The sequence below is a fragment of the Mesorhizobium sp. B3-1-6 genome, assembly GCF_006439555.1.
GTDB lineage: Bacteria > Pseudomonadota > Alphaproteobacteria > Rhizobiales > Rhizobiaceae > Mesorhizobium.
Genome location: NZ_VFTM01000006.1, coordinates 115,343 through 173,013, shown reverse-complemented (window position 1 = coordinate 173,013; position 57,671 = coordinate 115,343). Strand labels below are relative to the sequence as shown.

Here is a 57,671-nt window from a genome sequence, read left to right as displayed (position 1 = left end):
GCTCGGCGTCCGAACCCATGGCGGTGATGTGCTGGCCGGCGGAGACGAAGCCGGCCTTGATCAGCGGTTCGGTCGAGGGTGTAGTGGTGACGATGATGTCGGCTTCGGCTGCCGCGCTCGCCGCATCCGGCTCGGCCCGCACGGCAATGCCCAGTTTCTTGCGCAAGCGCGCGGCGGTCGCCTCCGCCTTGGCGGCGTCGCGCGCCCAGATGCGCGCTTCCTCGATCGGCCGCACGAGCCGCAGCGCTTCCAATTGCAGGCCGGCTTGCAAACCGGCGCCAAAGATCGCCGCGACCTTGGAGTCTTCGCGCGACAGATGCTTGGCCGCGACCGCACCAGCGGCGGCGGTGCGGATATCGGTCAGATAGCCATTGTCGAGCAGCAGCGCCTCGACCACACCGGTCTTTGCCGAAAGCAGCACCATCATGCCGCCGCCGCTCGGCAGGCCCAGCGTCGGATTGTCGAAGAAGCCGGAGCTTATCTTGACGGCGAAACCGTCTATGCCGGGCACATAGGCGGACTTCACGTCGACCTCGCCGCGATGCTCATGAATGTCGAGCCGCAGAATCGGCGGCATCGCCACCGGCAGCGTAGCCAGGGCGCGAAAGGCGTTCTCGATACAGGCGACCGCTTCGAGATCGAGTGTCACGATCTTGCGCAATTCCGCCTCGGTGAGGATGGTCATGCGGCTCATGCAACGCGCTCCATCAGTGCAGGGTCGCCGCAGACAATGCGTCGATGCAGGCCCATATCGATATTGCGACCGGAGAGGATCAGAACAGTTGGGCCGCTCACTTTGGCCTTGCCGGCAAGCAGCGCGCCCATGCCGACGGCGCCCGCGCCCTCGACGATCTCGCGCTCCTGCTCATAGGCATGGCGGATGCCAGCGGCGATCTCGTCCTCGGCAAGCAGGACGACGTCGTCGAGCAGGTCCCGGCACATGGCGAAGGTCAGCCGATTGTCGAGGCCGATGCCGCCACCGAGCGAATCCGCCAATGTCGGCAGTTCCTCGACCTGCACCGGGCGGCCGGCATCGAGGCTGGCTTTCATCGCGGCACCCAGCGCCATCGAGATGCCGATGACTTTGGTGCCTGGGCTCACCCCCTTGACCGCCGCCGCGACGCCGGACGCCAGCCCGCCGCCGGAGAGCGGCACCAGCACCGCCGCGGTATCTGGAACCTGCTCCATGATCTCCAGGCCAAGCGTGCCTTGGCCGGCTATGATGCCGGGATGGTCGAAGGGCGGCAGCATGACCAGCCCTTCCTCGGCCACCAAGCGGTCGACCTCCTGCTGGGCATCGTCCTGGCTGTTGCCAACGATGCGGACATCCGCGCCGAGGCGGCGGATGGCGTCGAGCTTGTTTTGCGGCACCAGCTTCGACATGCAGATCACCGCGCGGATGCCTTCAAGCTTCGCCGCATGCGCCAGCGCGCGGCCGTGATTGCCGGTCGAGGCGGCGACGACGCCGCGCGATCTTTCTTTTGCGCTCAACGCGGCGATGGCGTTGGAGGCGCCGCGCAGCTTGAACGCGCCGGTGGTCTGGTGGTGTTCCAGCTTGAGATGAACCGGGCTGCCGGTGCGCTCCGACAGGCTTTGCGACAGCACGCAGGGTGTCCGCTCGACCTTGCCGGCAATGCGTTCGCGCGCTGCGCGAATATGCTGAAGCGTAACTGGCATTTCGATCACTGCGCCAGAGGCTTGGTCCACAGCCGGCCGAACTCCGGTCGCGGCTTGTCGTCGCCGCACAGCCGCAGGCAGTTCCAGGCGCTGGCCTGGTTGCTGGTGACGACCGGACGCCCGATCGCCTCTTCCATGCCGGGAACGGCGAGCGCGGCGCGCAGCGCGGTGCAGGAGACGAACAGCGCATCGGCCTGGGGGTGCATGATTTTGCGCGCCATCTCGACGAGGGACACCGGCGTGATCCGCGCCATCTCGCGGTCGTCCTCGAAGCCGAGGCAAGAGAAGCTCTGGATGTCGAAGCCGTGTGACGCGAAATAGGCTGCCATCGGCCGGCTGGTCTCGACGGTGTAGGGCGTGAGGATGCTGATGCGCTTCACGCCGAAGGCGTTCAGGCCGCGTATGCCGGCCATCGGCGGGGTGACGACGGGAACGCCTGGCTTGGCCGCCTGGATGGCAGCTTCGATCTCGGCATCGCCGATCACCACGGAGGCGGAGGTGCAGGAGTAGCAGATCGCATCGAGCGGCTCGTCCGGCAGGATGAGTGCCGCGCCCGCCGAAAGCGACGGCTGCATCTTGCGCAGATTTTCCGGCGTGGTCGGGTTGGCATAGGGGATGCGCGCGACATAGACGCCGACGCGCTCGCTCGCCACCATGCGGCGGAAATCCACCTCGCTGGTGTGATCGGTGGCCAGGGCGATCAGCCCGACGCGCTTTTGCAGCGGACGCGCGTCCAGCGCGGGGTGCGCCGTTTCGAGGCGGATGTCGGGCAATGCGTTCATGACTTTCATCTTTCGATCCTGCCGTAGCGATGCTCCAGCCAGCGCAAGAGCACGACGGAGCAGAGGCTGATGACGAGGAAGAAGGCGCCGACCAGCGTCATCGGTTCGATGTAGCGGTAATAGGTGTTGGCGACGCTCTTGGCCTGGTTCATCAGCTCCAGCACCGTGATCGCCGAAAGCAGCGGCGTCTCCTTGAACATGGCGATAAAATAGTTGGCCAAGGCGGGGATCATCGGCGGGATCGCCTGCGGCAGAATGATATGCGTCCAGGTGTGGCGGCCATTGAGATTGCAGGCCTTGGCCGCTTCCCACTGGCCGCGCGGCACATTGTCGATGCCGGCGCGATAGACCTCGGCCGTGTAGGTGCCGTAATGCAGGCCAAGCCCGATGACGCCCGCCACCAGCGGTGGCAACAGGATGCCGATGTCGGGCAGCACGTAGAAGATGAAATAGAGCTGCACCAGGAGCGGCGTGCCGCGGATGAACTCGGCGAACCAGCCGACCCCGCGTGCGACCATCCGGTTCTCCGAGCGCCGCGCCAACGCGATCCCAAGCCCCACGATTGCGGCCAGGATCGAGCCGAGCACCGTCGCCAGGATGGTGATCTTCACCCCCTGGATCAGGGTAGGCATGATCTCCCAGACGAAGTTCCAATCCCAGTCCATCTCAGACACGCACCCCATCAAGGCCGCGCGCCATGCGGCGTTCCAGCGTGCGAACGCCCCAGGAGACGATCAGCGCGAGGGCGAAATAGATGACCAGCACGGAGACGAAGGGCATCAGCGTGCTGCCGGTCTGCGAGCGCACCACCTGCGCCTGGAAGGTCAGGTCGGCGAGCGAGATCAGCGAGACGACCGACGTCGCCTTGAGCAGCTCGATCGCGTTGTTGCCGAAGGTCGGCAGCATGACCAGCAGCGCCTGCGGTAGGATTACGTGGCGCATGCCTTGCCAGCGGCCGAGATTGAGCGCCGTGCAGGCCTCATATTGCTCGCGGCCGACCGACAGAATGGCGCCGCGCACCACTTCCGCCGCGTAGGCGCCGACATTCAAGCCCAGCGCCAGCACGCCCGCCTGCAGCGGCGTCAGCGACAGGCCGGCGAAAGGCAGCACGAAATAGGCCCAGAACAACTGCACGAAGATCGAGGTGCCGCGGAAGAATTCGATGTAGACGGTGGCGATCGAGCGCACGATGAAGAAGCGCGACACGCGCCCCATGCCGGCAAGGAAGGCCATGATCAGCGCAAGCACCGACCCCATCAGCGTCAGCTCGATGGTGACAAGCGCTCCTTGCAATATCAGGCCGAGATAGCCGGACCACTGGGTCATGGGGTTCCAACGTTTGCGGTTAGCTTCCTTCTCCCCGTTAACGGGGAGAAGATGCCGGTTTACCCTCCGTAGCTTCAGCGCAGCTGCTGCGTAGGACGGGTAGGCAGATGAGGGGCAGCGCGAACCTTGAAATGCTGCGCCGCCCCTCATCCGGCTCTTCGAGCCACCTTCTCCCGTAGGCGGGGAGAAGGCAAAAGAGCGTTTACTTCGCCGAGCAGAGCTTCTCGCGCGTCGTCGACATCGCGGCCGCGGCCGAGAAGCCGTAGGGCTCGATGATCTTGGCGAACTCGCCGGACTTCTTCATCTTGGCGAGCTCGACGTCATAGGCATCGCGCAGCGCCTCGTCGCCCTTCTTGAAGGCGGCGCCGTCGCAATAGACCGGCGCGCCGACCACCGGGGCGATGACGTCGAGGTTCGGGTCGTTGGCCTTCTTGACCAGGTCGTTGATCGAGAGCACCGGCAGCGAATAGGCGTCGATGCGGCCGTCCTGCACCATCTTCAGACCGCTCTGGCCGTCCGGCACGACGATGACGCGGTCGCGCGGCACGCCGGCGTTCAGCGCCAGCTTCTCCTCGGTGCCGCCGCCAGGCGCGCCGACGGTCGCCGACGTATCCTTGGCGATGTCCTCATAGCTCTTGAAGCCCTTCGGATTGCCCTTCTTCACCAGGAGCGCCTCGGCATCGCAAAGCACCGGCTCGGAATAGGCGACCGCCGCGCAGCGCTCCGGCTTCATGAACAGGCCCGCGGTGACGACGTCGAAGCGGCCCGCCTGCAGGCCGGGGATCATGGCGCCATATTCGGAGATGGAGGCCACGACATCCGCGACGCCAAGCCGCTTGAAGATCTCGCGCGCAACATCCGGAGCCGCGCCCGAAACCTTGCCATCGGCGGCCACCGCCGTATAGGGCGGCTCGTTGGCGATGGCGAGGCGGGCGAAGCCCTGCGCCTTCAACTGCTCGAGCTTGCTGTCGTCGGCCGAACCCGCGCTGGTGGCGGCGAGCATGGAGGTCAGCGCGAGGCCGGCGACGCCAGCCAGAATGCCAAGTTTCTTCATTGTTCCCAACTCCTTGTTTGTCTTCTTGGTTTGCCTGGTTCGGGACGGCCGTTGGCCGCCCGTGGACGGCTTACGCCGCCCGTTTGCATTGCGGTCAGACGCGATGTCCGGCCGCGATGATCTTCTTCAGGAAGCTTTGCGTTCTTTCCTGTTTGGGATGGCGGAAAATCTCATCGGGCTTGCCTTCCTCGACGATCCTGCCGCGGTCGAAGAACAGCACGCGGTCGGCGAAGTCGTGGGCGAAGCCCATCTCATGGGTGACGAGCAGCATCGTCATGTCGGTCTCGGCGGCGAGCTTGCGCATGACGTTGAGCACTTCCTCGACGAGCTCCGGGTCGAGCGCCGAGGTGATCTCGTCGAACAGCATGATCTTGGGCGACAGCGCCAGCGCCCTTGCGATCGCCACGCGCTGCTTCTGGCCGCCGGAGAGTTGCGCCGGCATCGCCTTCGCCTTGTCGGCGAGTCCGACCATGTCGAGCAGTTCCATCGCCCGCTTCTCGGCGGCGGCGCGCGCGACGCGCTTGGTCAGCATCGGCGCCAGGGTCACATTGTCCATGACGCATTTGTGCGGAAACAGATTGAAGAGCTGGAAGACCATGCCGATCTTCTGACGCATCCTGGCCAGATGCCGCTCGTCGGCCGGCAGCAGCTGGCCGTTGCGCTCCATGTGGTAGAGCTGCTCGCCATCGACCTGGATATGGCCGCCGTCGATCTTCTCCAGCGTCATCAGGATGCGCAGGATCGTCGTCTTGCCTGAGCCGGACGGACCGATCAGCGCCAGCTTCTCGCCCGGCATGACCTGCATCGACAGGCGGTCCAGCACCTTGAAGGCGCCGAAGCTCTTGGAAATCGCATCGACCTTGATGATGGGCGCGGGCAATCCATGTCCTCGTCTGGAGAAGCCTATGCCCTTAACGATGCGAAACGTGCTAAATCATGTCAATTGGGAAAATAATATCATGACAATATTTCCAGCGCGGCACAATTTCAGGGCAATCTGAGCTCCATTTGTGCATCAGATGGCGAGCAGGAGATGCTCCGGATCGCCGAGCAACAGCTTCGCGACAACGCTCAGGCCGGCCCGCAGTTCCCCCTCCGTGGTCGATCCGAGCGAGATACGCACGGCCGGATGCCAGGGCGTGTCGGCGATGCGGAACGAGGTGCCCGGCGCGATCGCCACCCCGCGCAGGCGTGCCTGCGAAACAAAGCTCTCCTCGGCGCGGTCGCCCGGCAGTTCGAGCCACAGATGCAGCCCGTCGCGGTGGACGCGATAGTCGACGCCTGCCAGCATTTCGGCGGCAATCTCCTGGCGCCGCTTCAACGCCTGGCGCTGCCAGTTGACCAGTTCCATCGCGGTGCCGTCGCTCACCCAACGCGTCGCGATCTCGGCCACCATCGGCGTCGCCATCCAGTTCGAGACGAGGTGGCGGTTGGCGACGGCGGCGGCATAGCGGTCCGGCACCGCGAGGTAGCCAATGCGCAGGCCGGGCACGACGATCTTGGTGAAGGAGGTGACGTAGAGCGTCCGCTCCGGCGCAAAGGCGGCAACCGCCGGCGGCCGGCCTTCGACCAGCGGGCCGAGCACGTCGTTCTCGATGATGGCGATGTCGTGCTTGCGGGCAACCGCCGCAATCTGCTCGCGGCGGGTGGCGTCCATCAAGGTCGCCGTCGGGTTGATCACCGATGGCTGGACGAAGACTGCGCGAATGTCTGACAGGCGGCAGGCCTCGTCGAGCGCTTCGGGAATCAGCCCGTTGCCGTCGATGGGCAGGCCTTCGAGGTTGAAGCCGAGATAGCGGGCGAGCGGGATCAGCGTGTGGTGACCGATCGCCTCCGTCGCGACGGTCGAGCCGGGCGGCGCCACGCTCATCAGCGCCACGGTCATGCCGGCGGTGGCGCCATTGGTGAGGCTGACATTCTGTGGCGATGCCTCCAGCCCGCAGAGCCTCAGCCATTCGACCGCAACGGCACGGTGGCGCGGAAACACCATGTTCGGCCGGAAAGACAGCGCCGAGCTCGAAGGCAGGTTCTCGGCCAGCCACCCCAGCGCCTGCTTCAATTTCTCCAAATGCATCGGTTCGCAGACCGGCTTCAAGATCGAGAGGTCGATGACTTCGCCCAGCCGTTCCGGAATATAGGGCGGCTCCGGTTCCCGGCGCTGCGTCTGCACGAAGCTGCCGCGACCGACCTCGCCGGAAATAAGACCGCGCCGGATCAGTTCCTCATAGGCGCGGCTGACGGTCTGCACCGAAAGTTTCAGATCGTCCGCGAGGCGGCGGTGCGTCGGCAGCCGCGTCCCGTTGGCGAGCCGCCCGTCATGGATGGCGCGCGCGAACTGGTCGGCCAGCGAGAGATAGGCCGGGCGGCGGATGAGAGCAGGATCTGGCTGCCACAATGTCATGACTTATTAGAGAGCCAAATCAGTGCAATTGACAATCGAAATAATGCATCGTCATGGTGTCCGCGACGAAAGGCGAATCCCGCATGGCGGCAACGAAACTCGACCCGATCGACCTCAGGATTCTCGACGCGATCCAGCGCGACGGGCGCATCACCAAGCTGGCGTTGGCCGAGAAGGTCGGCCTGTCGCCGACGCCGTGCTGGATGCGGCTGCGCAAGCTGGAGAAAGCCGGCATCGTGTCCGGCTACCACGCCGCGATCGCCATGCGCGCTATCGCGCCGGTGGCGACGGTGCTGATGGAGGTGACCCTGGCCAACCACCGCCAGGCGGACTTCGATCGGTTCGAGCGGGTCGTGCGCGATGTTCCGGAGATCGTCGCCTGCTGGTCGGTGGGCGGCGGCGTCGACTATGTCCTGAAGGTGATGGCGCGCGACATCGATGCCTACCAGCGGCTGGTCGACAGCCTGCTCGAACGTGAGATCGGCATCGACCGCTACTTCACCTACATCGTCACCAAAACGGTCAAGGACGAGACCGTGCTGCCTGTGGCCGACCTGCTGCCCGATCAATGAAAGCGCCATCGTCATCCACGGGCGGAGCGACGCGAAGCGGAGCGCAGACCCGAGGATCCATTCCGTGACTTTCACGTAGGGTGCTGCGGAGCAGAATTCTGTATCGTCGCAACGCCTCAACGTCACGGAATGGATCCTTGGGTCTACGCCGCGTCGTTTCGCTCCTTGCTTCGCCCGTGGATGACGACTTTGAGGAGGCTCGGCCAATTTTCACGGTTCGGCGCCGCCTGCTGGCCGGCCAGCCAGAGAGTTCGTCTGCTTCCGCGCGCCAATAGAGACAATCTCTCTACCAACAGCCGCTGAAACAGTCCCATTCTTTGCCCGACACGGCCGATGCTTCAGCATCGAATGGAGACGCCGATGTCCGCGCATTTTGCCCGCACCAACCACCATGAAGCGCTGGACCGGCTCGCCGATCGCCGGCTGCTGCGTGCGCTGGCCTATGTCGACGGCCACTGGACGGCAAGCGATGCGGCGGCAAGTTTTGAGGTTACCGATCCGGCGACCGGCGCTACCGTCGCCTTCGTGGCCGCGCTCGATGCCGCCCAGACGACAAAGGCAATCAATGCCGCGTCACGCTCATTTCCCGCCTGGCGCTCGGCACTGCCGCAGGAGCGCTCGAAGATCTTGCGGAAATGGTTCGATCTGATCATCGCCGCCAAGGACGACCTCGCGCTGCTGATGACGCTCGAACAGGGCAAGCCGCTGAAGGAATCGCTCGGCGAGATCGACTACGCCGCCTCCTTCGTCGAATGGTATGCCGAGGAAGCGAAGCGCCTCAACGCCGAAAGTGTAACCAGCCATCTGCCGAATGCCGAGATGTCGGTGCGCCGCGAGCCGCTCGGTGTGGTCGGCGTCGTGACGCCGTGGAATTTTCCATCGGCCATGCTCACCCGTAAGGCCGCCGCAGCGCTTGCCGCCGGCTGCACCATCGTGGCGCATCCGTCCTCGGAAACGCCGCTGTCGGCTTTGGCGCTGGCCGAGCTCGGTGAACGCGCCGGGCTGCCGGCAGGCGTCTTCAACGTCGTCACCGGCGATGCGCGCACGATCGTCGCGGCGATGTGCGCCGACGCCCGCGTTCGCGCCATGAGCTTCACCGGATCGACCGAGGTCGGCCGGCTGATCGCCGCGCAAAGTGCCGCGACCATGAAACGGCTGGTGATGGAGCTCGGCGGCCATGCGCCGCTGATCGTGTTCGACGACGCCGATATCGACAAGGCCGTCACGATTGCGCTGGATGCCAAATTTGCAACGTCCGGCCAGGATTGCCTTGCCGCCAACCGCATCTATGTCCAGCGGCCGATCTATGATCGCTTCTGCGCCGCTTTTGCCCGCCGCGTCGAGCAACTCCATGTAGGTAACGGTCTATCCGCGGATGCCGATGTCGGGCCTCTGATGCACGAACGTGCCGTCAAGAAAGTGGAGGAGCAAGTCGCCGATGCGCTCACCCACGGCGCGCGCTGCCTGACCGGCGGCAAGCGCCACGCTGCCGGGCCGCTGTTCTACCAGCCGACGCTGCTCGCCGATGTGCCGGACGCGGCTTTGATCATGCGCGAAGAAACCTTCGGCCCTGTCGCGGCTGTGACGCCGTTCGACGGCGAGGCGGAAGTCGTCGCCCGCGCCAATGCCACGGAATATGGCCTGGTCGCCTATGTCGTCACCGAAAACGGTGGTCGCCAGGCGCGCATGGGCCGCGCCCTGGAGTACGGCATGGTCGCGATCAACCGGGTCAAGATCACCGGCGCGCCGATCCCCTTCGGCGGTGTCAAGCAGTCCGGCATCGGCCGCGAGGGCTCGCGCCACGGGCTCGAAGCCTTCACCGATCTGAAATACCTTTGCCTGGACGTTGCCTGAGCGCGCCGACAGGATCCGAACAAGGAGTCAAAAAATGCTCGAACAATCCAACGAACTCTCCGCCTGGGACCGCGACCACTTCTTCCATCCCTCGACGCATATGGGCACGCATGCGCGCGGTGAATCGCCGGCCCGCATCATGGCCGGCGGCGAAGGCGTCACCGTCTGGGACAACACCGGCAAGAAGAGCATCGATGCCTTCGCCGGCCTCTATTGCGTCAATGTCGGCTATGGCCGCCAGAAGATCGCCGATGCTATCGCCGAGCAGGCCAGGAACCTCGCCTACTATCACGCCTATGTCGGGCACGGCACCGAAGCCTCGATCACGTTGGCCAAGATGATCATCGACCGCGCGCCGAAGGGCATGAACCGAGTCTATTTCGGCCTCTCAGGCTCAGATGCCAATGAAACCAACATCAAGCTGATCTGGTACTACAACAATGTGCTGGGCCGGCCCGAGAAGAAGAAGATCATCTCGCGCTGGCGCGGCTATCACGGCTCGGGCGTCATGACTGGGTCGCTGACCGGGCTCGAGCTGTTCCACAACGCCTTCGACCTGCCGCGCGCGCCGATCCTGCACACCGAAGCGCCCTATTATTTCCGCCGCGCCGACCGTTCGATGAGCGAGGAGCAGTTCTCGCAACATTGCGCCGACAAACTGGAGGAGATGATCCTCGCCGAAGGCCCGGACACGGTCGCGGCCTTCATCGGCGAGCCGATCCTCGGCACCGGCGGCATCGTGCCGCCGCCGGCCGGTTATTGGGAGAAGATCCAGGCCGTGCTGAACAAATACGACGTGCTGCTCGTCGCCGACGAGGTGGTGACCGGCTTCGGTCGCCTTGGCACCATGTTCGGCTCCGACCATTACGGCATCAAGCCGGACCTGATCACCATCGCCAAGGGCCTGACCTCGGCCTATGCGCCGCTGTCGGGCGTCATCGTCGCCGACAAGATGTGGCAGGTGCTGGTGCAAGGCTCCGACAAGCTCGGTTCGCTCGGCCATGGCTGGACCTATTCGGCGCATCCGATCTGCGTTGCCGCCGGTGTCGCCAATCTCGAACTTATCGACGAGATGGACCTGGTGCGGAACGCCGGCGAGACCGGCGCTTACTTCCGCGCCGAGCTTGCCAAGGCCGTTGGCAGCCATAAGCACGTCGGCGAGGTGCGCGGCGACGGCATGCTGGCCGCGATCGAGTTCGTGAAGGACCGCGACGACCGTGTCTTCTTCGATCCGGCGCTGAAGGTCGGACCGCAGATCGCCACGGCGCTCGCGGCAAGCGGCGTCATCGGCCGCGCCATGCCGCAGGGCGACATCCTCGGCTTCGCCCCGCCGCTCTGCCTGACGCGCGAGGAGGCCGACATCATCGTCGCAAAGACCGCCGACGCGGTGAATAGCGTGTTTGCCAGTATCTGAGAAGCGACATCTGAGAAGTGACATGAATGCCATGACCAGAACCGTTCCCGCCACGATGGCCGCCGTGCAGCTTACGGCCCATGGCGGCCTGGAGAAACTCGTCTACCGCACCGATGTGAAGGTGCCGGCACCCGCCGCCGGCGAGGTCCTGGTCAAGGTCAGCGCCTGCGGCATGAACAACACCGATGTCTGGGTGCGCCAGGGCGCCTATGGCACGGAGGAGGATGCGGCTGCCGTGTCGACCTGGCGCCGGCAGGGCAACACGCTCACCTTCCCGCGCATCCAGGGCACCGACACGGTTGGCACCATCATCGCTGTCGGTGACGGCGTGCCTGCCGACCGCATCGGCGAGCGCATCATGGTCGACTTCTCGATCTACAACCGCGACGACGATTCGCTGGCCGACATCGACTATATGGGTCACGGCCGCGATGGCGGTTATGCCGAATACCAGGCGCTGCCGGCCGAGAACGCGCATGTCGTCGACACTGATCTGAGCGATGTCGAGCTTGCCACCTTCTGCTGCGCCTATCTCACTGGCGAGCAGATGCTGGAACGCGCCGCGCTGAAAGCCGGCGAGCGTGTGCTGGTCACCGGTGCCTCCGGCGGTGTCGGTTCCGGCATCGTGCAACTGGCTCGGGCACGCGGCGCCATCCCCTACGCGGTGGCCGGCAAGGGCAAGGAGCAGGCCGTGCTCGACATCGGCGCCGAGAAGGTGATCACGCGCGGCGTGGCCGATCTGCCGGCCGCCGTCAACGAAGCGACTGGCGGCCAGCCGATCGACGTGGTCGCCGACCTGGTCGGCGGCGCCATCTTCAACGACCTGCTGCGCATCCTGCGGCCCGAGGGTCGCTACACCACGGCGGGCGCCATTGCCGGACCGGTGGTGCAGCTCGATCTGCGCACCATGTATCTGAAGCAGCTGCAACTCCACGGTTCGAGCCAGGGCACGCGGGCGGATTTCCGCCGCATCGTGCGCTACATCGAGGAAAAGAAGATCAAGCCGCTGGTCGGCGGCGTTTATAAGCTGTCGGATTTCCACCGGGCCCAGGCGGATTTCATCGCCAAGGATTTCGTCGGCAAGCTGGTGGTGGTGCCGGATGCGATGTGGAGCGGCGCCTGACCCAGGAAGGAGGCCGGCGCGGTCGCCCCGCCGCCGGCGTCAGGCGCCGTTGTGACCAGGCACAGCAGTGGTAGGCATCCAGGATTTCAGGCGTTCAACCATAGGCTCCGTCAGCGGGGTGGATTTCCGCTCCGCAAGGTTGAAGAAGACCGTCTTGGCGGCCAGCTTCGCCGCGAGCTCGCCGCCATGCAGCCTGCGCATCTCGTAGTCCGTCTGGATGGACGTGCGGCCGATAGTGCGGATCGTGCCGAAGATTTCCACGATGACCCCGGACGCCACCTCGCCGACGAAGTCGATCTCGTGCCGGACGTCCGCCCATCCCCTGTCGGCCCATTCGGGCGTCGTCGGCGCCCATCCGGTCGCCTGGCCGAGCAGGATGTTGATGGCGTCATCGAAAAAGGCGACGTAGAACCGCGTCGTCATGTGGCCCATCATGTCGCAATTCCAGGGCTGAACCACAGCTCTCGTCAGTAAGATCATTTTTGCTCCCGATAACTCGTCCGATGCGACCGCTATCTAGCGGGGATTGGTTGCCTCTGTGGAGAGCCAATCGATGGTTGGAGCATTGCTCGCCCCATTTTGACGGGGGCAAGTCGATTACAGCGACGGCAGGACACCCCGGATGTGACTGGCAAACGCCTCGACGGCCGGCGATCTCGCGGTCTCGGCGAAGGCGATCAGAACGCCGAGCCGGGACAATCTCGGAAGCGGCGCGTTGAGGATGAAGAGATCCGACGGGACGGCCCTCTGCGTCATCACGCTTATCGCAAGGCCGGAGCGCGCCACCGCTATCAGGCCGGTGAGGCTGTTGCTGGCGTAGGATATCTTGTAGCGCAGTCCGGCGCGGGACATGGCATCGCAGGCAGCCTTGTGGTCCATCGCGTTCGATGCCGGCAGCGCCAGCGGCACGGTCTCGCCGAACTCGTGCAGCTCCAATGTCGGCTTGCTGCCGACCCAGACCATCGCTTCCGTGCGCACGACTTCCCTGGAGGCGCTCGCGTCCGGAATGGAGACGAGCGCCAGATCGACCTGGCGCGCATGCAGCAGATTGTGCAGTTCGACGGTCGGCGCCGACACGACCTTGATCTCGATGTCCGGATAAAGGCTCCCGAAGCTTCTCAAGAGCGTGGGAAAGAAGGCGCTCAAATAGTCTTCCGGGCTGCCGAAAATGATCGATCCCTGCAGGCCCTTGCCGGAGAAAGCCGAAACCGCCTCATCGTGGATTTTGAGGATGCGCTCGGCATAGGCAAGGAAGCGCTCGCCGCTGCCGGTGAGGCGGACGCCGCTGCCGCTTCGATGGAAGAGATTCTGGCCGCCGAGCGCGTCTTCGAGCCGCTGTATCTGCATCGTCACCGCCGATTGCGTGCGCCCGACCTGCACGGCGGTGGCGCTGAGCGTTCCCGAATGCGCCGCGCGGACGAAGGTCGACAGCAATCTGAGATCGAGGGGCGCGGGCATATCAATTCCATTGATATCGGAGTCCGATATCTATCAATTTTACTGCTGTAGCGCCAGACGCTAATCTTCGGGCCTGCGTTTTGGCGAGGCTGCGAGATGTCAAGAAATCTGGATAATGCCTTCTGGTCGGCGGCGCGAAAGCACCTCATCCGATATGGCGGCGCCTTCGAGCCCGCCATCATCGAGCGGGCCGAAGGCTCGTTCGTCTACGACGCCGATGCCCGGCCCATACTCGACTTCACCTCCGGCCAGATGAGCGCGCTGCTCGGGCATGCGCATCCGAGGATCGTCGCGACGGTGCGCCGCCAGGTCGAAACGGTCGCGCATCTCTTCAGCGGCATGCTGTCCCGCCCGGTTGTCGAGCTTGCCGAGCGCCTCGCCGCGCTGGCGCCCGGCCTCGACAGGGCGCTCCTGCTTTCGACGGGCGCGGAGTCGAACGAGGCGGCCATCCGCATGGCGAAGCTGGTGACCGGCAAGCACGAGATCGTCGCGTTCTCCAAAAGCTGGCACGGCATGACCGGCGTTGCGGCTTCCGCCACCTATAGCGCCGGGCGCAAGGGCTACGGTCCCGCGGCGGTCGGCTCGATCGCGATTCCCCCGCCGAACAGCTTTCGCCCACGCTTCAAGAAAGCCGACGGCTCGCTCGACTGGGCAACCGAGCTCGACGATGCCTTCGCCCTTGTCGACAGCCAGTCGACCGGCAACCTCGCGGCCTTCATCGCCGAGCCGATCCTGTCGAGCGGCGGCATGCTGGAGCTGCCGCAGGGCTATCTCGCGGCGCTGAAGCAGAAATGCCGCGAACGCGGCATGCTGCTCATCCTCGACGAAGCGCAGACCGGCGTCGGCCGCACCGGCGACATGTTCGCCTTCCAGCGCGACGGCGTCACGCCGGACATCCTCACTCTGTCGAAGACCATCGGCGCCGGCCTACCGCTGGCGGCGGTCATGACGACGGCCGAGATCGAGGAAGCGGCGCATGAGCGGGGCTTCCTGTTCTACACCACCCATGTATCCGATCCGCTGCCGGCCGCCGTTGGCGTGACCGTGCTCGATGTCGTGGAAGAGGAGCGCCTTGTCGAGCGCGCGCGCCATCTCGGAAGAAGGCTTTTCGACGGCCTGTCCGACCTGAAGCAGCGCTTCGAGTGCGTCGGCGACGTGCGCGGCCGCGGCCTGATGCTGGGGGTCGAGATCGTCAAGAACGGAGAGAGCCGCGAGCCCGATCACGAGCTCGGCGCGAAAATTGCCGCGGAAGCATTCAAGCGCGGACTGAGCATGAACATCGTCAAGCTCCCCGGCATGGGCGGCGTGTTCCGCATTGCCCCGCCGCTGACGATTTCGGAAGAAGAGCTCGACCTCGGATTGCGCACGATCCGCGACGCCATCGAAGCGGTGCTGTCCGCGAGCGGCGGCCGCATGGCTGCAGAGTGACGGGCAGCGACCGATGAACGAAGCGAACATGACCGAACAGGCGCTGGGCGATGCGCCGGACCGGGACGCGATGACCGGCACCATCCGCGTGCTTGTCGCCAAGCTCGGGTTGGACGGGCACGACCGGGGCGCCAAGGTGGTCGCGCGGATCCTGCGCGATGCCGGCATGGAGGTCGTCTACACCGGCCTCTACAAGTCTCCGGACGAGGTCGTGGGGGCGGCGGTCCAGGAGGACGTGGACGTCATCGGCGTCAGCCTCCTTTCCGGTTCCCACGTTCCGCTCTTTCGTGAATTGGGGCGCTGCCTGCGCGAGCAGAAGGCCGATCACATCTTCGTCGTCGCCGGCGGGGTCATCCCCGAGCAGGACTATGCCGCTTTGTGGGACAGCGGCGTCGACGCGATCGTGCCGCAGGAGGCGCGCGCCGAGCTGATCGTGACGACGATCAGGAACCTGATCGCCGCTCGTGGCCGGGTATGACCGTCTTCACGCCATCGAGACCGATGAGGCGCGCGGCATACAGGCCCTCGATCGAGCTCGTGCCCGAAATCCTCGCGGGCAACGTCGCGGCCATCGCCCGCATGATCACGCGCGCCGAGGCCGGCTATCCGGAAGCAGCGCCCGCGCTGGCGGAGATCTACAGACATACCGGCAAGGCGCATGTCGTCGGCATCACCGGCGTTCCGGGAGCCGGCAAGTCCACGCTTGTGTCTTCTCTCATTCGGGCATTCGCGTCGGAGGGGCACAAGGTCGGCGTCGTCGCCGTCGATCCGAGCAGCCCGTTCTCCGGCGGCGCGATCCTCGGTGACAGGGTGCGCATGAGCGAGGCGGCCTCGTCCTCGCAGGCTTTCGTCCGCAGCATGGCGACGCGCGGCCATCTGGGCGGCCTTGCCCGATCGACGCTGCAGGCGGTCGATGTTCTCGATGCCGCCGGCTACTCGCCCATCATCATCGAGACCGTCGGCGTCGGCCAGGACGAGGTGGAAGTCGTGACGGCGGCGCACAGCATCGTCGTTCTTTCGGCGCCTGGCCTTGGCGACGACATACAGGCGATCAAGGCCGGCATTCTCGAAATCGCGGATATCCATGTCGTCAGCAAGGCCGACAAGCCGGAGGCGGCGGCGACCGTTTCGGCCCTGCGCGGCATGATGACCCTTGGTTCGGAAAGGGCGGGATCGAAATGGACGCCGCCCGTGCTTCCGGTCAGCGCGGACTCGGGCGAGCGGATCGGCGAGCTGAAGGACGCTATTTCCAGGCACGGGTCGCATCTGCGCGAAAGCGGCGAACTGGCCGAGCGGCAGCGGGGCATTTGCCGGACGCGGATCCTCGGCGCGGCCAAACATCTTTTCCAGCGCAAGTTCGATGAGCGGGCCGGCGAGGTCGGAGAGCACATCCAGGCCGTCGTGAACAGGGACATGGACCCCGGCGGCGCGGCCCGCCTTCTGCTCGGCTGGACGAACGAGGCGCAAGCGACATGAACCTGTTCTCGCAAACCGCGATCGAGGACATCCGCGAAAAGCAGGCCGCGTGGGAGGAAAAGGAACTCGCCGCCGCGCTCGGCAGCAGGCCCGAGGAAAAGCCGGCCTACGAGACCGAATGCGGCATTCCGCTGAAGCGCGTCTACACAGCCGCCGACATCGCCGACATTCCCGCCGACGAGTTGGGTTTTCCCGGCGCCTATCCCTTCACCCGCGGAGCCTATCCGACAATGTATCGCGGCCGGCCTTGGACCATCCGGCAGGTCGCCGGCTTCGGCAATCCCGAGGCCACCAACCAGCGCTACAAATACATGATCCAGACCGGTCAGACCGGGCTCTCCACCGATTTCGACCTGCCGACGCTGCTCGGCCTGGACTCGGACGATCCGAGGGCCTTCGGCGAAGTCGGGCGCGTCGGCGTCGCCATCGACACCGTCGATGATGTCGACCGGCTGTTCGACGGAATAGACCTCGAAAAGATCTCGGTCTCGCTCACCATCAATCCGTCGGCCTGGGTGGTCTACGCCATGTATGTCGCCGTCGCTGAACGGCGCGGCTATGACCTCCACAAGCTGGCGGGCACGCTGCAGGCGGACCCGCTGAAGGAGTATGTGGCGCAGAAGGAGTGGATCTATCCGGTGCGTCCCGCGGTGAGGCTGCTGCGCGACTTGATCATGTACAGCGCCAGGGCGACGCCGAAGATCAATCCGATCAGCCTCAGCGGCTATCACCTCTCGGATGTCGGCGGCAACGCGCTGCAGGAGATCGCCTTCATCATGGCCTTCACCATCGCCTATTGCGAGGAGGTCACCGGCGCCGGCATGGACATCGACGACTTCGCGCCCCGGTTGTCCTTCTTCTTCATCAGCCACCAGGACTTCTTCGAGCAGATCTGCAAGTTCAGGGCGGCAAGGCGGGTCTACGCCAAGATCATGGCGCAACGCTTCAAGGCCAGGAAGCCGGAGTCCATGCGGCTGCGGGTGCATGTGCAGACCGCGGCGATGAGCCTGACCAAGGTCGAGCACCATAACAATCTCATGCGCACGGCCATCCAGGCGCTCGGCGCCGTGCTGGGCGGCTGCCAGAGCATGCACACCAACGGCCTCGACGAGGCCTTCGCCATCCCGACCGAAGAGGCCATGAAGCTGGCCATCCGCACCCAGCAGATCATCCGCGACGAGATCAACGTGACCTCCGTGATCGATCCTCTCGGCGGCTCCTATTTCATCGAGCGCCTCACCCGCGACATGGAGACGGAAATCTGGAAGCTGCTGGACGAAGTCGACGAGCGCGGCGGCGCCGTGAAACTGGTCGAGGAAGGCTGGTTCCAGCAGAAGCTCGCGGACTCGGCTTACGCCACGTTCCAGAAGATCGATGCCGGCGAAAAGATCTCGGTCGGCGTCAACCGGTACGTCGACGAGACCAGCCGATCGGCCGAAGTGCACATCCATCCTTATGACGAAGAGTGCACGCAGCTGCAGATCGACCGCCTCCACGCGGTGCGGGCGGACCGTGACAACGCCCGTGTCCAGCAACTGCTGAAGGAACTCGCCGAGCAGGCGAGATCCGACGACGTCAATCTTCTGCCGAAGACCATCGAGGCCGTGAAGGCGAAGGCGACGCTTGGCGAGATCTGCGCCGCGCTGCGCGAGGTCTGGGGCGCTTACGCCGAACCGATGATCGTTTGAGGAGGACGCCAAGATGGGCGATGCCAAGATGGGCGCAGTCATTTCCAGGCACGACGGCGCAATCGCCTGGGTCAAGCTCAACCGTCCCGAGCGGCTCAACGCCATGAACAGGCAGCTCGTCGACGACCTGTCCGAGGCGCTGGCGCGCGCCGATGCGGACCCGTCGATCCGTGCCGTCATTGTGCACGGCGAAGGGCGCGCCTTCTGCTCCGGCGACGACCTCAAGGATCTCGACTCCCAGACCACCTCCGAGGCGACGACACAGGCCTGGGTGGACGCCATCCAGAACATCACCCTGCAGATCATGCAGTCGCGCAAGATCGTCATTGCCGCGGTGCATGGCTGGTGCGTCGGCGGTGCGCTCGAATGGGCGGTGAATTGCGACTTCACGCTGTTCGCCGACAATGCGCGCTGGTTCTTTCCCGAAGTCAGCTACGGGCTGTTCGTCACCGGTGGCGTCACCGCCCTGTTGACCAAGCAGACCGGGCCGCAGGTCGCCAAGGAACTGATGATCCTGGGCGAGAAGCACGATGCCAGGAAAGCGCTCGAGGTAGGCATCGCCTGGAAACTCTTTCCCGAGGCGCAATTGCTGGACGAGGCGAGAAAACTCGCTTTGGCGATAGCGGAGCGTCCGGAAAGCGCGGTGGCGGACATCAAGCATGCCATCAACAACGGCTTCCACTCTTCCCTTGCCGATGCGATGGCGCTCGAGACCAGGGCCACCGTGAGCGGTTTCCTCTCCCCGGATGCGCAGGCGCGGGCAAAGAATTTTTGATCCATGACCATGCTTGAACGCGCCCCTTCTTTCTACATCCCCGGCCAGCATGACGACGATCTGGAGAACCGGGTGCTGCCGAAAATCCTGCGCATGCAGGCCGAGCGCCTGGGCGACAGCCCGTTCATCGACATTTGCGGACGCTCCGCCGGCTTCGAGGAGATGCAGGTCGCTTCAGGGCGGCTAGCGCGAGGTCTTCGCGCCCTTGGCATCGGCAAGTCCGATCGTGTGGCGATGCTGTTGCCCAATTGTTTCGAGCTGGTCGCGATGTGGTTCGCGGTGTCGAGCCTGGGCGCCATCGAGGTGCCCAGCAATCCGGGCCTGAAGGGCAACCTGCTTTGCCACAATCTGAACAATTGCGGCGCCGAAGTCCTGGTCGCCGACGCCAACGCGCTTGACGAGCTCGCCAGGGTCCAGGACCGCCTGCCGGACCTGCGCACCCTCATCCTGGTCGGCGTCGATCCGAGCGAAGCCCGGGCGGCCGGCATCCGGATCGGCCGCATCGTCGGCTTCGAGGAATGCATGGCCGGGCAGCCGGATTTCGACCTCGCCGACATCCATTACTCCGACCCGATGGCGATCCTCTACACCTCGGGCACCACCGGTCCGGCCAAGGGCGCATTGATGTCCCACCATCACTGCTATTCCTGGGCGGCGGCGATGGCGCTCAATCTCGGCTACACGGCCGCCGACAGCTATTTCTCGGCATTGCCGCTGTTCCACACCGATGCCCAGATGTTCGGCGTCTACCTGCCGTTGATCTACGGCACCCGCACGACATTGGTCGACGGTTTCAGCGCGTCGCGGTTCTGGGACCAGGTGCGCGAAAGCGGCGCCTCGGCGACGAACCTGCTTGGCGCCATGGCGGTCATCCTGTCGCGCCAGCCGCCGTCCGATGGCGACGGCGCCAATCCGGTGCGCATATGCCAGTGCATTCCCATGGTGCCGGACAAGGAAGCGTTCGAGCGGCGCTTCGGCATGCGGCTCGTCACCGGCTATGGGCAGACGGAGACAGGTTTCGTCACCCTCGACACGGTGGGGGATACGAAAGCGGGTTCCTGCGGCCGCCCGCACCCCGATTGGGAGGTTGCGATCGTCGATGACAGGGACCGGCCCCTGCCGCATGGGTCCGTCGGCGAGATCGTATCGCGCCCGCGCAAGAACTGGAGCATGTTTTCCGGCTATTACCGCGCGGACGCCAAGACGGTGCAGACGCTCCGGAACCTCTGGTATCACTCCGGCGACGCCGGTTGCCTGGACGAGGATGGCTGGCTCTATTTCAAGCACCGGCTGAACGAGGCGATCAGGCGGCGCGGCGAGAACATCTCCGCCTACGAGGTCGAGACCGTCGCCGAAAAGCACCCCGACATCGTCGAAAGCGCCGCGTTCGGGATCCCGTCGGAGTTCACCGAGGAAGACATCATGGTCGTGGCCCAGCGGCGGCCTGGCTCCACGCTGGGGGCGGCCGAACTGCTGGCGCATTTCAGGGCAATGGCGCCGCGCCACATGGTGCCGCGTTACATCGAGATCACCGACACGCCGCTTCCGCGAACGCCGACGGAAAAGATCGCCAGGACCGCGCTGCGCCAGCAGGGTGTCGGCGCCGCCACATTCGATCGGGGCGAGCGCTAGCCAAGTCGAACGCAGGCAGAAGGAGGACGGAGCCCTACGCGATGCAGCGCCGGATGATCGCCCCCTGTTTCATGGACGACACGCTCGAATGCCTTCGCCGCCACAACGTCGAGGTGGAGCCTCTGCTGGCTCGCGTCGGTCTGCCGCCGGTGATTTCCGAGCCGATCTCGGCCGAACAATATGGCGCGCTCTGGCACGCCGTCGCGCAGGAGATGGATGACGAGTTCTTCGGCGAAGGCGCCCGGCCGATGCGGGCCGGCAGTTTCGCGTTGCTTTGCCAGGCGCTGCTCACCACCGAGACGCTCGAGCATGCCTTGCGCAGGGGCCTGCGCTTCCTGCGCGCCGTGCTCGACGATCCGCATGGCGAGCTGACCGTCGGCAACGGCCTCGCCGAAATCAGACTGAGCGATTCCGGACCGCTGCGCTCGGCCTTCGCCTATCGCACCTTCTGGATCATCGTCCACGGCGTGAACTGCTGGTTGGTGGGGCGGCGTCTCCCGATTCGCTGGGTGGATTTCAAATGCGGCATCCCGCCGACGGGGAGCGACTACCGGCTGTTCTTCGGCGCGCCGGTGCGCTTCGACCAGCCCGAAAGCCGCCTCGTCTTCGACGCCGAATTCCTGAAGCTGCCGGTCATCCGCGACGCCTGCGCGCTGCGCGAATTCCTGCGCAGGGCGCCAGCCAACATTCTGGTGCGCTACCGCCATGACGAGGGGCTCTCGGCGGCCATACGCGGACGCTTGCACGCCACTGCGCCGGCGGCGTGGCCGAGCTTCGAGCGGCTTGCCGCCGGCATGCGCATGCAGGCGCCGACCTTGCGTCGCAGGCTTCAGTCCGAGGGCCAGAACTATCGCTCGATCAAGGACGAGATGCGCAGGGCCCTGGCGATGGAGGCCCTGCTCAACGGCAGCCGCAGCGTCGCCGATCTCGCCGCCGACATCGGCTTTTCCGAGCCGAGCGCATTCCACCGCGCGTTCCACAAGTGGACCGGCAAGAGCCCGGCCTTGTTCCGCCGCGAGGCCTCGTCCGACGCCGATCCGCGCGACAATGCGTCCGCGAATTAGCAGGCGAGCGACGCATTCCCGAAACATTGCAAAATCGATCACAAAATCTGGGTCTTACGGTCATCGTATGCCACTTCGCTTGCAGCCAATATGCCCTGAAGACGGGGCATTTTGGGTGCGGATTGAAGGCAAGACATCTCTGGTGACGGGGCCTGCTCCGGCCTCATGTCCTGACCCGCTCGCCTGGGCCTGACCTTGCCCAACGGCAAAAACCGGCCCGCCCAATTCAAGTCAGCTCGATGCGTCGGACGTGGGCATCGCATCGAAGCTGCAACCAGTGCCCACCACGAAAATGGGAGCCTCATATGAAAAAATATCTTTTGTCGGCGGTAGCAGTGGCCGCGCCTGTCGCCTTCGCGGGCAACGCCTGGGCGGACATCGTCATCGGCGTCGCCGGGCCGATCACCGGTCCGAACGCGGCTTTCGGCGCGCAGTTCCAGAAAGGCGCCGAACAAGCGGCCGCCGACATCAACGCGGCCGGCGGCGTGCTCGGCCAGAAAATCAAGATCGAGATCGGCGACGATGTCTCCGATCCGAAGCAGGGCATTTCGGTCGCCAACAAATTCGTCGCGGACGGCGTGAAATATGTGGTCGGCCACTTCAACTCGGGCGTGTCGATCCCCGCCTCGGAAGTCTATGCCGAAAACGGCGTGCTCGAGGTATCGCCGGCATCGACCAATCCGCAATATACCGAGCGCGGCCTTTGGAACACCTTCCGCACCTGCGGTCGCGACGACCAGCAGGGCAAGGTCGCGGGCGACTATATCGCCGCGAATTTCAAGGACGCCAAGATCGCCATCGTCCACGACAAGACGCCCTATGGCCAGGGTCTCGTCGATGTCGCCAAGAAGGATCTGAACGCCGACGGCATCACCGAGGTGATGTATGAAGGCATCAATGTCGGCGACAAGGATTTCTCCGCGCTCATCGCCAAGATGAAGGCGGCCGGCGTCACGCTGATCTATTTCGGCGGTCTCCACACCGAGGCCGGCCTGATCATGCGCCAGTCGGCGGATCAGGGTCTGAAGGCGACGCTGTTCTCGGGCGATGGAATGGTCTCGAACGAGCTTGCCTCGATCGCCGGTGATTCGGTTATCGGCACCTTGAACACCTTCTCGCCGGACCCGCGGAAAAACCCCGCGGCAAAGGACATCGTCGAAAAGTTCCGTGCCTCGGGTTTCGAGCCGGAAGCCTACACGCTCTACTCCTACGCGGCGGTCCAGATCGTCGCCGCCGCGATCGACAAGGCGGGCTCGGCCGACGACGCGCAGAAGGTCGCCGTGACCATCAAGGCAGGCGGCCCCTGGAAGACGGCGATCGGCGACATCGGCTATGACGACAAGGGCGATATCACGCGCCCCGACTATGTCATCTACGAATGGAAGAAGGGCGAGGACGGCAAGCCGACTTACGCCGAGAAATAAATGCCGCCCAGGCGGGTGAGCGTGACAGAGGATGCCCGGTCCAGACCGGGCGTCATCGTCGGGATCGCGCGCATTTGCCGTCGCGAATGCCGATGGCGGCGATGAAAACCGTCGTCAATTGCGGCTGGTTCGGCTTCGCTGCAGCCAGCCGTTCAGCCCGTTCGGCCATGCGATGACGAAGACCGCCAGCAGCAGCCCAAGGCCGATGTTGCGGTAGTCGGACAACTCCCGCATGCCTTCGTCGGCCAGCATCAGCACGGCGGCGCCGAGCAGGGGGCCCCATATCGAGCCGAGGCCGCCGATGACGATCATCGCGATCAGGAACAGCAGCGTCGAGAAGGAAAAGACCGTTGGGCCGACGACGCGGAAATGGATGGCGTAGAAGCCGCCGGCGATGCCGGTGAAGAAGGCGGAGACCGCGAAGATCCACAGCTGGTATTTGAAACGGCTGATGCCGCGCGACATGGCGTAGCCCGGATTGTCGCGTAAGGCCCGGAAGGCCAGGCCGAGCGGTCCCCGGATGACGACGATCGAAATCGTCACCGCGACCGCCAGCAGCGCCAGCCCGACATAATAGTGGGCGATGTACCATTTCGACGGGAACAGCGCGCGCAGGCCGATATCGCCGAACTGGCCGATGCCGCGCACGCCGCCGAACAGCGGCATGCAGCCGCCGACGGTGGTGAAGCAGTCGGTGTCATTGACGATGAGCACATACATGACCTGCGCGATCGCCAGCGTCAGCAGCGCCACGTAGGGGCCGCGCAGGCGCAGGCAGGCCAGGCCGATCAGCAGGCCCATCGCGACGGTAATGACACCCGCCATCGGGATGGCGGCAAGCATGGGCACCTTCCAGTAAAAGCCCAGCATCGCCGTGGCGTAGGCGCCGGTGGCGAACAGCGCCATCTGCGCCAGCGAGAAGATGCCGCCTATGCCGAGCACGAGGTTCCACTGCACCACGACGATCGCCCAGATGAAGAACAGCGTCGACTGGGTGATGACGTAGCGCCCGGGCATGGCGAGCGGCAGCGCGATGGCGAAAGCCAGGCAGATAATACCGATCAGGATGTCGCGGCGGATCGATGTCATAGGCGCACCACCTGCTGTTTGCCGAACAGGCCGTAGGGCCGCCAGATGAGCACGAGGATGACGAGAAGCAGCAAGGTGGCGAAGCTCCAGCGCACGCCGAGCACATATTGGGTGGCGGCCTCGAGCAGCCCAAGCGCGATCGCCGCGATCACGGCGCCGTAGACATTGCCCAACCCCGCGACCACGCAGACGATGAAGGCTTTCAGCATCGGGTCGCCGCCCATCACCGGCGTCAGTGTGGCGATCGAGCTGATCAAGATGCCGGAAACGGCGGCGAGCGCGCCGGAGAGCGCCAGCACCTGCGCATAGACCCGGCCGACCCTGACGCCCATAAGCTGCGCCGCTTCGCGGTTCATCGAGGTGGCGCGGATGGCGCGGCCGGCGCTGGTGCGCTGCAGGAGGATTGCCACCGCCACCATCAGCACGATGGCGACGCCGAGGATGAAGACGTTCTGCAGCGGTATGTGCACATTGCCGATGACGACCTGGCCGCCAACCGCGAGCGGCTGCGGGATCGGATAGGGTCCAAAACCCTTCAGCATCAGGTTCTCGATGACGCTGCCGATGCCGATCGTGGCGATGAAGATGTTGGTCTCGAAATTCTCGGCCCTGAGCAACGGCAGCGCCGCGCTGAAATAGATCAGCAGCCCGACCAGCGCGCAGACGAATGCTGCGGCAAGAAGCGCGAGCACCGGATGCAGGCCGGCATGGACGATGGCCGCGTAGCAGACATAGCCGCCGAGCGTCAGGATGGCACCGTGCGCCATGTTGAGCATGTTGAGCGAGCCGTAGACCAGCGACAGGCCGATGGTGGCGACCGCGTACATGGCGCCGAGCGTCAGGCCGGAAGCGACGATCTGGATCAGGACGTCCATCGCTCACACTCCAAGATAGGTTTCGACGATTTCCGGGCGCGCCATCAGTTCCGCGCCCAGGCCCGACCAGGCGATGCGGCCATTGTCGAGCAGGTGGATCATGTCGGCATGCTCGGCGATCCGCTCGGCGTTCTCCTCGACCAGAAGAATGGTGCGGCCCTCGCGTCTTAGGTTGAAGATGACCTCGTAGATCTGCTCGATGACGATCGGAGCCAGTCCCAGCGAGGGCTCGTCAAGCATCAGCACCTCGCCGCCCGCCATCAGGCCGCGGCCGATGCCGCACATGCGCCGCTCGCCGCCTGAAAGCGTGCCGGCGGTCTGGTTGCGACGCTCCTTCAGCTTGGGCAGCAGCGCAAAGACCAAGTCGAGCCGCTCGGCCAGTCCGCCGCTGTTGGCGTAGGCGCCCATCAGCAGGTTCTCGTGCACGGTCATCGCCGGAAAGAGCAGGTCGCCCTGCGGAACCTGGATGACGCCGCGTTCGACGATCTGATCGGGGCGCAGGCGGTCGATGCGCAGGCCATCGAGGCGGATCTCGCCCGACGTCACCGGCACCAGTCCGGAAATCGCCTTGAGCAGGGTGCTCTTGCCATGGCCGTTGGGGCCGACAATGGCGGTGAGCTCGCCCTTCCTTGCCGACAATTTGATGGCGTCGAGCACGATGCGGCCGGCATAGCCGGCGCTGGCGTCGACGATCTCGAGCGCCGCCTCAGCCATGCGTGGATTCCATGAAGGAGCGCAGCCGCTCGGAGGCGCCCTGGCCGAGATAGACGTCGACGACGGTGCGGTCGTCGAGAAGCTTTGTCGGCAGGCCTTCGAAAATCTTTTCGCCGTGATGCATGATCATGATGCGGTCGGAGAGGCGTACCAGGAAGCGCATCACATGCTCGATGAGGATGATGGTGACGCCCGCCGCCTTGACGGCGCGCACTGCGTCCATCACACGGTCGACCTCGCGTGCGGTCAGGCCACCGACGGGCTCGTCCATCAGCAGCAGTTTCGGCTTCGTCGCCATGGCGCTCGCCATCATCAAGAGCTTGCGGTCAAGCACCGGCAGCTTGCCGGTGACCTTGTCGGCGCGGTCGGCGATGCCCAGCATTTCAAGCGCGGCATCGGCGGCCTCATGCGCCGCGCGGCCGGCGCGCAGCGTCGGCACGGCCCGGTTGCTTCGGCCGAAATAGGCGCCGACCAGCACGTTCTCGCGCGCGGTCATGCTGTCGAAGCCGGCATTGAGTTGGAAGGTTCGGGCAACGCCGGCATGGCAGATCTGCTCGGGCGCATGCCCGGTGATGTCCTGGCTGTCGAGCACGATCGCGCCGGTGGTGGCCGGGTTCAGCCCCGATATCACCTCGAACAGCGTCGTCTTGCCAGCGCCGTTCGGTCCGCCGATGCCGAGGATTTCTCCAGCCCCGACATCGAAGGACAGATCGCGGACCGCCGCCAGCGCGCCGAAGGACTTGCCGACATGCCTGCACGACAGCAATGGCGTCGCGGCGGCGTCTTCCGTCATCCGGCTAGGCCTTGATCCATGGCGGCATCATGAACTTGGCCGTGCCGTAAGGCGCCGGCGCGATCAAGCCGGGACCCTTGGTGTAGTCCTGGATCTGCAGGAATTGATGCGGCATGCCGAGCGATGAATCGTTGACCTGGGTCGGATAGGTGTAGGCGGCGTTTTCGAGCGGCATGAAACGGGTCGTGCCGGTGACGCCGCGCCATATCATCGCGCTCATCCGAGCCGCAACCTTGCGGTTCTGGTCGTTGTTGCCGGGTTCGCCCGTGCCGCCGGCAAGCGCCGCGGCAGTCGCCCAGACATAGGCGCCGTCATAGGGCTGCGCGCCGGAATTGTGGCCTGCGTTCGGGCCGAACTTTTCCTTGTAGCGCTTCTCGAAGGCGGTGCCGATCTCGTCCTGCAGTGCGCCGACGACGGTCGCGTAGATGATGCCGTTGGCCGCCTGCTTGGCGATATCGCGGAAGGCCGGGATCGACGGGCCATATTGCATATAGACCAGACTCGGCGTCGGGTTGGAGGCGAACTGCAGCGCGAACTGCCCGAGATCGGCAGGCAGGAAGTGGGTGATGCAGATCACCGCTGGCGGATCCTGGCGGATCTTGGCCAGCGTCGGTCCCCATTCCGAAGCGGGCACGCTGACGGTCTCGAACAGGCTTATGTCCCAACCATAGCTCTTGGCCTGTTCCTTGACGGCGTTGGCGATGTTGGAGGCATAGACGCCGGCCGACAGGATCACCGCCATCTTGTTGTTCTTGCGCTTCCACTCGCCGTTCTCCTCCAGTCCCTGCAGGAACTTCAGGAAGCCGGGACCGTACCAATACTCGGCGGGGTCGCCCTGGAACGAGCCCCAGTAGCGGTCCGGGTTGGACTTCACCAGATTGTTGTGGCCGATCGTGGTGTCGTAGTGGACGTAGATGATGCCGTTGTCGGCGGCGACCTCTTGGATCGCGGCGCCGGAGCCGATATTGTAGCCGTTGAGGATGGCGTGCACGCCATGCCGGTCGACGAGGCGCTGCGCCGCCTGCACGTTGGTGGCGTCGCCCATCTGCGCGGTGTCCTCGAAGGACGGTTCGAGCGGCCGGCCGAGGATGCCGCCCAGCGCGTTGATCTCCTCGCAGGCGAGCGTCAGGCCGTTCTTGAACTCGATCCCGTCGGGCGCGGCGAAGTCGGTGGTCGGCCCGCACTGGCCGACCGGGATCGGGTCGCCTTCGGCGCGCGCCTCGTTGTTCATCGCAAGCAGCATGGCCGGCATGCCGGTCAGCGTCGCGGCGGTGGCAAGTCCGCCCTTGATCAGGAAGTTGCGGCGAGAGCCGGCAATCACATTCGGCGTGGTGAGTTTCGAACTGCGCTTCATCTCGATTCCCCTTATAGGTTTTTGTCAGTTTATGTTTTTGACCAGTTCGGCCGCATGGTCGATGATCGCCGTCTGATGCGGCTGCGCCGACATTCCACCCCATTGTCCCATCAGTTGATCCCACGGGTCCTCGACGCCCGTGCGGTGCCCGCAAAGCTCCTCGATCACGGCCAGACCGCAGTAGGGCACGTACATTTCGGAGTAGCCGCCCTCATGCGTCATCACCAGGCGCCCGCCGCACAGCTCGCGCGCCGCGTCGAGCAACATGCGCGCCAGCCTGCGGTAGCCGCTGGAATTCATCAGCATGCGCCCCATCGGATCGACGCCGGAAGCGTCGAAGCCCGAGGGCACCACGATCAGCTCCGGCTTGAAGCGCGTCAGCGCCGGGATCACCACGCGCTCGAACGCCGCGGCGTAAGCGCCGGGACCAGACCCCGGGGGCAGCGGCACGTTGATGTTGAAGCCCTTGCCCTTGCCCTCGCCATTTTCGCCGATCGCACCGGAATTGGCCGGGAACAGATTGTCCTGATGCAGCGAGATCGAAAGCACGCTCGGATCGTCGTAGAAGATCGCCTGCGTGCCGTTGCCGTGATGCACGTCCCAGTCGACGGTGGCGATGCGGGTGAGGCCGTGCAGCTGCTGCGCATGGCGGATGGCGATCGCCGCATTCGAGAACAGGCAGAAGCCCATGCCGACATCGGCGGTGGCGTGATGGCCCGGCGGACGGATCAGCGCATAGGCGTTGTCCACCTGGCCCGTGATGACGGCCTCCATCGCCTTGATGGCGCCGCCGGCTGCCAGGAGTGCGATTTCATAGCTGCCGGCGCCGAGCGGCGTCAGCGAGCTGGCGTCGCCATAACCACGGTCGCTGATCTCCCTGATCCTGGCGATATGCGCCTGCGTGTGGACCCGCGACAGTTCCTCGACAGTGGCGCGCCGCGGCTTGATGGCGACCAGATGATCGAGGATGCCGCTCACTTCCAACAGGTTGCGCAGACGCCGCTTGGTCTCGGGATTTTCGGCATGGGTGCCGGGCTGAACCGTCAGGCTCGGCGGAAAGACCTGGTTCCAGTTCCAGGTGTTGTGCCAAAGATAAAGTTCGTGGAAAACGAAACCCGTCGTCATGCGGCTCCCACCCAGCGTATTTCGACCGGATGATGGCCCGCTACATGAGCGCTGTCCCGACACCTTCGGGTAATGGGTGGTCTTTTTGAGCCCACCCTTTCGGGTGGTTAGAGCAATTCCAGGAAAAGTGTGGACGGTTTTCCGTACGGAATTGCGTAAAATTAAAGGGATAGAGCGGTTCACCGTTTCCGTGAAACGGTGACCCGCTCTATCCCGCCAATTGCCGCTCCGTGGCGGCGTCGAGCCCGATTTCCTTCAGCTTGAGGACGGCTTCCGTCCGGCTTGAGACGCCGAGCTTGCCGAATATGTTCTTCAGGTGCCATTTCACGGTGTCGGGCGCCATGGACAGCGTCTCGGCCAACTGGCGGTTTGTGTAGGCGCGCAGAAGCAGGGCGGCGACATCGGTTTCCTTGCTGCTCAGCATCTGCTTCCTGCCGGCGATTGCAATCGGGCGCGCGCGTTCGGGCGCGGTCTTGCCCAGTTCGCGCAGAAGCGTGTCGACAAAGGTGGCAGTGCTGGAATTGCGCGACCAGGCTGGAATTCGTGCCCGGGCGAATTCGAGCACCTCGCGCATCGGCAAGCCCTCATCGATCAGCGAGCGCAATGCGTTCTGTGGCAGCGCCAGGGTGACGACGTCGACCGCCGCCGCCAGCGCCAGCAGCGTTTCGCCCGCGCTGTGCGCGGCGATCGCGACAAGTGCCCGCACCTGCATGAAGCCGCGCAGGCGGCCATCGCGCCGCATGCGTTCGGCAATACGGTCGAGCACGGCGATGGCCTTCGCCGGGTGGCCCTCGGCGATCAGCACGCGCGCGGCGCCGATATGGGCGTATTCGTCGAGCGGATGGATTGGCGCGGGCCGGCTTTCGGCCGAAGGCTCGATGCCGCGCGAGCGCAGCGCCAGCCGCGCGGCGCGGACGTCGCCGCGCGACAACAGCAGCCGCACCCGCTCGTTCAGCGCGGCGGCCGTCAGCCGGCGGTAGCGCTTTTCGATGCCCAGCCGTTCGGCGCGTTCAAGGAAGACGATGGCCTCGTCATGCCGCCCATGCGCGGCGGAGAGCCGCGCCAGATGCAGCTTGCACGCCATCTCGTGCACGACGAGCCCACATTCCTCGATGACCTGCCGGTGCTGGTGCAGGATGCGCTCGGCACCCTGCAGGTCGTTCCATTCATAGGCGAGCTCGACATGAAAGATCGCCGTCATCGCTTCCGTGTAGGAACCGGACCCGAGGCGCTCGCGGGCGAGCCGGCAGGCGCGGTCGAGCAGTTGGTGGGCCTCGGCGAGGTTGCCGGCGGAAATCTCGACCAGCCCCAGCAACAGGTCGCAATAAACGATGCCGAAGACGGAATTGGCGGCCGCATGATGGTCGCGCGCCGCGAGGCTGCGCAGCCGCGCGGCGTCCAGCTCGCCGAGCGAATAGTGGCTGAAGGCGCAGATATTGGCGAGCGTGCCGCGTGCGAAAGGCTCGTCTTCGGGAAAGTCCGCCAGCCAGCGCGAGGCGACGCGGATCGCGGTGCGGGAGCGGTCGGTGGCGCTGATGACGCCGGCCGTCAGCGTCTGCAATTCGGCCTTGAGCGAGCGGGTGGTCGCGCGGTCGATCTCGCCGCGCTCGGAAAGCTGCCCGACCAGGATTTTGGCCTGTTTGAGGATACGCACCGCCTGGCGCGGCCGGCTCATATGGAACTGCGCCCAGACACGTGCAAGCAGCAGGCGAGGGCGGGCGGCGATGAGGTCCGGGGGAAGCTGGTTCAGCCACTCGGTCAGCTTGGGGATGTGGCCCTGCATGGTGAGCGGCATGGCGCATTCCTCGACCAGGCGCGCCGCATGGTCGGCATCGCCGCTGGCAAGCGCGTGGTCGACCGCGTCGGAGATATGGCCCCGGGCCGCCAGCCAGGCAGCGGCGGCGCGATGCAGGTCCCTGCGTGCCTCCGGCGCCCAGGCATCCAGCCTGTCGCGCAGGAATTCGGAGAACAGGTGGTGATAGCGGAACCATTGTCCCGTGGAATCGAGCGCGATCAGGAAAAGGTTCGAGTGCTCGATGGTCGCCAGTGCCGCGGCGCAGTCCCGTCCGGGACAGACCGCCTCGACGAGGCCCAGGCAGAAGCGGTCGAGGATCGAGGTCCTGAGCAGGAAATCCTGGATTTCGGGCGCCTGCCGGGCGAGCACGTCGTGGGTCAGGAACATCGCCACGTCGCGCTGGCTGCCGGAAAATTCGGCAATGAAGGCTTCTCGTGAGCCCTCATGCGCCAGCGCCAATGCGGCCAGCTGCAGGCCGGCCGGCCAGCCTTCGGTCTTGTGGTGGAGCGCCACCACGGCCGAGACGGCGAGGTCGAGGCCGCAGACATTGGCAAGATAGTCCTCGGTCTCCTCGAGCGAAAAGCGCAGGTCGCTGTCGCCGAGGCTGACGACATGTCCCTTCATCTTCATATGGGCGAGCTCGAGCGGCAGTTCGCCTCGGGTCGCGAGCACGATGCGCAAGGCCGGCGGCGCATAGGCGACCAGCATGTTGATGCAGGCGGCGATCTCGCCGGAGACGATCAGATGGGCGTCGTCGAGAACGAGGTAGATCGGCGCGGCGCGGCGCGACAATTGGTTGATGATGGCGGTGAGGATGGAATCGACCGGCGTCACCGGGCTGGAGTCGATCAGCGATTCCGCGTTGCCGGCAATATCGGGGTCGACGCGGTGGAAGGCGGCGGCAAGATATTTGAGGAAGCGGGCGAGATCATTGTCCAGCCGGTCGATCGACAGCCAGGCGACCTGGGCGATGCCGCCGGATATGCCGGCCGCCCATTGCGAGAGCAGGGTCGATTTGCCGAAACCGGCAGGCGACGTCACCACCGTCAGCTTACCCGCCGTCGCGGCGTCCAGCGTGCGCAGCAGCCGCGGCCTCCGGACCAGGGCGTCGCGCAAATGAGGCGGCTGGAGCTTCGTCTCTATCAGCATCTGGTTCTCGGGTTGCTGCTTTCGGCGCTTTTAATAAACGCGCAGTGCGGCGCGGAGGCAATGGTCGGGCTGGGAGCACGTCGATGATCGCGATACGGTTCGTTGTTGCGAATCCGTTCTGTCGTTGCGGTGCCGAAGCGCCTGCGGTAATCTCAGGCGGATTGGACGATACGCATGCATCCTGTCGTTAGTGCAAGGGTTCCATCCTGCCTGGGCGGATTGTGAACTCTTTAACAGACCTCCGCGTCGCAAGCTGCGTTCTTGTGGCCGACAGGTCATAGCGGTTAAGGATTTTGCCATGCTGCGACGCTGCGCGCTGATTGCAGCCTTGATCCTCGTGGGCCTCACGACGGTGCAGGCGCATGCCGATCGAAGGGTTGCGCTTGTCATCGGCAATTCCGAATACCGCGAAATCCCGGCCCTCAAGAATCCCGACAAGGATGCGGAGGACGTGTCGAACACGTTCCGGCTGGCCGGCTTCGATGTGTTCGTCGCCAAGGATCTGACCAAGCTCCAGTTCGAGAAGGAATTCCGCAATTATCTCGCGGCGGCGGACGGCGCCGATCTTGCGGTCGTCTACTATTCGGGACACGGCTTTCAGATTGGCGGCGAGAATTTCCTGATCCCGGTCGATGCGTCGCTCAAGGCTGCGGCCGACATCGAGGTCCAGGCGGTCAAGCTCGACGATGTCCTGCAGCAACTGCGCGCCAAATCGAAGATCCAGGTGATCATCCTCGATGCCTGCCGCAACAACCCGTTCCCGCGCAAGGATTACTGGCTGCGCGATCAGTTGATCGCGGCCGGCGGCACCGGCCTTGCGCAGGTGAAAAGTTCGCTGAACACGCTGATAGCCTTCGCCACCGAGCCCGGCGCGGTCGCCTATGACGGCTCCGGCGACCTCAGTCCGTTTTCATCCGCCTTCTCCCGCCGCGCCCTGGCGCCGAACCAGGAGATACGCTCGGTGATGGCGGCCGTGCGCCGCGATGTGGTCGAAGCCACCAAGGGCGCGCAGGTTCCTTGGGAGAACTCCTCGCTGATCGACGAGGTGGTGCTGATGCGCCGCGCCAATCGGCCGGCTTTGCCGCCGGTGCTGGAGAAGACCGTGCCGTCCGGCGTCGGACCGGTCGCGCTCGACCTGCCGGTGCCGGTCGATGTCGACGGCGGCGCCGTCAGCATCAGCATCGAAAGGCCGCCGGCCCTGGGGCGCCTGATCCTGGACGGCAAGCCGGTCGCAACGGGCGAGCCGATAGAGGGCAAGGATCTGCCGCGGCTTCAGATGGATGTGCCGAAGGGCGCCGACGCCGAGGATCAGGTCGATATGCTGGCCTATGCGACGCATGACGAATGGGGCGGCGGATCGCAGGGCATCCTGGTGTTCCGGGTCAAGAATGGCGATGGCGCCGCGGGCAAGCAGCTTGTGGCCTCGCTGGAGTCCGAGCAGAAGCAGGAGGTCGTGGAGCGGGGCATCCACATCGCCGGCGCCGCCGAAGCGATCGACAACCGCGACGTCAAGATACCTGTCGGCGTCGGCCCTGTGCCCCTGAAACTGGATGTCCCGACCAAGGATCCCGGCGTCAGCCTGAAGCTCGCGAGCTATCCGGCAACCGGAACGCTGTCCCTGCCGGATCGCACCTTGTCGCCGCAATCGAGCCTGATGGCCGATGAAGTCGATAAACTGCGCTACGAACCGCAGATAGGCGCCGCAAAACCGTTGATCGTCGGCTTCGACATCATAGCCGACAACACACCGTCAAAGCCGGCGACGATGAAGCTGTCGCCGAGCGTCGATCCTTGCGACACGCGGGCCGGCGAACCTTTGGACCTGCAGGGCGTCGTCCCCGGCCTGTTGCCGAACGAGATCGGCGCCGGAGCCGTGGAGGCCTGCCAGGCGGCGGTGAAGGCTTATCCCGATGTCGCGCGCTTCCATTACGAGCTCGGGCGCGCTCTCCTCGCCGCCGGCAAGGTCGACGAGGCGAAGAAGGCGATCGAGGAGGCCGCCGACAAGGGACATGTCCGCGCGGTGTTCGAGCTTGGCTATATCGCCTCGTCCGGCATAGGGACGGCCGTGGATCCCAAGAAAGCCAATGGCTTCTATGCCAAGGCGTCCGACAAGGGTGATCCCTATGGCATGACGGCCTGGGGCCGTGCTCTTTTCAACGGTCTCGGCGTTGAGCGCGATACCGGCAAGGGCTTGGACTTGCTGCTGAAGGCAGCAGCCATGGGCCACACCTATGCCATGAACGATCTCGCCGCGATCTTCACCGAAGGCCGCAATGGCGTGCCCGCCGACCCGGCTCGCGCCGTAGCCTTCCTCAAGGCGGGCGTCGAGCGCCAGGACATGTATTCGATGAACATTCTCGGCCGCAATTATCTTAGCGGACGCGGCGTCGAGAAGGATACCAAACAGGCCCAGGCGCTTTTCAATATGGCGATGGATCTTGGCCAACCTTACGCACCCGGTAGCCTCGCGCGTATGTACCGGGACGGTGATGGTGTGGACCGGAATCCTGCCGAGGCGCAGAGGCTGTTCGAACTGGCGACGGACCGTGGGGACTACTCGGCGGCATATGATCGCGCGGCTATCGAAATGCAGAAAGGCGAAAAATCCGATCAGGCGGTCGCCGTCCGCTATCTGGCGTTCGCGGCAGGACTCGATCTTCGCGACGAACTGCCGAGCGCTCGGTCGACGCTGGCGCAGTTTGGCGCAAAGCCAAAAGCTGCGGCCCTCAAGCAACTGCGCTCGGAACTCAAATCGAAAATCCCTGCCGGCGGCTCGGTCGATGACCAATTGATCAAGACGGCTAGAGCCGTCTGGGAGCAAGCCAATCCGCGTCGGGACCTGTTCTGATCAACAAGGGAGGCAATGGTGGGCAGGGCATTGAAGCAGGCGGTCATCGCAACATTCCTATCCTTTGCGGTTGCAGGGTGCACGACTATGGCGCCCAGCGTCGAGCCGGCGCCGACAACGAAACATCGTACCAAGCACGTTCGCGTGACGACGACCCCGAAGGTGGTCAAGCAGAAAAAAGTGACCGCCAAGAAGATTGTCAAACCGGTCAAGAACGAAACCGTACCCGTCATTGCGCCAATAGGTGGTGGCGGCAACGGTGGCGGTGGCGGTGGCGGGTGGTGATAGCGTCCTCGACGCGCGATGCTTTTTTCGACGTGTGGCGACTGGCGCCACCTTTCTCGCTTCCCGATGGAACCGCTCGCCAAGCAAGGGCAAGTGCTCTATGCTCCTGCCACGTGCCGGTATCGAGATCGGGTTGTCCTGGCGGGGGCGTTCCATGTTCGAAGTCGTTGCATTCTGGCGAAAAATGCTAACCAAGGCCGCGGCTTTTGGCTTGATCGTTGCCGCGCTGCTGGTCTTCGGATCGCAGGCTGCGAGCGCCGCGCCCAACTGGACGCTCGATCCGTCCGCTTCGGTGCTCACCTACCAGTCGGTCAAGAAGAACACGATCGTCGAGACCAACAAGATCAGGAACATCACCGGCACGCTGAGTTCCGCCGGCGACGCGAAGATCAGCTTCGACCTCAATTCCGTCGACACGGGCGTCGACCTGCGCAATGTCCGCATGCGCTTCCTGTTTTTCGAGACCTTCACCTATCCAACGGCCGAGGTGACAGCGAAAGTGGACCCGGCGGCGTTCGCCGACCTGCCGACCAAGCGCCGGGTGAAGACGACATTGCCGTTCCGCCTCAGCCTGCATGGCGTCGACAAGGATCTAGAGGCAAGCGTCGTCGTCACCATGATCAGCGATACCCAGGTTTCCGTCGCTTCGGAGGCGCCCGTCGCGGTCCATGTCGAGGATTTCGGGCTCTTGCCCAACATCGACAAATTGCAGCAGGCCGCCAATGTGACCAACATCGTGCCGACCGCTTCGGTGTCGTTCGATTTCGTCTTCACCGCCGACGGCGGCAAGCCGGCCGCCGTGCAGACCGTCGCGGCCAGCACCGCCGAGGTCGGCCCCGTCGCCACCGATGCCGCGAAAGCCAATTTCAGCGACGAGGAGTGCCTCAACCGGTTTGCCGTGCTCTCGCGCACCGGCGCCATCTATTTCCGTCAGGCGAGCGCAAGACTCGACGCGAAGAGCCGTCCGCTGCTGGCTGAGGTGGAAGGTGTCGTCGGCAAATGCCCGGCCCTCAAGGTCGAGGTGTCCGGCTACACCGATTCCGACGGATCACCCGAGGCGAACAAGGCGCTCTCCGAACGGCGCGCCCAGGCGGTCGCCGATGCTTTGGTTGCGGACGGCGTCCCGCGCAACCAGATCAGCTCGGCCGGCTATGGCGAGGACAAGCCTGTCGCCGCCAACGATACGCCCAAAAACAAGGCGCTCAACCGGCGGATCGAATTCTCCGCAAGCAAGCTCGCCAATTGAGGTGGCGGTGAGTTCCGCTCCAATCGCCTTTTGCGGTGGTCTGCTTCGCGCCGCCGGGCTTGTGGTGCTGGCCTTGTTCCTGACGTTGACGGCCGCGAACGCCGAGCGGCGGATTGCGTTGGTGCTCGGCAACTCGCAGTACCAGCACGCGGCGCCGCTCCTCAATCCGGCGCGGGATGCGCAGGCCATGGCCGATCGGCTCAAGGACCTCGGCTTCGAGGTGGTCTCCGGCTTCGACCTCACCAAGCAGCAGACACAGGCTACGGTCGCGCAGTTCGCCAAGCAGGTGCGGGGCGCCGACATCGCGCTTTTCTTCTATGCCGGCCATGGCCTGCAGGTCTCCGGCAAGAATTATTTGCTTCCCGTCGATGCCGCGCTCGAGGACGAGACCTCGCTCGATTTCGAGGCCGTCTCGGTCGATTTCATCCTGCGCCAGATGTCGCGCGAGACGAGCATAAGACTGGTTTTCCTGGACGCATGCCGGGACAACCCGCTTGCCGAGGTGCTGGCGAAGGCCGCCGGCATCAAAGGCGCAAGCAGCGGCCTTGCCGAAATCCCGATCGAGAATGGCGGCGCCGGCACGCTGGTCGCCTTCGCCGCCAGCCCGAACCAGCTTGCCTATGACGGGTCGGGCGACCACTCGCCCTTCACCACGGCGCTGCTCCAGCATGTCGGCGAATCCAACGTCTCCATCACCGAAGCGATGAACAGGGTGACCAGCGACGTCTTCAAGGCCACCGCCGGCAAGCAGCGCCCCTGGATCAACGTCTCGCTGACCACCGAGGTCGTCCTGCACAGGGTCGATCTCAATGCGCCGCTGATCGTCGGCGAGGCAAGCGCGCCGCAGGCCGAAGCGGGCTCCGAGACGCGCAACACCGGCGCCGCGTCCGGCCAGACCGACGACCAGCTTGCGCTCAATGCGCTGCGCGAAAAGATTCCGAAGTTGGAGACGGACGGCCCGATCCTTTTCGATCGCCCGGTCAAGTTCGGCGACCCGGCGATCGACGGCAAGAGCATAGCCCAATTGATCAAGGGGGAGCCGCTTTTCAGTCCGGTCGAAGGGCTCGACAAGTCGGTCTGGCAAGGCAAGCACTGCGACGGCTGCCACGAGTGGAACGAGACCCGCCTCTGCGAGCAGGCGAAGAATTTCGCCGCCAATGACGTCTCCGTCCTGCGCCTGCAACATCCGCTTGGTACCCGCTTCAAGGTCGCTTTGGCCAAGTGGGCGCAAGGCGGCTGCCAGTGAGCCCGGAAACCCCCTAATACGCGTCGACAGATTGCCGCTGGGCCTCCATCTCCACCATCTGGATGCCCATTTCGACGAAGGCGGAAAGCACGCCAAAGCGGTCCGCGGTCGAGACGCGCGCCAGCCCCGCCAGGATCCCAGCGTTGACGGCGTGGGCGGCGGGAAATCCGGTCGATAGCATGTCGAAGGCCGGGTCACGCCATGCCGCCGACAGCGCGATCCATGCAGCCGGCGTCGCTGGCGACGGATCGACGGCACTGCTGAGCGCCGCTCGATGGCGGGGATTGCCGGGCTCGCCGACCCAATCGTTGACGAGCGCCAGCAATTCGAGGTCCCTATCGGCAAGGAGTTCTGAGAGATGGCTCAGGCATTCATGCCCCCACCAGACCGCGGCGCGATCGGGCAGAAGATAGGCGCAGAACGTGACGGCCTCCTCCGGCACGCGTCCGGCGAGCAGGGCGCGGCAGAATTCCAGCGGGGGTTGGTTGGCGGCAGGCAATTTCATGTCCCGGGCGATCGCGGGACAGGCAAGAAACAGATCCCTTGCGGTTCTGTATCCGAGTTCGTTGGCCATGGCTGCCACACCCCGAGAGCCAGCTGACAAGCACTCAAGCCTTTAGGCGAGAGCCGGTCAAGCCTTAGCTTCTAGCAGGTGGCGGCCGTTGGCAACGTGCGCTTGGTCACAGACAATCGTTTCAAGATTTGATATAGTCCGCGCCAGCGAAACCCGCTCAACAGGAGAGACGGTCATGCGGTGGGGCAGCTCAGCCTTGGCATTGGCGACCGTGCTTTTTTCAACGCACGTTTACGCCGATCCGCTTCAGAAATCGGAAGACATCGTAAAATACTTCGCCGGCCAGGGTAATCTTGGCGCGTCACGCGGCATCTGCGTCGGCACCGAGGAAGAGTGCAAGAGCAAGGCCGAGAAGAACGAGGCGCCGCCTCAAAAGGCCGGCCTCGACATGATGATCAATTTTGCCCTGGATTCGGCCCAGCTCGACCAGACCGCGCGCACGGAACTGGACGAGTTCGCCAAGGCGCTGAAGGACAACCGGCTGAGCACGTTCACCTTCGTCGTCGAAGGCCACACCGACGCGACCGGTACGGATCGCTACAACCAGGACCTGTCGCAGCGAAGGGCGCAATCGGTGGCGGCCTTCCTGGCGGCGAACGGCGTTCAATCTACCCGGCTCGAGCCGATCGGCCTGGGCAAGTCGCATCCGCGCGTCGCCAATCCCTACGATCCGGTCAACCGCCGGGTGGAAATGCGGATCAGGACGCAATAGGGCGGCCGGCCCAGGCCAGTCAGCTCATAGCGATTTGCCGATGCGGGCGCTGCCGACAGGCCAGCTCTCATCGTCGATCGGTTCTTGAGTGCGCCCACCGCAATAGCCTGGCGGTCTTGCACAGCCGAAGCCTCCGCGGCATTGGACCGTGCAGCGATTTACCACTCATTCACGATATTAGCGCAACCTGATATTCGGTCATGCTGGTACAGCGTACATGCCCAAAGCCCTAAAGCGCGTCGCGTCGAAACGGATTCACGCGACGCGCTTTAGGTCGTTACTTGATGCATGTCGTTGTCGCAAAACCGAGGTCATTTTGCGCGACATGCATTAGCGCCGATCCTTCAGCGCTGGGGCTTTTTACGCATGATCCATTCGACTATGTTGGGGTCGACATAATCGTCTCCGGTCACGATACGGACCAGCTTCGTTGCGCGCGGCCGCCATTGATCTTCAGGAACCTTGTCTTCGTCGACCCAGCGCTTGAACGCTTCGCGCATGACGTCGAATTCGAAGTATGAACCGTTGTCGTTGGATTGCTTTTTGACCATGGCGGGCAACGTCGAATTCGCTGAAATGTTCCAGCCTCAGATGCGAGCCTCGCCACTTGCCCGAACCGTTAACGATATTGTTGCTCTGCGGATCACCATAACATGAGTGAATCCTAATGGAGGTTTTGTGGATGGTGCGGCGATGGCAGGCAGCGCGGTTCCGTCCATACGCAGTTCGTCAAACTAGGGCCTGTTGATATTCATCTGGAGCTTATGATGGCGGCGGCGAGATGGACGAAGGCGGAGAAGCTCTGGTCGGTTTTATCGGCGCGCATGGCGATACGTTTGAACTCTTTGAGTTTGCAAAAGAAATTCTCGATCAGATGACGCCATTTGTACATCTCGATGTCGAAGGGAAGTGGCTTGGCTCGTCGCGGATGCTGCGAGATGACGATCTTAGCGCCGCGTTGGTTGAGATCGGCGATGATAGAGTTGCTGTCGAAGGCTTTGTCGGCGATCAGAGCGTCGAAGGAGAGGCCGTTGATGAGCGGTTCGACGCCGACCGTATCGAAACGCTGACCCGGCAGGAGGACAAAGCGCACGAGATTGCCGAGGGCGTCCGTGAGCGCCCGGATTTTGGTAGTCATGCCGCCTTTGGAGCGGCCGATGGCCTGGCTCTGAGTCCCCTTTTGCGCCTTGGCCATGGCGGTGAACCTTGACGATGGTGGCATCGACCATGGCGTACTCCATATCCGGTTCTTCGGAGCAGGCCTCGAAAAGCCGAACGAAAACATCGGCTTTGACCCAATTGCAGTATCGCGTGAAGACGGTGTTCCACTTGCCGAAAAACGGCGGCAGATCACGCCACGGACTTCCTGTCCGCGCGATCCAAAGCACCGCTTCGACGAACAGGCGGTTGTCCTTAGCGCTTCGTCCCGGGTCCCTCGGCTTGCCCAGGCAATGCGGTTCCATCATCGCCCATTGGGCGTCAGTCAGCACGAATCGTTCCATCCGAAGCTTGAATCATGATCAAGCCCGATGTGGAATCCTGAATATCAACAGGTCTTAGTCACCCCGCGTCGAAAAACGCTGTTGCTGGTGAACCGAGAACTAGCCGGGCTCCAGCGTATCCTGAATCGAACCTATCAACGCGGTGATCGCCTGCTTGTATTTCTCGAACTCCGGCGATGTCTGCCGGACTTCGGTCGTGGTTGTCGTCGGCTGGCCCTGGTCGGTGACCACGCGCGGCGCTTTCTGCCCCATTTTCCGCTCGGCCCAGTCCACGACATAACTGGCGGTCTTGCCGGTGAGGAACGGATTGGCCTGGATGACGGCTGATCCGAGAACCGCGGTCAATTGCGACGAACCCGGCGCCGCCAGCACCTGATGCGCCCCTTCCATGCCGAGGAAATGGCAAAGATAGAGGCGTCCGGCGGTGATCTGGTGGCCGCGGGCGCGCAGATAGGCTTCCCCTTCGCGCGCCAGGTTGCGCACCATTTCACGCGACAGCGTGGCGTCGTAGCGAAGCGCAAGCAGATCGGCGGTCGACAGCGAGCGGGCGAGGTCGGGCCGATAGGTGTTCATCATCCGGATCCAGGTCTTGGAGATGAACTGGCCGGCGCCGGTTGCCGAGGAAAGCGGGTTCTTGGCTCGCGCACTGCCGCCGCTTTCGACATGCACGATCCGGTCGGTCAGCGTCTCGACCGCGGCATCGCCGGAGCCGCCGGAACTGACGGACACGGCGGTAGCGACCGAGGTGACCGTCCCCAGCGGGTCGATCGCCTCGCCGTTCTGGTAGAGCTCGAAATGCAAATGCGGGCCGGTCGAAAGCCCCGTAGTGCCGATATAGCCGATGACGTCGCCGGCCTTCACCTTGGTGCCGACGCCGCTGGCGATCGCGAATTTCTGCATATGCGCGTAGCGCGTCTCGCGGCCGTTGGCATGCGTGATCTTCACCAGATTGCCATAGCTGCCGCCATCGCCCTGGAACGAGATCTCGCCGTCGAAGGCGGCCATGATCGGCGTGCCGACCGGCGCCGCCCAGTCGACGCCCTTGTGGATTCGAACCGTGCCCAGGATCGGATGCTTGCGCGGGCCGAAGGTCGAGGTCATCACCCCGGCGACCGGCGTGACCATGCCGTTGGTGACGGTCAGCGAGCGGACCTGGTCGTCGCCGGTCACACAGGCATATTGGCCGTCGCTCTGCTGGAAGACGAAACAGTCGAGGCTCTTGTCCGTGCCCTGGACACCGACATAGAGCACCCGCCCGGAGATATCGCCCTGGCCGCGCGGCGTCTGCGAATAGATCAGCACCAGGCGCTGGTCCTCGCTGGCGAAGGCGTCGAGGTCCTGTCCCCGCGACAGATACATGATCGCCTCGCCGATGACGCTGGTCGGCACCTTGTTGCGCGCCGCGGTCGAGTAGATCGCGTCGAGCAAGCGGTACTGCCGCTTGGGCCCGCCCTGGTCGGAAGCGCCGGAATAGTTGAAGAGGTCCTCGCGCACCCAGGGGTCGACGCCCGACACGAAGGCGCCGGCTGCATTGCGTGTCAGCGTGCCGACATAGACGTTCCTCGCGTAGATGGAGACCTGCATCAGCGACATGGTCGTCGTCTCGCGATTCGGCCGGAACCCGCGCATGGCCACGACAAAGCCGGACTCCAGCCCGTCGCGGTTGAACAGCGTCTTCAGCGCTTCGCCCGCAAGCTTCGCGTCGTCGGCGGAGAAATGCGCGTCGAGCGCCACGCTGTCTAGGCTGCGGTCGTTGAGGATCTTCACGAAGGTGTCCTCGGTCGCCTCGAAGCGCTGGTATTCGCTGGCGACGGTCGCAACGGTCGTGTTGTTCTCGATCGCGGTTTTCGTGAAAGCCGGGAGTGCTGCCTCCCCTTGGTCGATGGTCTCGCCCCAGCCTGCCTCTGGATCGTCGGCATCTGCCTTGGGCGCCGAGCCGGCATCGCTTTCGTCCGGCGCCGCCTGGAGATCATTCTGCAGGTCGCCCTGCGGATCGCCCTGTTGATCGTCCGGCGCCGCGGCCGGAGCGGGCGGGGCCGGTTGCTCATCTCCCGGCTCCGTTGCCGAAGGCTTCGGAGCTGCCTGCCGCTGTGCCTGGAAGAAGGCGAAATCCTCCTGCGTCGACGGGATCGTCGTCATGAACTTTTCGCTGGCGCTCAGCATCACGTCGGACAGGATTTCGATCTGCGGCGAAGCCCCGGAACTGTCGAGCTCGGCTGGACGCGCTACGGTCTTGCCCTTTGTCGCGGTGTCGGCATCGGGCGCCAGCGTGATCCACATCGGATCGCCGGCCAGATCGATGATCGCCGGCACATAGACCGAGGCGTCGGGCGGCACGTCTTCCATGCCCTCGACGGGATGCAACTCTTCGTCCTCGTCGCCGAACGACCAGTAGTCCCTGGTCAGGTAGAAGCCGGTGGCTAAGGCGACGACTGCGAGCGTGGCAAGGCCGGCAAGGGCCCGCCGCCAAAGCTTGCGCCGTTGCGCGGCCAGGCGCGCCTGCTTCTTCTGTCTGAAGCTCGTGTCGATCGCGTGCGTCACGGGCTGTTTCCGGTCAGGAAATAGGTCCAGCGCACCTGCTCGAGCGTGTCGACCTCGACGAAGCGCGCCGCGATATGGCCGCGCTGCCAGCACTCGTCGATGCCGCGGATCGAGAAGCGCCGCCGGTCGATGCACATCTCGGTCGAGCCGTTGAGGATCGCGTGGCCGAAGACGTCCGTCGCGTAGAGATAGATATAGCGGTTGGTCAGTTCCTCGCGGATGACGTTGACGCACTGGTTGGCGCCGATCGTCCACCAGCCGTCCGTCTGGTCGGCATTGTCGACCTTCTGTCCGACGGCGAGATTGACGACGTCGAGCGTCTGGTTGCAGACGGTGAATTCGGCATGCGCCTTGCCGGGCGAAAGGATCGAGAACAACGCCGCGCCAAGCAGCGCGGCAAGCGTCGTGCGGCCCGGGAACGGCGATCGGAGCCGGCTACGCTGCTTGCGTGGCGGGGGCTGGTGCAAAGAACGCAAGGTGCGAAGGTTCATCGGCGTTCATGCTATCCGCCAAGCCGGAAATAGGTGGCCGTGGCGGAGAACTGCGATCCGTCGGACTCGATCTCCTCGAGGATCCTGGGCAAAAGCTCCGAGGCCGGCGTCGGCCTGGAGAACATGGCGGCCTGGATGTCCTTGGGCCCGGTGATCACCAGCATGATCTGCGGCACCGCCTTGCCGGCTGCCTTGTCCGCGGCGGCGAGGCCGATCGGGATGTTGAAGGTCACCTTGTCGGTTTGCGGCACCATGCGGTCGTCGAGATTGAACGCCACGCCCTTGTGGTCGATCAGCATGATGTTCGAGACGAGCCCGCCGCCCGTATAGAGCGCGCCGCTGATCGGCGAGCCGTCCGGGACCGATGTCCGGTCCAGCACAAGCTGCGGCTTCGCGGCCGAGCTCCGGTCGAGGAAGCGAAGGAAGGTGGGCACTCCGCACTGGGACAGGGTGATGAGGCGCACGCTGATGTCCGGCTCGATATGGAACCTCGTCTGGAAATCGCTGAGCAAATGTTCGAAGGGCTGGACCGCCGTCCCGTATCCCTCGATCGCGGGGGAAGCGCCAGGTTCCGATGTCACGTTCGCGTAAAAACAGCTGCCGCCGCTGAAATCGCGAACCCAGGAGCGCTGGTCGTTCCACTTGGCCGTGTCCTCTTCCAGTGACGGAAGCGCCGGCTTTGGCACATTGATGGCGACGTCAGTGTCCGGCTGTTTGGTCGCCGGCGGCTGCGGTTGCTGCGCCGGCTGTGCTGGCGCTGTCGGCATTTCCGGCGGGTTGGCTGTCGGGGTCTGTGCCTTAGGCTCGGCCGGCGGGGTGGTCGGCTGCGCCGGCGCCGGACTCTCCGGAGCGGGGGGCGGGGAAGCGTTCGGCTTGGGCAGCTTGGAAAGCATGTCAACGAGGTCTTTTACGCTGGGCTTGGCTGCCGGCGGATTCGCCTCCTGCGCCGGCTTGTTCTCAGCCGCCTGGCTCGGTTCCGGCGTCTTGACCACCGGTTCGCTCGTCGGCTGCGCCGGCTTCTGGCTTTCGGCGGCCGTTGGTGCGGGAGCCGGCGACTGCTGCGCCAGGGGTTGCACGGGTTTGGTCCCGACCTGAGGCGTCTGGTTTTTTGCCTCGCTCTTCGGCTGAGCGGCAGGTGGCGTCGGCTTCTCGACGGTGGCGGCGCCGTTAGTTTTCGGCGATTCCAGCTGAGGCGCGGACGGCGTCTGCGGTTGGGGCTTCGGCGCTTCCGGCTGCTGCGCTTCGGCCACTGGTTTGGCGGCTTCGGCGACCGGCTTCGGTGTCAGCGGTGTGGATTTTTCCGTCACCGGCGGAGGCGCCAGGACGCCGCTGAAATAAAGGCCGCCCCCAGCCAGCACAGCCAGCGCCGCAACGCCGCCGGCGATGACGGGTATCCGTGAAGCCTTTCGCGGCGCAGCCGGTGCGGTCGCAGATGCGCTCGCCGGAGCGGCAGCCGGTGCGGGCCGTTGCTCCGACAGGTATGCAGGGCGCACATGCTCGACGAAGCGCGGCTCGCCGGGAGGCGTCGGCGGCTGGGGCTGGGAGTCCGGCGGCGCCGTCCACCCGGCGCGCGGCAAACCGGAGCGTTCGCGTGCGCCAAACGACACCGGCGGCGGCAATGTCGCCTCGAGATCCTCGCCGCGCGTCGCCCGGGCGATCTCGCTCATGCTGGCAGGCCGGTCGCGCGGATCCGGCTGCAGCATGGCCGAGATCAAGTCGTGGAAATCGGGATCGATATCCGACAGGTCCGGCACGGTCCGGCGCTTCTCGATGACCTCGTATTGCGACCCGCTCATGTCGAGCGGCTTTCCGCGCAGTGCCGCGGCCAGCACCAGCCCAAGGCTGTAGATATCGGATTGCTCGCTGACCTCGCCGCCATAGAGACCGAGCTGCTCGGGCGAAACATAGTTGTATTTGCCGGCGAATTTTCCGCCGATCAGCGTTTCGCCGCCGACGGTCGCCGAGCGCGCGATGCCGAAATCGATGATCTTGGCGCGCTCCACCCGGCCGCCGGGCAGGATGATGTTGTCCGGCGAGAGGTCGCGGTGCACGGCGCCCGCCTGATGCACGGCGCTCAAGCCGGAGGCGAGGCGATGGCAAAGCCGGCGCACATCGTCCCCCTGCATCGGTCCGCGCCGCATGACGTCGAACAGCGACTCGCCGTCGACGAACTCCATCGCGAGATAGGGACGGCCGATCCCCGTATCGATGGTGAAGACGTGGTAGCGCACCACTGCGTCATGCGACAGATGGTTGAGGATCGACGCCTCCTTGCGGAACAGCGACAGGATCGTCTGGTCGCGCGCGAATTCTGGCAGCACGATCTTGATCGCCACGTGGTCGCCGGTCTGGATGTTGTGGCCGCGATAGACTTCGCCCATGCCGCCGGAGGCGATCCTCTCGTCGAGCTCGTAAATGCCGCTGAGCTGCGTGCCCACCCCGGTATAGATGACGTTCGTCGAAATCCGCGTCTTGTCGTCGTCGCTCATCTGGCCTGGCCCTCCACTGCGGACCGATCCGGATGGAGCGCGCCGTTGCGCCCGCCGCCGATCTTCACGAGTACAATGGTCACATTGTCGGTTCCGCCGCGCGTCAGCACCATGTCCAGCAGGATCTGGCAGGCCGCCCGCGGCGTGGCGGATTTGACCGCGGCCTCGATTTCGGCGTCGCTGACATGCGCGGTCAGTCCGTCGGTGCCCAGGACGAAAACATCGCCTGCCATCAGCTCGCCCTGCTGGAAATCGATCTCGAGCTCGTCGCTGACGCCGACCGCATGCGTGATCACGTTGCGGCGCGGCCAGGTGCGCGCTTCCTCCGCGCTGATCATGCCGCGGTCGAGCAATTCCTGCACCTCGGTGTGATCCTTCGAAACCTGGAAGATCGAGCCGTTGCGCACGAGATAGATGCGGCTGTCGCCGGCCCACAGGCAGGCGAAACGTCCATCCATGGCAAGCAGGGCCGCGAAAGTGGAGCCGATGGTGACGCCGCGCGATCGCGATATGTCGCGGATCTCGGCATTGGCGCGGCTGAGCCGGTCCTCGAAGCGGGCGCGAAGGTCCGGCGCGGAGCTCGCAATGCCGATCGTTGCCAGATGGTCGACGATGCTGGCCGAGGCGACTTCACCCGCCTCATGCCCGCCCATGCCGTCGGCCACCACCCAGAGCCCGGTCTGCGGTTCGATGAGGTAATTGTCCTCGTTGTGATCGCGCACGCAGCCCTTGTGGCTCACGCCGAAGCTTTCGATGGGGAGGGCGACAGTGCTCAATTTGCCACCAAGCGCTTCGCGAGCGTCCTCTGTGACCAGCCACGGGCCGCGTGCCCAGGCCACTCTGCCACAAGCGTATACATTAGAGTACCGAAATGAAGGCTCGCTCCAGCCATGTCAGAACGCCTTCGGACAGCTGAAGCCGGACAAGGCAGGCAGCAGCAGGGGATTGGCGCCCGAGCCGACCTGGATCGTGTAGGCGACATCACGTCCGCCGATCACGAAGCGGGCTTCCGTGTTGGCGCCGTCGCCGGTGATGGTCGCCTTGTCGAAAAGCCGCTTCAACGCCCACGGCCCTTCGAATTTGAGCGCGGACTCGCGGCCGGGCATTTCCGGCACGAGGCTGAGGCTCGCCGATCCGGAAGCGGCGCCGCTCGGCCATGTCACGATGCTCGGAGCGTTGCCGGCCTGGGCGCTCTGGACCGTCTGCCCGTCGACATTGAGCACAGCGCTGTCGACTTCGCTGTTCACCGAGGTGGGGGTGATGGTGATCGAGACCGAAGGCACCGAGCCGCCGGAAGGAAAGAAGGTGTTACGGATTTCCGCGGCCGACTGGAACGCTTTCAAGGTCGACTTCGCAAGATCGCGGCTGGAGCGGGCGTCCTGTTTCCAGGTCCATTCCTGGCCGGTCATGTCGATCAGCGGCGCAAGATTCTGCGCGAAGAAACGGTCCATCAGCCCGCCCGGCGCGAACAGCTTGGTGAAATCCGCCATCGAGATCTCGTCTGTGCCGTCGCGGGTGAAGGGATAGCGGCCATTGACCGCCTCCTCGCAGGCGCGCGTCACCATCTGGTCGAGGTTCTGGTTGAGGTTGGCGACTGAGGTCTCGGCGACATTGCCTTCGAACTCGTCCGCCGCCGCGTTGACCATGCGCGCCAGCGGCTTCGGCAGGCGCGAGACATTGGCGCGCAATGTCGAGATCTGCAGCTGCAGGTTGGCGTTGACGCGCTCGGTCTGTGTGGGGACATCGGCCGCGAGCTTCAGGCTCTGGAAGATGTCGTGGAAGTTCTGCGTCAGCGCATCGAGCGGTCGGCGTCCGGCGGCTCCGCCGACCAGCGCCTGGAACGAGCGGAACTGCGCCTCGACGCTCGCGCCGGCATTCTGCGCGACGGCCGAGCTTGCGCCGGCGCGGCTTTGCGACTTGCCGCCGGCGATCTGGAGGCCGATGCGGGCGAGGCCTTTGGCCATGCTGGCGGGGTCCTGCTGCGCCGTGCCGGTATCGCCCTCGGCGGCGCTGTCCTTCGTCAATGCGGTTTCATCGGCGATCGCGGTGAAGAGCTGGTCGAGAGGCGAGTCCGGCGCGGCGACGGCCGAGAGCGCCAGATATTGCGGCTTGTCCTTCAGCATTGCCTTGAGCTTCAGCTGGTCGAGCACGCCGTTCCAGGCGGCGGCGAATTCCTTGCCGTAGCGGTCGATGAGCTCGGGGCCGAGCTTGGGCAGGTCCTGGTCGATGCCGCCCTGTTCGCCGCCGCCGCCAAGCACCCATTGATCGTCCACGAGCATCTGCGCGATGCGCGACAGCTGCGGCAGGAAGAAGCTATTGAACCCGCCGCGCGTATAGAGGCCGGTGACCTGAAGATCGGCAAGCTCGCTGCCGTCCGTGCGTTCGAACAGCAACTGCGCTTCCGGACCGGCTCTCGCGGCGATGGAGAAGTCCTTGAGCCTTGCGGCGTAGACCGCCGACTTGATCTGCGCCCAGGCGCGGTCGGTGAGGCTCATGCGTCCGAGCGAGCGCTGCGCGGCCTCCACCAGCGGCTGGTTGAGCTCGAAGACCGGATCATAGGCGTCGTCGAGCGCAAGCATGGCGCGCAGGTGCTTTTCGAGCTGCGCGCGGCCCTCGCGGTTGTTCTCGCCAGGGTAGCGGTTCTCCTCCCAATCCTGCTTCATCCAGGAGACAACCAGTTCGTCGTCGACCTTCGGCGCCTTGCCGCCCAGCATCAGGTAGATCTTTAAAGGCTCGTAGAGCGCCACGGGGTCGGCCATCCTGGCCTGGATCGTCCGCTCCGCCTGCACCAGCAGCCGCGAGCGGAAGGTTCGCTCCAGCGCTTGCCGGTAGGCGGTCTTGGAGGCCGACAACAGCCTCTCGCGCTGGCTGAGCCCGAACGTCTCCTCGATCGGCTTTGCCTGGTCGCCGTTTTCGAAGCCGGCCGGCAGATTGCGCAACTGGTCGAGCGGACCGATGACGTTTTCGAGGTCGACGTCGGTCACCGTCGTGCTGTTCAGCAGCGTATCGGCGCTGTCGCGATAATGCGCCATGGCCTGCCTTGTGGAGGCGATCAGCTGCTTGTTGGCGAAGAAGCTGAGGCCCAGCACGCCGAGCGCCGCCAAAGCCGCCAGCGCGATCGCGGCGAGGCCGCCGAACCTCGCGAGCTTGGCGCGCCGCTCGGAGGCCCTGTCGAACGAGACCCAGCCCGATTCCGGGAAGATCACTTTGACCAGCAGATCATGCAGGAAGAAGCTCTTGCCGGCGCCGGAGAGATGCGCTTGCGAAGCACTACCGAAACTGCGGCCGATCGCGCCCAGCACCTGATCGAAAGGCGTCCCTTCCTGGGTGCCCGAGGAGAAATAGAGCCCGCGCAGGCTGACATTGACCTGTGACCGCGAGGTGTCGAACAGGCTGCCGACGAACTGCGTTATCCGGTTCTTCAGCGCGCCGAACTGCGCCGGGAAGCCGAATAGCGTGATCCGCGCCACCGGGTCGGCCTCTTCCTGCAGGCGGTCGGCGACCTCTTCGGCGAGCCGCTTCGCCAGTTCGTCGAAGGCTGCGGGCGCCTCGCCGGCCATGTTCCTGGTGCGGTCGGCCGTCTGGAATGTCGCGCCCCACACCTTGCGCCTGCGCGCCTCGTCGAAATCGCCGAAATAATCCATGAAGCCGCGGATGAGATCGGCCTTGGTAAAGAGCAGATAGACCGGGAATTGGATATTCAGCGTCTCGTGGAGTTCGCGCAGGCGGCTTCGGATCTCGGTGACATGCGCGTCGAGCTGCCGGTCGTCGAAGCCGATCAGGTCGGCAAGGCTGATGGCAAGGATCACGCCGTTGATCGGTTGCCTGGTGCGGTGTTTCTTGAGCAATCCCAGGAAGGCGAGCCAGCTTGCCTTGTCGCGCTCGCGGTCCGACTCCTGCGTCGTATAGCGGCCGGCCGTGTCGATCAGCACCGCCTCGTCGGTGAACCACCAGTCGCAGGACCGCGTGCCGCCGACGCCGGCCACCGGCTGCGCGCTGCCGGAGCCGGCAAGCGGAAACTTCAGTCCGGAATTGACCAGCGCCGTCGTCTTGCCGGCGCCGGGCGGGCCGATGACGATGTACCAGGGAATGTCATAGAGGAAATTGCGCTTGCCGCTCGTCCGCTTCAGCGTCGCGATCGCTTCGCTCATGCGCGCTTCGAGCACCTGTGAATCGTCGTTGCGCTCGTCGCTGCGCACGATCGCCGTTTCGAGCGCCTTTTGTGCCTTGCGCCGCTGCCAGAAGCGGACCCCGTAGAACAGCGCGAGCGCCACGATGGTGACGCCGATGATCGTGGCCCTGAGCCACGCAGGCGCAAACGGGCGTGTGTCGGCGAAGCGGATCAGCGGTCCGGCATACCAGACCGCCGCCGAGAAACCGGCAAGCGCAAGCAGGCTGAAGATCCGCGGCGTCCAGCGCATCAGTTGCCGTTCTCCGCGGAGCCGTTCTGCAAGGTCTCCTGTTTCGGGATCATCATGGCGACGCGGCGGTTCTTGGCGCGGCCGTCCGCCGTGCCATTGTCGGCGATCGGCTCGTCCTCGCCCTTGCCGTCGGCACTGAGCCGCGACGGGTCCTTCAATTGCGTGGCCACCAGCGCCTGGACGGCCTTCGCCCGGGCGACGGAAAGATCGAAATTCGATTTGAACGTGCTCGACTTCTTTGGTTTCACATTGTCGGTGTGGCCGACGATCTTGATCGGCCCGGGTTCGGCGTCGAGCGCCGTGGCGATGGCGGCCGCGATCGGCTGGAATTGCGGCTTCAGCTCCGCCTGGCCGGGAGCAAACAGAAGCTGGTTGTTGATCTCGACGACGATGAACTCGCCCTTCTCGCCGACGCTCAGTCCGCCGCCGGCGATCTCCTTGGCAAGCGCCGCGCGGATGCGGTCGATCTGGGTGGCATCCGGAACCACGGGCGGCGGCGGGCTGGCTTGCGCCGGCTCAGTGGGCGCCGCCACGCTGGCGCGCTCTATGGTGACGGGCGTCGAGGGGTTGAGCGCCAGCAACTCGCCGGCGGTCGCATCGCCTTCGTCGGTGATCAGCACCCGCAGTCCGAAGAAGGCCGCCGTCACCAACGTCGCCGCGGCGGCCGCGACCGCCCAGAGCGGCAGCCGCGCCCTTGGCTTCGGCAATGCCGCAGCCATGCCCTGCCAGCGGGGCGAGACGTCGTCGCCGGCGCGCGGCTTGAAGTAACGCAGCGTGTCGTAGACGTCGCGCCGGACACGTTCGAGCGTGTTTCGCTCGCCCGCAAGCCCCCGATACTGGCCCTCGAAACCCAACGAAAGGCACGCATGCATCAGTTCGAGCAGGTTGTAATGCGCTTCCGGCTTGGCGAGGACGGTGTTCAGCGCTTCGTAGAAGCCGGCGCCCGTCGGCTGGGTCTGGAAGAACTGCGCCACAAGGCTGTGCTGAAGCCAGCTGTCCTTGCTCGGCCATGGCAGATTGCCGACAAGATCGTCGGCGGTTCCGCAAAGGGCGAATTTCGCGATTCGCGCGTCTTCCTCGGCTACGCCGGCTTTCGCGATTGCAAGCTCGAAGGTGTCGATCGCTTCGGCTATATGCTCCGCCAAGGGCGCCGCTTGCCGTTCGACCGGCATCAGCCGCAATTGGCCGAGAAGCATCAGCAGCGGCGCCGCGGCGGCAAGGATCGGATTAGCCGCGGCGTATCTCACGCCGCCGGCGGCGTCGAGCAGGGCATCCTGCTGCACCCCCGGCGCCGCATTGGCCTCTGCTCCCGGGGTAGGTCCCTGAAAGAGTACCGTTCCAGACGACCAGCCCGTAGGCATCTGCCGGCCGCCGCCGGGATCGAACACCGTCGATTCGCGGGAAGGCGATGGAGCGGACCGAACGCCTTCCGGACCGGAACTCTCGGCAGCCGCGAGCGGTCGTTGCTTCGGCCGCGGCGCGCGGATGACGGTTTTGCCCAGCGGCCTGGAGGGATCGTCCTTCGAGCTCATCGGCGACGACCCGCCGTCGAATTGCAACGAGCATGTCCTTGCCCGGCAAAGCGCGCTTCAGGCTGAGCCTCGGCGGGCCGCATGGAAAGGCACATCTCGCCGAAACATGACATTGCTGCACACGCCCCAAGCCACGCCGCGTTGCCCGCCAGGCAAGCATCCCTGTTCATTCTAATCGCCCGGGCATTCAATTGAAACGGGGCCGCCGATTGAAATCGGAAAGCAAGATGATCGAAGAGGCGGCTTCTTCTATGAGAACCGTCACATACAGCCGGCGCGGTCCGTGCCGATCCAGGCTATTTCTGCTTGTCGGCCTTGGCGTAGGCTTCGGCGAAATAGGCGAGGAAGACATCCAGCATGCCGTTCTCGTGCTTGTCTTCCATCGTCCGCCATGTCGCGACAAGCGCATCCCAGGCCTGGCTTTTCCTGGACGAGAAGGATGCCGGCGGAATTTTCTTGGCGATCGCCTCCGGCGACAGGTCGTCGAGCAACCGCGACAGCGCGGCCTGCATGGCGGCGTAGGTCGCGATTTCGTGCGCCTTCAGGTCGCGAAACGCGTCTTCGACACTATGCCTGGCGTCGAGATAGCCGGCCCTGCGCTTGGCGAACATGATCTCCAATATGTCGTCGATGCCCGGCACGAATTTCAACGGATTGTTGTCCTCGGCGCCGATCATCGTCCGGTTCGAACTCTTGGCGAGCACCTTTGCCGCCGCGCGCGCCTTGAGCAGCAGGGACAGTTGCTCGACAGTTGTCCTCAGCACGGAGCCGATCTCGGCCGCGACATCGTGCGGATCACGCGACTGCAGCAACTCCGGCGCGATGCCCGCCGCCTTGGCGATCTCCCGCAATATCGCGTCCGCCTCCGCGGGCCGGTTGGCTGGAACCGCCGGGCCAGGCTGCAGCGCCGAGGATGTCGAGACGGGCGCTGCCCCGGTTGGTCGCTGCTCCGCCGGATTGAAGAACGGCTCATGGCCGGGATCCAGGGGACGGCCGGTCGAGGACGGCAGCTCACGTTGCGTCGATCCTGTACTGGCCTGAGGATGTCCGGTCGCGGCTCGTTCGTCTTCGATCGAAACGCCGACGACATAACGGCCGATCAGCAGCCGGTCGCCCTGGGCCAGCCGGTGCGGCCCGCTCATGCGCTGGCTGGAACCGTTGATGAAAGTGCCGTTGCGCGAGACATCGTAGAGCCAGAACGAGCCCGCCTGATAGCGGACCTCGCAATGCCGGCCCGAGATGAACTTGTCCGGATCGGACAGCGTCCAGTCGCAATTCTCGCGACCGATCTCGAAGCTGCGGTCGCGGGCGGCGTAGCTGGCGGCGGTGCCGGCCGGCAGCCTGTCGACATTGCTGATCTGGAGAGAGATGAACATCCGGAAGCGTCGCCCAACTTGGTCAACAAATGCTTATTTTCCGCGCAATTCCAGGCGGAAACGCCAACGCACCTTTCCTGGAATTGCCTTGGCATTCTAGCAGCTTGCGAGCGCGGCGGGAGAGGAGCGTTTCACACCGGCGCATGGGCAGTTTAGCCACAGCTGTTATTTGGCCGCCGCCAAACATATGCTAGGCTGAAAGCAGTCCGGTGCGGTGGGCGTGAAAAGTTCCCGAACGTGATGCGGTTAACATAGCGGGGGCTTCAATCCATCATACTGGCGGCCGCGTCCAGGAGGGGCACGACCCATGCCGAACGAACGTGCCACGGTTGTACAGACGCCGGCTGGCGCCGACCTGACCTTCACCCATCTCGTCGGCCGCGATGAGATCAGCCGTTGTTTCGCCTATACGGTCGGCTTCGTGTCGAAGAATCGTGACGTCGATCCGCTGAAGATGCTGGGCGGCGTCGTTTCGGTCGAGGGCGAATCCGATCCGAAGCGCTGGTTCAGCGGCCTTGTGTCGGATTTCAAGCTTACCCGCATCGAGGACCGGCTGGCCTTCTATGAGGCAACCGTCAGGCCATGGTTCTGGTTCCTCGGCAACACCACCGATTGCCGCATCTTCCAGAACATGACGGCGATGGAGATCGTCGAGAAGATCTTCTCGAAATACGGCATCGCCAAATTCGAGAAGCGGCTGCAGGGGTCCTACCCCTCGCGCGAATATTGCGTTCAGTACGACGAGAGCGATCTCGATTTCGTGCAGCGGCTGCTCGAGCACGAAGGCATCTTCTATTTCTTCGAGCATGACGAGGGCAAGCACACGCTCATCCTCTGCGATGCGATGAGCAAGCTGAAGCCGGCGCCCGGCTACGAGAAGGTGCTTTACAATTTCGAGGGCCACGCCTCGCGGCGCGATGTCGAATACATCACCGAATGGATACCTGGCAGCGCGGTGCGCCCGGGCGCGTATGCCCATACGGACTATGATTTCGAGAAGCCGGGCGCCGATCTGATGGCGAAATCCGCCCAGCCCTTCGCCCATAAGGAAGCCTCGGGCGAGAACTACCGCCAGCCCGGCGCGCATCTCGATGTCGGGCGGGGCGATAAGATTGCCGGAATCCGCCGCGAGGAACTTCAGGCCGTGCACCAGCACAGCGCGGCGGTTGGCACGGTGCGCGGCCTTTTTTCCGGCTGCAAGTTCACGCTGGAGAGCTTTCCGCGCGACGACCAGAACCAGGACTATCTGGTCATCAGCGCCGAATACCGGCTGTTCGACCCGGGCTACCGGACCCAGAACGAGGCCCACAGCGAGAATTTCAAGGTGGTGCTCGGTGTGGCGCCCACCAAATTGCCCTATCGCCCACCGCGCATCACGCCGCGCCCGATCATGCGCGGGCCGCAGACGGCGACCGTCGTCGGACCTTCGGGCGAGGAAATCTTCACCGACAAATATGCGCGCGTGAAGGTGCAGTTCCACTGGGACCGGCTCGGCAAGAAGGACCAGAACTCCTCATGCTTCGTGCGCGTCTCGCAGACCTGGGCCGGCAGCGGTTGGGGCTTCATCCAGATCCCGCGCATCGGCCAGGAGGTCATCGTCGATTTCATCGAAGGCGATCCGGACCTGCCGATCATCACCGGCCGCGTCTACAACGCGTCGCAGATGCCGCCCTATGGTCTGCCGGGCAACGCCACGCAATCGGGCTGGAAGTCGAATTCCTCGAAAGGCGGCGGCGGTTACAACGAGCTGATGTTCGAGGACAAGGCGGGCTCCGAGCTGGTCAATTTCCAGGCCCAGAAGGACCACCATCTGCTGATCAAGCACGACCGCAACAAGACGGTCCAACACGACCAGTCCGACCGCATCGACCACGACGCCAAGCACTCCGTCGGCCACAACCTCGACGAGGACGTGGGCAACAACAAGACGGTCAAGGTCGGCGTCGACCAGACGACGAATATCGGGTCGAACGACACCGAGACGGTGGGCAAGAATCGTTCGCTGACCGTCCAGGCGAATGAGACCATCCACGTCGTCGCCAATTCGACCGAAAACATCGATGCCAACCATTCGCAGACGGTGGGGCTGAACCAGACGGTCACGGTGGGTATCGCGCGCGTCGACACGGTGGGCGCCGCCGAAGCGAGGACCGTGGTTGCCTCGCAGACGAATACGATTGGGGCGACACGGTCGGTGACCGTGGGCATCAATCAAAGCCACAGTATTGGCGCCGCGGATAGCTGGGATGTCGGTGCGGCGCAAACCGTCAATGTCGGCGCGGATCAGAGTTTCACCGTCGGAGGGGCACAGTCCTCCCAGATAGGCAAGGCACGAACAGCCAAGATCGGGGCGGATGACGGCACCGATGTCGGCGGGGCACATGCGCTCAAAGTTGGCAAGGGCAGCGGCATCGACATTGCCGAGGACAGTTCGATCAAGGTGGGCAAAAAGCTTGTCATCGAGGCAGGGGATTCGATCACGCTCAAATGCGGCTCAGCGTCGATCACGATGAAAAAGGACGGCACCATTGTCGCTGACGGGAAGGATATTACCCTCAAGGGCAGCGGCAAGATCACCGTCAAGGCCGACGGCGACGTGATCGTCAAGGGCAGCACGATCAACAACAATTGAGGGCATCATCATGGAAGTGCTGGAGCGTATCGACGGCGTCGTGATCGGCCTGCTTATCGGTTTCGAAGGCAGAGCGCCACTCGTGGTCTTCGTCGGCAATCCACACGAGACCGCGATTGCGGCGCGCAGCCTGACCGAACTGGACGTCGCGGCCATTGGTTCGGAACTAGCCCTTCTGTTCGAGGAGGGTGACCCGACGCGGCCGCTGGTCGTTGGACGCATCGTTGATCCGGCTCATAAGAACAGGGAGCTGCAAGTTGTGCGTGACGGCGAGCGCATCGTCATCACCGGCGATGAGCGCATAGAATTGCGCTGCGGCCTGGCATCGATCATTCTGGAGAAGAATGGCCGCGTGACCATTCGTGGCACCCAGTTGACCAGCCAGGCCAGCGGTACCAACCGCATTCGCGGCGGGGCTGTGCATCTCAACTGAGGCGAATCGATGCACCGCATCGTGACCATCGCGGCCATCGTGGACCAGCATTCCGAGGACGCGGCTTTCCTCTGGCTGCGCCGTCGTCGGGAGATCGATGGTCCAATCCTCGACGAGACCGACATCGGCCGTATCGACCAGCGCCTTGAGGCTAACCTCGAAGGGCTCATGGCAGCCGGCGAGGCCGGCTGGGAATCTGCTCAAGCGCGCTTTGCCGATTATGCCGAACCGGGCGAACTTTTCGTGCTTGGCACTGTGGCGATGCGTTGGAGCGATGCCAAACTGGTTACCTTCGCAATCGACGCCGGTGCAAGCCTGGGTGAAGCCGGTGTATCGAGCCTGTCCGCCGCGATCGCGCGCACGCCACGCGAAAACCTGCGGCCGCTCGTCGCGCAATGGCTGGACGCACGCGATGCGCGGCTACGCTGCCTTGGGCTGGCCGCGCTCTGGCATCATCGCATCGATCCGGGACCGCGCCTGCAGGATCTGGTGAGCCATTCCGACGCCGCTGTGCGCCGGCGCGCCGTTCGGCTCGCCGGTGGGTTCAGGCGGCGCGACGTGCTTCCGGCAGTCCTGGCTGGCCTTGATGGCGAGACGGCGAAAGAACGTCTTGCGGCCGCCTTCGCTGCTTGCTTGCTTGGCGAGGCGCGGTCCGCGCACCCAGTGATCGACAAGATCGTGCTGACGGAGACAGACCAGGCGGAGGCGGCAATCGAGATGCGCCTCCTGACAACGCCGCCCAAGGCCGCGAAAGCCTGGTTGCAGGCGCGTCTCGGCCAGCCCCTGCTGCGTGCGGCGGCAACCGCCTCGATCGGCCTGTTTGGCGATCTGTCAGTGGTGCCCTGGCTGATAGAGAAGATGCGCGAGCCGGAACTTGCCTTTGCCGCCGGGCTGGCGATGCGCGATCTGTTCGATGTGGATTTCAACGACACTGATCTTTTCACGATCGACTCGGCCGATTTGGGAAAGGCGTTCGAATCTCTGAACGACAGCCCGTTGCCCGTCGCCGATCGCGTTGCTGCCTGGTGGGACGAGGGACGAGGCGGTCGCGGTCGCAGGCCTTTCCGTTCGATGCGCCGGTTGCGGCTCGACGCGTTGCGCGCCGCCATAGCGGCAACCGATACGCCGCTGGCCGACTGGCGAAGGACGCGGCGGTTTCCCGCATGGCTGTAATTTATCGGCGGTTGATCCGCGCTACGACGGCGGCTGCGCGCAATCCGTTTTCGGATGCGACTTCGCACATGGCAATCGATCCCGGCGCATAATCCTGAACAAGACTGTCGGCGGCCAGCATCAGCGCC

47 protein-coding genes and 1 pseudogene (2 of these 48 running past the window's edge) are annotated in these 57,671 nt (G+C 64.7%); 20 read left to right on the top strand and 28 right to left on the bottom strand.

The genetic code is table 11. The annotated features are described in order from the left end of the window. The 8 genes from FJ414_RS08225 to FJ414_RS08190 form a co-directional block, all read right to left on the bottom strand. A protein-coding gene (locus tag FJ414_RS08225) for a cyclodeaminase (RefSeq protein WP_140643253.1) crosses the window boundary here: on the bottom strand, nucleotides 1–694 show its 5' portion. 299 nt of this gene lie to the left of the window's left edge; only the first 694 of its 993 coding nucleotides appear in the window; the start codon lies at nucleotides 692–694; the stop codon falls past the left edge of the window. Next, nucleotides 691–1,677: a hydroxyectoine utilization dehydratase EutB gene (eutB, locus tag FJ414_RS08220; protein WP_181181563.1), complete on the bottom strand. Its 987-nt coding sequence runs from the start codon at nucleotides 1,675–1,677 to the stop codon at nucleotides 691–693. The genes FJ414_RS08225 and eutB overlap by 4 nt, the downstream gene beginning before the upstream one ends. Nucleotides 1,678–1,682: 5 nt before the next feature. Beyond that, nucleotides 1,683–2,459 carry an ectoine utilization protein EutA gene (gene eutA / locus FJ414_RS08215; RefSeq protein ID WP_140643321.1) on the bottom strand — a complete coding sequence of 259 codons (777 nt, stop codon included), beginning with the start codon at nucleotides 2,457–2,459 and terminating at the stop codon, nucleotides 1,683–1,685. Nucleotides 2,460–2,464: 5 nt separating this feature from the next. Further along, entirely contained in the window at nucleotides 2,465–3,124 is a 660-nt protein-coding gene (gene ehuD, locus FJ414_RS08210) for an ectoine/hydroxyectoine ABC transporter permease subunit EhuD (RefSeq protein WP_140643319.1), read from the bottom strand. Between the two features lies 1 nt (nucleotide 3,125). After that, nucleotides 3,126–3,785 (bottom strand): ectoine/hydroxyectoine ABC transporter permease subunit EhuC, encoded by a 660-nt coding sequence (ehuC, locus tag FJ414_RS08205; RefSeq protein ID WP_140643251.1) that lies wholly within the window; start codon nucleotides 3,783–3,785, stop codon nucleotides 3,126–3,128. Nucleotides 3,786–3,987: 202 nt separating this feature from the next. Continuing rightward, the gene (gene ehuB / locus FJ414_RS08200) at nucleotides 3,988–4,839 is read right to left on the bottom strand and encodes an ectoine/hydroxyectoine ABC transporter substrate-binding protein EhuB (RefSeq protein ID WP_140643249.1); all 852 of its coding nucleotides are present in this window, start codon (nucleotides 4,837–4,839) and stop codon (nucleotides 3,988–3,990) included. Nucleotides 4,840–4,933: 94 nt separating this feature from the next. After that, nucleotides 4,934–5,719 carry an ectoine/hydroxyectoine ABC transporter ATP-binding protein EhuA gene (ehuA, locus tag FJ414_RS08195; protein WP_140643246.1) on the bottom strand — a complete coding sequence of 262 codons (786 nt, stop codon included), beginning with the start codon at nucleotides 5,717–5,719 and terminating at the stop codon, nucleotides 4,934–4,936. Between the two features lie 135 nt (nucleotides 5,720–5,854). Then, entirely contained in the window at nucleotides 5,855–7,240 is a 1,386-nt protein-coding gene (locus FJ414_RS08190) for a PLP-dependent aminotransferase family protein (protein ID WP_140643244.1), read from the bottom strand. A gap of 83 nt (nucleotides 7,241–7,323) precedes the next feature. On the opposite strand from FJ414_RS08190, the gene FJ414_RS08185 reads away from it, so the two are divergent. The 4 genes from FJ414_RS08185 to FJ414_RS08170 all read left to right on the top strand — a co-directional run bounded on the left by FJ414_RS08185 (nucleotide 7,324) and on the right by FJ414_RS08170 (nucleotide 12,203). After that, on the top strand, nucleotides 7,324–7,812 hold the full coding sequence (locus FJ414_RS08185) for an Lrp/AsnC family transcriptional regulator (protein WP_140643242.1): 489 nt from the start codon (nucleotides 7,324–7,326) through the stop codon (nucleotides 7,810–7,812). A gap of 360 nt (nucleotides 7,813–8,172) precedes the next feature. After that, entirely contained in the window at nucleotides 8,173–9,666 is a 1,494-nt protein-coding gene (locus tag FJ414_RS08180) for an NAD-dependent succinate-semialdehyde dehydrogenase (protein WP_140643240.1), read from the top strand. Between the two features lie 34 nt (nucleotides 9,667–9,700). Beyond that, on the top strand, nucleotides 9,701–11,080 hold the full coding sequence (locus FJ414_RS08175) for an aspartate aminotransferase family protein (RefSeq protein WP_140643238.1): 1,380 nt from the start codon (nucleotides 9,701–9,703) through the stop codon (nucleotides 11,078–11,080). A gap of 22 nt (nucleotides 11,081–11,102) precedes the next feature. Beyond that, a complete protein-coding gene (locus FJ414_RS08170) occupies nucleotides 11,103–12,203 on the top strand; it encodes an alcohol dehydrogenase family protein (protein WP_140643236.1) in 1,101 nt (366 codons plus the stop codon). 39 nt (nucleotides 12,204–12,242) lie between these two features. Here FJ414_RS08170 and FJ414_RS08165 read toward each other — a convergent pair whose 3' ends face one another. Then, the gene (locus tag FJ414_RS08165; RefSeq protein ID WP_140643234.1) at nucleotides 12,243–12,683 is read right to left on the bottom strand and encodes a thioesterase family protein; all 441 of its coding nucleotides are present in this window, start codon (nucleotides 12,681–12,683) and stop codon (nucleotides 12,243–12,245) included. A gap of 117 nt (nucleotides 12,684–12,800) precedes the next feature. Then, nucleotides 12,801–13,661 (bottom strand): LysR family transcriptional regulator, encoded by an 861-nt coding sequence (locus FJ414_RS08160; RefSeq protein WP_140643232.1) that lies wholly within the window; start codon nucleotides 13,659–13,661, stop codon nucleotides 12,801–12,803. Between the two features lie 96 nt (nucleotides 13,662–13,757). Between FJ414_RS08160 and FJ414_RS08155 the strand changes: the two genes are divergently transcribed. The 8 genes from FJ414_RS08155 (at nucleotide 13,758) to FJ414_RS08120 (ending at nucleotide 23,148) form a co-directional block, all read left to right on the top strand. Beyond that, the gene (locus FJ414_RS08155) at nucleotides 13,758–15,089 is read left to right on the top strand and encodes an aspartate aminotransferase family protein (RefSeq protein ID WP_140643230.1); all 1,332 of its coding nucleotides are present in this window, start codon (nucleotides 13,758–13,760) and stop codon (nucleotides 15,087–15,089) included. A 70-nt stretch (nucleotides 15,090–15,159) separates the two neighbouring features. Beyond that, complete coding sequence (locus FJ414_RS08150) at nucleotides 15,160–15,567, top strand: cobalamin B12-binding domain-containing protein (protein ID WP_181166841.1); 408 nt, start codon at nucleotides 15,160–15,162, stop codon at nucleotides 15,565–15,567. A gap of 23 nt (nucleotides 15,568–15,590) precedes the next feature. Next, on the top strand, nucleotides 15,591–16,565 hold the full coding sequence (gene meaB, locus FJ414_RS08145; RefSeq protein WP_246672330.1) for a methylmalonyl Co-A mutase-associated GTPase MeaB: 975 nt from the start codon (nucleotides 15,591–15,593) through the stop codon (nucleotides 16,563–16,565). Continuing rightward, nucleotides 16,562–18,253: a methylmalonyl-CoA mutase family protein gene (locus FJ414_RS08140; RefSeq protein ID WP_140643226.1), complete on the top strand. Its 1,692-nt coding sequence runs from the start codon at nucleotides 16,562–16,564 to the stop codon at nucleotides 18,251–18,253. The genes meaB and FJ414_RS08140 overlap by 4 nt, the downstream gene beginning before the upstream one ends. 13 nt (nucleotides 18,254–18,266) lie before the next feature. Further along, on the top strand, nucleotides 18,267–19,028 hold the full coding sequence (locus FJ414_RS08135; RefSeq protein WP_246672329.1) for an enoyl-CoA hydratase/isomerase family protein: 762 nt from the start codon (nucleotides 18,267–18,269) through the stop codon (nucleotides 19,026–19,028). A 3-nt stretch (nucleotides 19,029–19,031) separates the two neighbouring features. After that, nucleotides 19,032–20,660, top strand: coding sequence for an AMP-binding protein (locus FJ414_RS08130; protein ID WP_140643224.1), 1,629 nt, complete (start codon nucleotides 19,032–19,034; stop codon nucleotides 20,658–20,660). Nucleotides 20,661–20,701: 41 nt separating this feature from the next. Next, a complete protein-coding gene (locus tag FJ414_RS08125) occupies nucleotides 20,702–21,724 on the top strand; it encodes an AraC family transcriptional regulator (protein ID WP_140643222.1) in 1,023 nt (340 codons plus the stop codon). Between the two features lie 305 nt (nucleotides 21,725–22,029). Next, nucleotides 22,030–23,148 (top strand): branched-chain amino acid ABC transporter substrate-binding protein, encoded by a 1,119-nt coding sequence (locus tag FJ414_RS08120; protein ID WP_140643220.1) that lies wholly within the window; start codon nucleotides 22,030–22,032, stop codon nucleotides 23,146–23,148. Nucleotides 23,149–23,262: 114 nt separating this feature from the next. Here FJ414_RS08120 and FJ414_RS08115 read toward each other — a convergent pair whose 3' ends face one another. The 7 genes from FJ414_RS08115 to FJ414_RS08085 form a co-directional block, all read right to left on the bottom strand. Beyond that, nucleotides 23,263–24,237 carry a branched-chain amino acid ABC transporter permease gene (locus tag FJ414_RS08115; protein WP_140643218.1) on the bottom strand — a complete coding sequence of 325 codons (975 nt, stop codon included), beginning with the start codon at nucleotides 24,235–24,237 and terminating at the stop codon, nucleotides 23,263–23,265. Then, nucleotides 24,234–25,112, bottom strand: coding sequence for a branched-chain amino acid ABC transporter permease (locus FJ414_RS08110; protein ID WP_140643216.1), 879 nt, complete (start codon nucleotides 25,110–25,112; stop codon nucleotides 24,234–24,236). Before FJ414_RS08110 ends, FJ414_RS08115 begins: the two co-directional genes overlap by 4 nt. Before the next feature lie 3 nt (nucleotides 25,113–25,115). Beyond that, nucleotides 25,116–25,826: an ABC transporter ATP-binding protein gene (locus FJ414_RS08105; protein ID WP_140643214.1), complete on the bottom strand. Its 711-nt coding sequence runs from the start codon at nucleotides 25,824–25,826 to the stop codon at nucleotides 25,116–25,118. Further along, nucleotides 25,819–26,619, bottom strand: a complete 801-nt coding sequence (locus FJ414_RS08100; RefSeq protein WP_140643211.1) for an ABC transporter ATP-binding protein — start codon at nucleotides 26,617–26,619, stop codon at nucleotides 25,819–25,821. The genes FJ414_RS08105 and FJ414_RS08100 overlap by 8 nt, the downstream gene beginning before the upstream one ends. Nucleotides 26,620–26,623: 4 nt before the next feature. Then, entirely contained in the window at nucleotides 26,624–27,973 is a 1,350-nt protein-coding gene (locus tag FJ414_RS08095; RefSeq protein WP_246672328.1) for an ABC transporter substrate-binding protein, read from the bottom strand. A 24-nt stretch (nucleotides 27,974–27,997) separates the two neighbouring features. Then, entirely contained in the window at nucleotides 27,998–29,098 is a 1,101-nt protein-coding gene (locus FJ414_RS08090) for a class II histone deacetylase (protein ID WP_140643209.1), read from the bottom strand. 208 nt (nucleotides 29,099–29,306) lie between these two features. After that, entirely contained in the window at nucleotides 29,307–32,042 is a 2,736-nt protein-coding gene (locus FJ414_RS08085; protein WP_140643207.1) for a LuxR C-terminal-related transcriptional regulator, read from the bottom strand. A gap of 298 nt (nucleotides 32,043–32,340) precedes the next feature. On the opposite strand from FJ414_RS08085, the gene FJ414_RS08080 reads away from it, so the two are divergent. The 4 genes from FJ414_RS08080 to FJ414_RS08065 all read left to right on the top strand — a co-directional run bounded on the left by FJ414_RS08080 (nucleotide 32,341) and on the right by FJ414_RS08065 (nucleotide 37,667). Further along, nucleotides 32,341–34,890, top strand: coding sequence for a caspase family protein (locus FJ414_RS08080; RefSeq protein ID WP_140643205.1), 2,550 nt, complete (start codon nucleotides 32,341–32,343; stop codon nucleotides 34,888–34,890). Nucleotides 34,891–34,977: 87 nt separating this feature from the next. After that, a complete protein-coding gene (locus tag FJ414_RS08075) occupies nucleotides 34,978–35,175 on the top strand; it encodes a hypothetical protein (RefSeq protein WP_246672327.1) in 198 nt (65 codons plus the stop codon). A 154-nt stretch (nucleotides 35,176–35,329) separates the two neighbouring features. Continuing rightward, a complete protein-coding gene (locus FJ414_RS08070; RefSeq protein ID WP_140643201.1) occupies nucleotides 35,330–36,421 on the top strand; it encodes an OmpA family protein in 1,092 nt (363 codons plus the stop codon). Nucleotides 36,422–36,428: 7 nt separating this feature from the next. Further along, complete coding sequence (locus FJ414_RS08065) at nucleotides 36,429–37,667, top strand: caspase domain-containing protein (protein WP_246672326.1); 1,239 nt, start codon at nucleotides 36,429–36,431, stop codon at nucleotides 37,665–37,667. 13 nt (nucleotides 37,668–37,680) lie between these two features. Here FJ414_RS08065 and FJ414_RS08060 read toward each other — a convergent pair whose 3' ends face one another. Continuing rightward, entirely contained in the window at nucleotides 37,681–38,241 is a 561-nt protein-coding gene (locus FJ414_RS08060) for a hypothetical protein (protein ID WP_226892002.1), read from the bottom strand. 175 nt (nucleotides 38,242–38,416) lie between these two features. Between FJ414_RS08060 and FJ414_RS08055 the strand changes: the two genes are divergently transcribed. Beyond that, complete coding sequence (locus tag FJ414_RS08055; protein ID WP_181181562.1) at nucleotides 38,417–38,953, top strand: OmpA family protein; 537 nt, start codon at nucleotides 38,417–38,419, stop codon at nucleotides 38,951–38,953. A gap of 344 nt (nucleotides 38,954–39,297) precedes the next feature. On the opposite strand, the gene FJ414_RS08050 is transcribed toward FJ414_RS08055, so the two are convergent. From FJ414_RS08050 to tagH, 9 genes and pseudogenes are all read right to left on the bottom strand, one after another. Beyond that, the gene (locus FJ414_RS08050; protein WP_140643195.1) at nucleotides 39,298–39,513 is read right to left on the bottom strand and encodes a hypothetical protein; all 216 of its coding nucleotides are present in this window, start codon (nucleotides 39,511–39,513) and stop codon (nucleotides 39,298–39,300) included. Nucleotides 39,514–39,704: 191 nt separating this feature from the next. Next, nucleotides 39,705–40,416: pseudogene (locus FJ414_RS08045) on the bottom strand (IS5 family transposase). Nucleotides 40,417–40,554: 138 nt separating this feature from the next. Beyond that, entirely contained in the window at nucleotides 40,555–42,996 is a 2,442-nt protein-coding gene (locus FJ414_RS08040; protein WP_140643193.1) for a M23 family metallopeptidase, read from the bottom strand. Continuing rightward, the gene (locus FJ414_RS08035) at nucleotides 42,993–43,487 is read right to left on the bottom strand and encodes a DUF1036 domain-containing protein (protein ID WP_181181561.1); all 495 of its coding nucleotides are present in this window, start codon (nucleotides 43,485–43,487) and stop codon (nucleotides 42,993–42,995) included. The genes FJ414_RS08040 and FJ414_RS08035 overlap by 4 nt, the downstream gene beginning before the upstream one ends. Nucleotides 43,488–43,498: 11 nt before the next feature. Continuing rightward, nucleotides 43,499–45,976 (bottom strand): serine/threonine-protein kinase, encoded by a 2,478-nt coding sequence (locus FJ414_RS08030; protein ID WP_140643191.1) that lies wholly within the window; start codon nucleotides 45,974–45,976, stop codon nucleotides 43,499–43,501. After that, a complete protein-coding gene (locus tag FJ414_RS08025) occupies nucleotides 45,973–46,752 on the bottom strand; it encodes a PP2C family serine/threonine-protein phosphatase (protein WP_140643189.1) in 780 nt (259 codons plus the stop codon). The genes FJ414_RS08030 and FJ414_RS08025 overlap by 4 nt, the downstream gene beginning before the upstream one ends. A gap of 117 nt (nucleotides 46,753–46,869) precedes the next feature. Continuing rightward, on the bottom strand, nucleotides 46,870–50,397 hold the full coding sequence (gene tssM, locus FJ414_RS08020; RefSeq protein WP_181181560.1) for a type VI secretion system membrane subunit TssM: 3,528 nt from the start codon (nucleotides 50,395–50,397) through the stop codon (nucleotides 46,870–46,872). Further along, nucleotides 50,397–51,956, bottom strand: coding sequence for a type VI secretion system protein TssL, long form (tssL, locus tag FJ414_RS08015; RefSeq protein ID WP_348639997.1), 1,560 nt, complete (start codon nucleotides 51,954–51,956; stop codon nucleotides 50,397–50,399). The genes tssM and tssL overlap by 1 nt, the downstream gene beginning before the upstream one ends. Before the next feature lie 269 nt (nucleotides 51,957–52,225). Beyond that, on the bottom strand, nucleotides 52,226–53,305 hold the full coding sequence (gene tagH, locus FJ414_RS08010; RefSeq protein WP_140643185.1) for a type VI secretion system-associated FHA domain protein TagH: 1,080 nt from the start codon (nucleotides 53,303–53,305) through the stop codon (nucleotides 52,226–52,228). A 307-nt stretch (nucleotides 53,306–53,612) separates the two neighbouring features. Here tagH and tssI point away from each other — a divergent pair, with 307 nt between their 5' ends. Genes tssI through FJ414_RS07995 form a run of 3 tightly spaced genes read left to right on the top strand, consistent with a single transcriptional unit; the run spans nucleotide 53,613 to nucleotide 57,543 of the window. Continuing rightward, nucleotides 53,613–55,937, top strand: coding sequence for a type VI secretion system tip protein TssI/VgrG (gene tssI / locus FJ414_RS08005; RefSeq protein WP_140643183.1), 2,325 nt, complete (start codon nucleotides 53,613–53,615; stop codon nucleotides 55,935–55,937). 7 nt (nucleotides 55,938–55,944) lie between these two features. Further along, complete coding sequence (locus FJ414_RS08000; RefSeq protein ID WP_140643181.1) at nucleotides 55,945–56,370, top strand: DUF6484 domain-containing protein; 426 nt, start codon at nucleotides 55,945–55,947, stop codon at nucleotides 56,368–56,370. Nucleotides 56,371–56,379: 9 nt separating this feature from the next. After that, the gene (locus FJ414_RS07995) at nucleotides 56,380–57,543 is read left to right on the top strand and encodes a hypothetical protein (RefSeq protein WP_140643179.1); all 1,164 of its coding nucleotides are present in this window, start codon (nucleotides 56,380–56,382) and stop codon (nucleotides 57,541–57,543) included. Nucleotide 57,544: 1 nt separating this feature from the next. On the opposite strand, the gene FJ414_RS07990 is transcribed toward FJ414_RS07995, so the two are convergent. Next, on the bottom strand, nucleotides 57,545–57,671 hold the final stretch of the coding sequence (locus tag FJ414_RS07990; RefSeq protein WP_140643177.1) for a hypothetical protein. The gene runs 917 nt beyond the window's last position; only the last 127 of its 1,044 coding nucleotides appear in the window; its start codon lies off the right edge, out of view; its stop codon occupies nucleotides 57,545–57,547.

What these genes read in the sequence shown, in the direction of transcription:
- eutB (WP_181181563.1), bottom strand. Translation starts at nt 1,677, where the DNA reads ATGCCAGTTACGCTTCAGCATATTCGCGCAGCGCGCGAACGCATTGCC.
- eutA (WP_140643321.1), bottom strand. Translation starts at nt 2,459, where the DNA reads ATGAACGCATTGCCCGACATCCGCCTCGAAACGGCGCACCCCGCGCTG.
- ehuD (WP_140643319.1), bottom strand. Translation starts at nt 3,124, where the DNA reads ATGGACTGGGATTGGAACTTCGTCTGGGAGATCATGCCTACCCTGATC.
- ehuC (WP_140643251.1), bottom strand. Translation starts at nt 3,785, where the DNA reads ATGACCCAGTGGTCCGGCTATCTCGGCCTGATATTGCAAGGAGCGCTT.
- ehuB (WP_140643249.1), bottom strand. Translation starts at nt 4,839, where the DNA reads ATGAAGAAACTTGGCATTCTGGCTGGCGTCGCCGGCCTCGCGCTGACC.
- FJ414_RS08190 (WP_140643244.1), bottom strand. Translation starts at nt 7,240, where the DNA reads ATGACATTGTGGCAGCCAGATCCTGCTCTCATCCGCCGCCCGGCCTAT.
- FJ414_RS08185 (WP_140643242.1), top strand. Translation starts at nt 7,324, where the DNA reads ATGGCGGCAACGAAACTCGACCCGATCGACCTCAGGATTCTCGACGCG.
- FJ414_RS08180 (WP_140643240.1), top strand. Translation starts at nt 8,173, where the DNA reads ATGTCCGCGCATTTTGCCCGCACCAACCACCATGAAGCGCTGGACCGG.
- FJ414_RS08175 (WP_140643238.1), top strand. Translation starts at nt 9,701, where the DNA reads ATGCTCGAACAATCCAACGAACTCTCCGCCTGGGACCGCGACCACTTC.
- FJ414_RS08170 (WP_140643236.1), top strand. Translation starts at nt 11,103, where the DNA reads ATGAATGCCATGACCAGAACCGTTCCCGCCACGATGGCCGCCGTGCAG.
- FJ414_RS08165 (WP_140643234.1), bottom strand. Translation starts at nt 12,683, where the DNA reads ATGATCTTACTGACGAGAGCTGTGGTTCAGCCCTGGAATTGCGACATG.
- FJ414_RS08160 (WP_140643232.1), bottom strand. Translation starts at nt 13,661, where the DNA reads ATGCCCGCGCCCCTCGATCTCAGATTGCTGTCGACCTTCGTCCGCGCG.
- FJ414_RS08155 (WP_140643230.1), top strand. Translation starts at nt 13,758, where the DNA reads ATGTCAAGAAATCTGGATAATGCCTTCTGGTCGGCGGCGCGAAAGCAC.
- FJ414_RS08150 (WP_181166841.1), top strand. Translation starts at nt 15,160, where the DNA reads ATGACCGGCACCATCCGCGTGCTTGTCGCCAAGCTCGGGTTGGACGGG.
- meaB (WP_246672330.1), top strand. Translation starts at nt 15,591, where the DNA reads ATGAGGCGCGCGGCATACAGGCCCTCGATCGAGCTCGTGCCCGAAATC.
- FJ414_RS08140 (WP_140643226.1), top strand. Translation starts at nt 16,562, where the DNA reads ATGAACCTGTTCTCGCAAACCGCGATCGAGGACATCCGCGAAAAGCAG.
- FJ414_RS08135 (WP_246672329.1), top strand. Translation starts at nt 18,267, where the DNA reads ATGGGCGATGCCAAGATGGGCGCAGTCATTTCCAGGCACGACGGCGCA.
- FJ414_RS08130 (WP_140643224.1), top strand. Translation starts at nt 19,032, where the DNA reads ATGACCATGCTTGAACGCGCCCCTTCTTTCTACATCCCCGGCCAGCAT.
- FJ414_RS08125 (WP_140643222.1), top strand. Translation starts at nt 20,702, where the DNA reads ATGCAGCGCCGGATGATCGCCCCCTGTTTCATGGACGACACGCTCGAA.
- FJ414_RS08120 (WP_140643220.1), top strand. Translation starts at nt 22,030, where the DNA reads ATGAAAAAATATCTTTTGTCGGCGGTAGCAGTGGCCGCGCCTGTCGCC.
- FJ414_RS08115 (WP_140643218.1), bottom strand. Translation starts at nt 24,237, where the DNA reads ATGACATCGATCCGCCGCGACATCCTGATCGGTATTATCTGCCTGGCT.
- FJ414_RS08110 (WP_140643216.1), bottom strand. Translation starts at nt 25,112, where the DNA reads ATGGACGTCCTGATCCAGATCGTCGCTTCCGGCCTGACGCTCGGCGCC.
- FJ414_RS08105 (WP_140643214.1), bottom strand. Translation starts at nt 25,826, where the DNA reads ATGGCTGAGGCGGCGCTCGAGATCGTCGACGCCAGCGCCGGCTATGCC.
- FJ414_RS08100 (WP_140643211.1), bottom strand. Translation starts at nt 26,619, where the DNA reads ATGACGGAAGACGCCGCCGCGACGCCATTGCTGTCGTGCAGGCATGTC.
- FJ414_RS08095 (WP_246672328.1), bottom strand. Translation starts at nt 27,973, where the DNA reads ATGAAGCGCAGTTCGAAACTCACCACGCCGAATGTGATTGCCGGCTCT.
- FJ414_RS08090 (WP_140643209.1), bottom strand. Translation starts at nt 29,098, where the DNA reads ATGACGACGGGTTTCGTTTTCCACGAACTTTATCTTTGGCACAACACC.
- FJ414_RS08085 (WP_140643207.1), bottom strand. Translation starts at nt 32,042, where the DNA reads ATGCTGATAGAGACGAAGCTCCAGCCGCCTCATTTGCGCGACGCCCTG.
- FJ414_RS08080 (WP_140643205.1), top strand. Translation starts at nt 32,341, where the DNA reads ATGCTGCGACGCTGCGCGCTGATTGCAGCCTTGATCCTCGTGGGCCTC.
- FJ414_RS08075 (WP_246672327.1), top strand. Translation starts at nt 34,978, where the DNA reads ATGGCGCCCAGCGTCGAGCCGGCGCCGACAACGAAACATCGTACCAAG.
- FJ414_RS08070 (WP_140643201.1), top strand. Translation starts at nt 35,330, where the DNA reads ATGTTCGAAGTCGTTGCATTCTGGCGAAAAATGCTAACCAAGGCCGCG.
- FJ414_RS08060 (WP_226892002.1), bottom strand. Translation starts at nt 38,241, where the DNA reads ATGGCCAACGAACTCGGATACAGAACCGCAAGGGATCTGTTTCTTGCC.
- FJ414_RS08055 (WP_181181562.1), top strand. Translation starts at nt 38,417, where the DNA reads ATGCGGTGGGGCAGCTCAGCCTTGGCATTGGCGACCGTGCTTTTTTCA.
- FJ414_RS08035 (WP_181181561.1), bottom strand. Translation starts at nt 43,487, where the DNA reads ATGAACCTTCGCACCTTGCGTTCTTTGCACCAGCCCCCGCCACGCAAG.
- FJ414_RS08030 (WP_140643191.1), bottom strand. Translation starts at nt 45,976, where the DNA reads ATGAGCGACGACGACAAGACGCGGATTTCGACGAACGTCATCTATACC.
- tssM (WP_181181560.1), bottom strand. Translation starts at nt 50,397, where the DNA reads ATGCGCTGGACGCCGCGGATCTTCAGCCTGCTTGCGCTTGCCGGTTTC.
- tagH (WP_140643185.1), bottom strand. Translation starts at nt 53,305, where the DNA reads ATGTTCATCTCTCTCCAGATCAGCAATGTCGACAGGCTGCCGGCCGGC.
- tssI (WP_140643183.1), top strand. Translation starts at nt 53,613, where the DNA reads ATGCCGAACGAACGTGCCACGGTTGTACAGACGCCGGCTGGCGCCGAC.
- FJ414_RS07995 (WP_140643179.1), top strand. Translation starts at nt 56,380, where the DNA reads ATGCACCGCATCGTGACCATCGCGGCCATCGTGGACCAGCATTCCGAG.